Below are 49,914 nucleotides of genomic sequence, written 5' to 3'. Positions count from 1 at the left end.
TGGTACGGCGGCCTGGCCGCGCTCATCGCCATGATCGCCTGGTACGTCGCCACCCGCGACTGGCGCGCCGGGGCCGTCCTGCTCGCCTACGCCGCCGGCTGGCTGCCCTGGTTCTACTGGGCGATCGCCGACAACCGGACGATGTTCCTGTTCTACGCGATCCCCATGGTGCCCTTCATGATCCTGGCGATCGTGCTCGCGGCCGGGCTGATCCTGGGCCCGTTGAGCGCCACCCCGGTCCGGCGGATGGTCGGCGCCGCGGTCGTGGGCGCCTTCACCCTGCTGGCGCTGGTCAACTTCTGGTGGCTGTACCCGGTGCTCACCGGCGAGCTCATCCCGTACGCCGAGTGGAGTTCACGGATGCTCTTCAAGAAGGGCTGGATCTGAGAGCCCGGATATGAGCCACTTGGAAGACATTTCTTAGGGTAGGCGCCGTGCAGGATCCATTACGTCACGTTCATCGTCAGAGCAGGCCCGTATACGGCAGACTTCGAGGCATGCCTGCACCGGACGTGGCCGCACTCCTGTCCGAGCTGGAGCGTTCCGAGCCCGCCTCCGCCGAGCACGCCCGCAGCGCGATCGACTGGCTCACCGGCGGCGAGCCGCTGGAGACGATCACCCAGCTCAACGTGTGCGAGTTCCTCTGGTACACCCTGCCCTGCAAGGTCACCGGGGACCGCGCCGCGATCGCCCGGGCGCTGGGCCGCCTGCTGCGGCTGGGCGGCCTGGAGCGCTACGCCGCGCTCTGCTCCTCGTCCACGACCACGCACATCCTGCGCACCTACGTCCGCCTGGGCGAGGACGCCGGTACGGCCGCCTACCAGAGTGCCCTGGACGCCACGGGTGTGCTCCCGCCCGACGTCCCCGAGCTGCGGTGGAGCTCGATCATGGGCCCGGAGGAGCTGGGCGCGCACGGCGCCTGCTCGGCCGCGCTGGAGCTGGCCATCGTCTCCGGCGAGCTCGTCCCCGCCCCCGGCGAGTCCCTGCCCTCCGCCGAGGGGCGCCGTCGGCTCACCAGCCGCTGGCTCACCGCGCCCCGCCCCGAGCTGGGGGGCGACAACTGGCTCCACCGCGTCCAGGGCGAGCGGCTCAACCGCTGGGTGCTGGGCCGGGGCACCGCCTGGCGCGAGCTCGCCCAGCCCTTCGAGGTACGGCTGCACGCCCCCATCCCGGCACCGCGTGAGGCCCACCTGGACGCGCTGCGCTGGCTGCTGGAGGCCGGCCTGCGGACCGGCGGCATCCCGCTGACCCAGCGGCACAACCTGGCCCGTTCCGTGCTCGCGGAGAGTCCCTGGAGCGGCGCCGAGCTGGCGGCCGTCCGCGAGGTGGCCCAGGACCAGATGGGCGCGCTGCGCCGGACCGGCAGGCGGCTGGTGACCACCCAGGCGGGCGAGCGCCTGCTGGGCGACGCCGACCTGCTCTGGGAGACCGTCACCGCCGCGCTGCTCGCCCCCGAGTCCGGGGAGAACGGCTTCCGCGCCTCGGCCAGGGAGGTGGCGCTGATGCTGCTCGCCGACGGAGCCCCGGCCGACCGCGACCACGTCGCCGCGGTGATCGACTGCACGGAGTGGCAGACCGTGGAGGTCGACGCCTCGCTCAACGAGCTGGGCAAGCGCCTGGACGCCTTCGGCCTGCGGGCCGGGGGCCGCCTCACCGTGGCCGGTCGCTCCGCCGCCCTGGCCGCCCTGCGCGGTCACGCCCTGCGCCCCCGCCAGTACGTCAACATGACCTGACCCGCGGGCCCGGCCGTCCCGCGATCCCCGTCCGCCCGACGACCACGACGGCGGCCGGGGCGACGACCGGGTGGCGACCGGGTGGCGACCACGGCGGTCACGACGGCGGTCACGGTCCGCGCGACGACCAGGGCGGCGGCCGGGGTGGTGACCACGACGCCGGTCAGGGCGGCGACCAGGGGAAGGGCCTCCCGGGAAGGCCGACTATCTCCCGCGTGAACGGGCAGTGGCCAGGGGTGTCCGAGTCCACTTCCGGCGGCCGCGGCCCGTCGGCATCCTCCCCGTCCACCTCCGGTGTCCCGCCGACGGGACCGGAGGCCCCCGCCCGCCCCACCGCACCGGCCGAGAGCGCCGTACCGAACGGGAACGCCGTGCCGGACGGAAGCACCGTGCCGGGTGCGCCCGCGGGGGCGGCCGTGCCGGAGACCGGCACGGCGGCTCCGGAACCGATCCTGACGTCCGCGGGGCCCCTCGTGCTGCCCGGTGTCCCGCCCGCGCCCCCCGGCAGGGCCGCGGCCGTCACCCCGGACAGGGTCGTGCCCCCGGAGGCTCCGGCCGGCGCCTCCCCGGCGCTGCCGTTCGGCCGTCCCGGACGCTCGATGAGCGGCAACCCGTTCGTGTTCGGCTTCACCGCCGCCCTGGGCGTGCTCACCGCCTGGTGGCTGGTGCAGGCGGTGGTGACGGTGAGCTCGGTGCTGATCCTCATCATCGTCTCGCTCTTCCTGGCCATCGGCCTGAACCCGGCGGTCGAGTTCCTCCAGCGGCGCCGTGTCCCGCGGTCGGGCGCCATCACCGTCGTCTTCCTGGGCGTCATCCTGGTCTTCGTGGTCGTCGGGTTGGCCATCGTCCCCCCGCTGACCACCCAGTCCACCCAGTTCGTCGCCGAGCTCCCGCAGTACGTCCAGGAGCTGCAGAACAACCCGCTCATCCGCGACCTGGACCAGCGCTTCCAGATCCTGGAGAAGCTCCAGCAGTACTTCACGAGCGGGGCCTTCGGCACCCAGATGTTCGGCGGCGTGCTCGGCATCGGGTCGGTCGTCATCGGCGCGGTCTTCAACTCGCTGACGGTCCTGGTGCTGACGCTGTACTTCCTGGGCTCGCTCAAGTCGCTCAAGCGGATGGCCTACCGGTTGTTCCCCCGGACCCGCCGCAACCGCGCGGCCCTGCTGGGCGACCAGATCATCGACAGCATCGGCGGGTACGTCGCCGGAAACCTGATCATCTCGCTCATCGCGGGTGTCACGACCTTCATCTTCCTGAGCATCATGGAGGTCCCCTACGCCCTGGCGCTCTCCCTGATCGTGGCGCTCACCGACCTCATCCCGCTGGTCGGCGCCTTCATCGGCGCGGGCGTCGCCTCCCTGGTGGGTTTCTTCGTCTCCCCGACCGTCGGCATCGTCTGCCTGATCTTCTTCACGATCTACCAGCAGATCGAGAACTACTGGATCGCGCCGGCCGTGATGAAGAGCTCGGTCGACGTGCCGCCGCTCGCCACGATCGTCGGCGCCCTGCTGGGCGGCGCGCTGCTGGGCGTGCTGGGCGCGCTGCTCGGCATCCCGATCGTCGCCGCGGTCCTGCTCATCGTCCGGGAGGTGGTCCTGCCCCGGCAGGAACGCTCCTGACCGGTCGGGTCCCCGGCCCGGCCCGTTCGCGATCGAGCCCGGTCCTGGACGAACCGGTACCGGTCGGACCAGGTGGGCCGGACCAGGCAGGAAAAGGGCCGCGTCGAGCCGTGTCGAGCCGTGTCGGAGGGCCGGAGACGGGCGGAGGGCGGTGGCGGCCCGGGACCGTGCCGCAAAGATTTTTCCCTTCTTAATCCCAAAAAGTCGGTAGATCACGACAACATGCGATAAAAGATCGTTTGTAACTACTGTCTCCTCTTGGGGTATACGTGAAGAAGCACCTCCGACTTCTTGCGGCCCAGCTGTTCGCCGCCGCCCTCGTCCTCACCGCTCTCTCCGGCCCCGCCCGCGCCGACACCCCCGTGGACGACGCCCAGATCGCCGCCGAATGGCAGGCCGCGTGGGACACCCACCGGTTCTACGAGAACACCCCGCCCGCACCGGGCTCGGGCCGGAGCCAGGCCGAGGACAGCATCTCCATCACGATCGACGCCCCGATCGCCCGGGTGTTCCCGGCGTACATCGACTTCAGCAACCACATCGGCAAGCACTCCTTCCTGAAGCGGGTCGTCACCCACAGGGACCGGTTCGTGGGGGCCGAGCGCCACATCGACCTGACGGCCGTCGAGGAGCTCCCGTACCAGGGCACGATCGTCACCATCAACACGCACGCCCAGCAGCGCATCAACTACCAGGGCCACTACTACGAGACGGACAGCTGGACGTTCCCGGGCGTCGTCACCCACCAGAGGATCGTCTTCACGAGGCTGTCCGGCACGAAGACCCAGGTCACCGAGTACCTCACCTTCGAGGCGGACACCTCGATGATCGACTTCGCCATCGCGAACGGGGTCGCCTCCCACCAGGCGACGCAGGCCGCCCTGAAGCAGGCCATCGAGAACCACGACCTCTGACCCCTTCCCGGGACGTCCGTCCCCTCGACCTCGTCCCGGGCCGTCCGGCCCTCACGTGAACCCCTGAGCCCTCGGCCGGGACCGCGCCCCGTCGCGCGTCCCGGCCGTCGCGCGTCCCGGGAGGGCGTACCGGCGCGGACGCGGTTGACCTTGCCGCGACGTCAACGTTTCTAATGAGGGCATGAGGATCGGCGAGCTCGCCGCGCTGGCCGGGGTGTCCACCCGGACGGTGCGCCACTACCACCACCTGGGACTCCTTCCCGAGCCGGTACGCCGGGCCAACGGCTACCGGACCTACCGGCTGCGCGACGCGGTCGTCCTGGCCCGCGTACGGCGGCTGGCCGAGCTGGGCCTGTCGCTGGACGAGATCCGCGACGTGCTGGCCGACGACCGGGGCCGGGAGCTGCGCGAGGTGCTGGAGGAACTGGACGCCGACCTGGCCGCGCAGCAGCGGGCGATCGGCGCCCGGCGGGAACGGCTGGCCGCGCTGCTCGCGGAGGCGGACCCGCACCCCGACTCGGCGGTCTCCCCGCAGATGGCGTCGGTGCTGCGCGACCTGTCCGTCGAGGGCTCGGCGTTCGCCGCGGCCGACCGCGAGCTGCTGGCGCTGATGGACACCGCGACCGACCCGGCCGGCCGCGCCCGGCTGTTCGACCTGCTCCGGCCGCTCACCGAGCCCGAGGCGCTCGCGCGCGGGCACGCCCTGTACGCGCGGCTCGACGAGCTGGCCGACGCGGACCCCGGCGACCCCCGGGTGGCCGTGCTCGCCGCCGACCTGGTCGCGCACCTGCCCGCGGAGATGGCCGAGACGATACTCACCGAACTGGAGAAGCCGGAGGCCGAGACGTGGACGGAGGCGATGGGCGACATGCTGCCCCCCGCGCAGGTCGAGACGTTCCGGCTGGTCGTGGCCATGCTGAGGGAGCGGGCATGATGCTCCGGATCGCGCGTGCCGCGATGTTCGCCGTGCTCCCCGCGGAACTGCTGCTGGTGGTCCTGCTCGTGGCGGGGGTCTCCCTGCCCGTTCCGGTGCTGGTCGGGGCCGAGGTGGCCGTGGCGGCGGTGCTCGTCCTGGAGACGACGGTCGCCTACCGGCTGTTCCGGGCCGGGCGGCGGGCCGGCGCGGACCGGCGCGCCGCGCTGCGGGCCACCGTGGAGCGGCTGGTGCCCTCACGGGTGCGCCGGATCATGGGGTTCGAGCTGAAGGGCGCGGTGAGCCTCGTGCTCTGGGCCGCGCGCCGCCGCGACGGCGTGCCGCCCGGAGCCGTCGCCGTGCCCTACTCCGGGGGACAGTCCTCGACGCTGCTGCTGCTGGTCTTCGCGATGGCCGTGGAGACCGCCGTGGTGGACCTGGTGCTGCTCTCGACCGGCGTCCCTGCCGCACCGCGCCTCGCGGTGCTGGTGATCGACCTGTCCGGGATCGTGTACGCGCTGGCGTTCGCCGCCGCCTGCGTGACCCGGCCGCACGTGGTGACCCCCACGGAACTGCGCCTGCGCTACGGCGCCTACCTCGACCTGCGCGTCCCGCGCGCCCTGATCTCCTCGGTACGGGTCTCCCCCTGCTACAACGAGAGCGGCATGGTCACCGTGAAGGACGGCCGGCTGGGTCTGGCGGTAGGGTCGCAGACCAACGTGGTCGTCGAGCTGAGCGAGCCGGTCACCGTCGTCCGCCCGCTCGGAGGGCTCGCCGAGGCGACCGTGATCCGCCTCTTCACCGACACCCCCGGCGTCCTGGTGAGCGCGCTGCGCTCCGGCGAGCACGCGGTGCCCCCGGGAACCGGCAGGACCGGTGGGACCGGCGGGAACACCGCGGGCACGGGAACCGGCGGGACCACCGGGACGGGCGGCACCGCGACCGGCCGGGCCGCGGGCCGGCCGCCCCTCAGTGAGCGTCCCGCCGCGGCCGGGCCCTGACGTGCACCCGTTCGCCCTGGGGCCCGAACAGGCTGAGCATCTCGGCCACCCCGGGCCCGGGGTTGGCGAAGAAGTGCGGGATCCGGGTGTCGAACTCGGCCACCTCCCCGGCGGTGAGCAGCACGTCCCGGTCGTTGAGCCGCAGCCGTAGCCTGCCGGACAGCAGGTACATCCACTCGTACCCCTCGTGGACCTGGAGCTCAGGCTCGTGCGAGGGCCAGTTCACCGGGACCACCATCTTGTAGGCCTGCAGGCCGCCGGGGCGGCGCGTCAGCGGGATGAACGTCATGCCGTGCCGCTGGAAGGGGCGCGGGTGGACCCGCGGGTCGCCCGTCACGGGCGCGCCGACCAGCTCGTCGAGCGGCACCTGGTGGGCCCGTGCCAGCGGCAGCAGCAGCTCCAGCGTCGGCCTGCGCTGCCCGGCCTCCAGCCGCGAGAGCGTGCTCACCGAGATCCCGGTCGTCGTGGAGAGCTGGGCGAGGGTGACCCCCCTGCTCTGCCGTAACGACCGCAGCCGGGGGCCCACCGCGTGCAGTACGTCGTCGAGGTCGTCCACTCCTCCATAGTGCTGCATCCCTCATCGGCCCGCCCGCGGACGGCCCGCCCGTGCGGGGGCGTACGACGTGACACGCCCCCGCACGGGCGGGCCGCGCGCTGATCGCATTGCACCCCCGACCCTTATTGACTTCATCTGTAAGAAATGAAAAGTTTCTTTCCTGAGAGCGCTCTCACGCCTCGTCCACCCCCCACTCGAAGGACCCGTCGTGAGATTCAGCATGCTGACCGGTGTGGCGGTACTCGCCGCCGCGCTCGTCCTCCCGCCCGTGCCGGCGCAGGCCGTCACGGTGCCCGGACCCGGCCCGGACCCGTCCAGGGCGGCCACCGCCGAGCAGGCGCTGCAGCGCGACCTCGGGTTGACCGCCACCGAGGTCCGCGTCCGCCAGGCGCACGAGGCCGCGGCCTCCGTGGTGGAGCGGCGGCTTCGCGCCCGCCTGGCCGACCGGTTCGCCGGTGCCTGGTTCGCCCCCGGTGAGGCACGGCTGGCCGTCGGTGTCGTGAACGACGCCGACGCCGCCGTGGTCCGCGCCGCCGGCGCGGTGCCGGTGCCCGTGCCGCGCAGCGAGCGGCAGCTGACCGCCACCAAGGACGCGCTCGACCGGGCCGCCGGCCGCGCGGGCAAGGACGTGCACACCTGGTACGTGGACGTGGCCGCGAACACCGTGGTGGTCTCGGCGGCCGAACGCTCGGCGGCCGAGCGCTTCGTCAAGGCCGGTGCCGTCGACGCCGGCGCGGTGCGCGTCGCCGTCAGCGAGGCGCCCAGGACCCTCTACGACATCCGCGGCGGCGACCAGTACGTCATCAACGGCAACACGCTGTGCTCGGTGGGCTTCTCCGTCAACAACGGCGGCTTCGTCACCGCCGGGCACTGCGGCGGCACGGGCAGCCCCACCCTGGGCCACAACAACGTCTCCCAGGGCACCTTCGCGGGCTCGTCGTTCCCGGGCAACGACTACGCCTGGGTGCGCACCAACGGCAACTGGACGCCCCGCCCGTGGGTGAACAACTACGGCGGCGGCACCGTGCCGGTGGCCGGTTCCCAGGAGGCCGTGGTCGGCGCCTCGATCTGCCGCTCCGGGCGGACCACCGGCTGGCGCTGCGGCGTCATCCAGGCCAAGAACGTGACCGTCAACTACTCCGGCTCCCTGGTGCACGGGCTCACCCAGACCAGCGCCTGCGCCGAGGGCGGCGACTCGGGCGGCGCCTACATCACCGGTGACCAGGCCCAGGGCGTGACCTCCGGCGGCGCCGGCAACTGCTCCAACGGCGGCCACACCTTCTACCAGCCGCTCAACGAGATCCTGAGCGTGTACGGGCTGACCCTGACCACCACCGGCGGCGGGGGCGGCAGCCGGCTCATCGGCTGGCAGGACAGGTGCATCGACATCCCCGACGGCATCCCCGCCGACGGCAAGCGCCTGCGGGTGTGGGACTGCAACACCACCCCCGCCCAGAGCTGGACCTTCCCCGGTGACGGCACCGTGCGGGCCATGGGGATGTGCATGGACGTGGCCTGGGGCTCCACCGCCAACGGCGCCGCCATCCAGCTCGCCAACTGCAGCGGAAACCCCGCCCAGCAGTTCGTCCTGACCGCGGCCGGCGACCTGGTCAACCCGCAGTCCAACAAGTGCGTGGACGTCACGAGCTGGGGCGGCAACGGCACGGAACTGCAGCAGTGGGACTGCCTCGGCGGCGCCAACCAGAAGTGGCGTCGCGGCTGACCCCGTGGTGGCGGCCGGTGACGTTCTCGGCCGGTGACGTTCACCGCCGGTGACGTTCGCGAGCGGTGACGTTCGCGGCCGGTGACACGGTGTGGCGGGGCGGCCCGGTGGCCGTCCCGTCACCCCTCCATGCTCCCGGCCAGCTTCTCCAGCAGCGCGTCCAGCCGGGCGCGCTCGGCCTCGGTGATCCCGGCGGCCAGCCTCGCCAGACCGGCCACGTGGTCGGCCAGCGCCCTCTCCAGCAGTTCCCGCCCGGTGTCGGTGAGCCGGACGCGGACGCCCCGGCCGTCCTGCGGGTCGGGTTCCCGTCGCAGGTGGCCCGATCGTTCCAGCCGGTCGATGCGGTTGGTGACCGCCGCCGGTGAGAGCAGCAGCGCCGGTGCCAGCTCGCCCGGGGACAGCTCCCCGCCTCCCCGGTAGAGGGTGGCGAGCACGTCGAACTCCCCCCGGTTGAGCCCGTACGGGTGCAGCACCGCGGCGATCGCGGCACCGGCCTGCCTCTCGACCCTGGTCAGCCTGCCGAACAGCGCCATGAGCCCCGGATCCACGTCGGGCCGCAGGGCGGCCCACTGCTCGACCATGCGCCGTACCGGATCCCCGGCCTCTTCCGTCATCCCACTATTTTGACATCGAAATAGATCGGTGCAAGTATTTCCACGTCGAAATACATTCGGGAGGTCCGATCATGAGTACCGCGGTCACCGTCAACGCCCGGGTCGTCCGGGACTTCTACGCCGCACTCGGCAGGGGTGACCTGGAGGCGGCCCGCGGCGCGCTCACCCCGGACTCGGTCCTGCACGTCCCCGGGCGCAGCGCCAACACCGGCGACTACGAGGGCCGCGACGCGGTCATCGGATTCGTCGCCGACGCCTCGGCCGTCACCGGGGGGACGCTCACGCTGACCGTCCACCGCGTCCTCGCCGACGACGAGCAGGCCGTCGCCCTGACCACGTACACCGCCACCCGCCCCGGCGTGGACGTCCCGCTGGAGAACAACCTGGCGCACGTCATGACCATGCGGGACGGCCTCATCGCCGAGTCCTGGCTGCACAGCCGCGACCAGTACGAGGTCGACGAGTTCTGGGGCGCCCGGCCGGCGGGGGCCTGACATGGGCACGATCACCGGCATGCGGGTCGTCCGGACCTCGCTCGACACGGCGGCCCGGCTGTTCCTCGACTGGTCGCACGACCCGCTCTGGCGGGCGCAGGTCCGGCGGATGGACGTCGAGCCGCCGGGACGGGCCGTGACCGGGCAGCGGATCGTCGAGGAACTGCGGTTCGCGGGCCTGACCTTCGTCACGCCCACCCGCGTCGAACGGGCCGGTCCCACCTTCGCCCAGTACCGGGGCGGCGGCGCCACGGTCACCGTGAGCGGATCCCGCCGCCTGGAGGCCCGGCCCGACGGCGTGGTCGCCCTCGTCGCGACCCTCGACGTCCGGTTGCGCGGCCCCCTGCGCCCGCTGACCGGGCTGCTGATCCCGTCCTACCGGCGCCTGCAGGAGGACGACCTCGACCGCCTCGCCGCGATCCTGGGCGACGGCGTGCCCGACGAGGACCTCACCTCCTCCCGTTCCCGCCCGGCCTCCGAAGGTCACCGCTGACGGCCGGCCGCCGAAGGTCACCGCTGACGGCCGGCCGCCGAAGGTCGCCGCTGACGGCCGTGGCGGACGCTCAGCCCAGGTCGGCCGCGTGGTCGGCGGCCCACCGGGCGAGCGTGCGGCCGGGCCTGCCGAGGACCCGCTCGACGTCGGGCGAGACCTCGGGCGGCTCCTCGGCGTACTCGGCCTGGTAGCTCAGGACGTACTCGGCGATCTCCATGGGCAGCCCGGCCTCGATGTAGGCGCGGCGGGCCTGGCCGTAGGTCAGCGCCTCGAAGCGGATCTCCCTGCCCAGCCCGTCGCCGATCGCGGCGGCCTGCCGCCGGTGGCTGAGCGCCTCGGGCCCGCTCAGCGTGTACGCCCGGCCCGCGTGACCGTCCTCCACGAGCGCCGCGACGGCCACCTCGGCGATGTCCGCCTCGTGGATCGGCACGCCGAGCGCGTCGGGGAAGGCGTTGCGGACCACGTTCTCCGCGCGGATCGAGGGCCCCCAGAAGTCCAGCCTGTTGACGGCGAACTCGCCCGGCCGCACGTGCGTCCACTCCGGCACGGCCGCCTCGACGGCCTGTTCGGCCCGGTGGAGCGGTTCGTGGTCGCCGGGCCGCCGTACCGTCACCGCCGAGCTGGTCAGGGTGACGATCCGCCGGACCCCGGCCCGCGCCGCCCGGTCCGCGAACAGGCGCGAGGCGTCCAGGTCGACGACGCCGGGCACGAGGTAGGCGTGGTCGACCCCCTCCAGGACCCGCTCGACCGCGTCCGCGTCCGTCAGGTCCCCGGCGACCACCTCGGCCGCGCCGGACAGGCCCGCCCTGTCCGGGTTCCGGGTCAGCGCCCGGACCGTGCGGCCCGCCGCGAGCAACCGGTCGACCACGATGCGCCCGACCGTGCCCGTCGCCGCCGTCACGAGAATTCTCATGATCTTCCTTCCGTTGGGGAGGGCCGACGATAACCGCGCGAGGGCACCGCCCGCACATGAGCGAATGTCTCGTTTGGCAGGTCGGAAGGGGTGTCAGGGACCTGCGGCGGCATCGGGAGGGATCTCCCGGGACGGCGCGAGGGTCCCCCGCGGCGCGCGGCCGGGGCAGGATCGACGGCATGGACGCTCTCGCCCGCAGATTGGTGCCCGACGAGATGTGGGCGCTGGCCCGGACGCTCATGCCGGAGCGGCTGCCCAGACCGCAGGGCGGCGGCCGGGCGACCGCGGACCAGCGCAGGGTGCTGGCCGCGGTCGTCTACGTGGTCACCAGCGGATGCGCCTGGCAGAACCTGCCGCCGGCCTTCGGGGTGACCGTGCCCACCGCGCACCGCTGGTTCGCGCGCTGGACCAGGGCCGGCCTGTGGGACCGCCTGCGGGAGGCGTCCTCCGGCGACCCCGGCCTGGCCGAGTGGACCCGCACGATCCGCGACTGCGCGTCACTGCGCGACCACGGTTGAAAAATCACCAAACGAGACATGGGCCGCGGCCCGGTCAGTGCCGTGACGCCGCGTCGCGGAGCAGCAGGGCCGCCTGCACCCGGTTGGCGCAGCCGAGCTTGGCCAGGACACGGCTCATGTAGGTCTTGACGGTCGCCTCGGTCATGTGGAGCCGCCGCCCGGCCTCGGCGTTGGAGAGCCCCTCGGCGACCAGGGCGAGGACGTCGGCCTCGCGGGCCGTCAGGGCGGCCAGCAGCCGGGAGGCGTCGGGCCCGCGCCGGTCGTCCCCCGGCCCCCGGCCGTCGCCCGCTCCGGCCATGTCGAGCACCTGACGGGCCACGACGGGCGACAGGTACGCCTGCCCGGCGTGCGCGGCGCGCACCGCCCGGATGAGTTCCTCCGGGGCGCAGGTCTTCACCACGAACCCGGACACGCCCTGCCGTACGGCTCGCCGTACGTTCTCCTCGTCGCCGAAGGCGGTGAGGATCACCACGCGCGGCCCCGCCAGTTCCGCGGCCGCGGCCAGGCCGTCCAGCACCGGCATGGAGATGTCCAGCAGGGCCACGTCGACGTGGCGCCGGCGGGCGACCTCGACCGCCTCGCGCCCGTCGCGCGCGACGGCCACCACCTCGATGTCCCCGGCCGACTCCAGGACCGTGCGGATGCCCGCGGTGATGAGGGGCTCGTCGTCGGCGATCAGCACCTTGATCATGCCGCGGCCCCGGTGGTGGCCGGTGCCAGCGGCAGCATCGCGACCAGCCGGAACTCGTGCGGCTCCGACCGGACGCGCAGCAGCCCACCGGCCGCGCCGACGCGTTCCGACAGCCCCGCCAGGCCGGTCCCCCCGGTCCCCCCGGCCCTCCCGGTCCCCTCGGTCCCCCCGGTCTCCGCGGTGGGAGCGCGGCGGGGCACCGGGTTGGCCACGGTGACGAGGAGCACGTCGGGCTGCCAGTCGAGCGACAGGGTGACCGGCGCGCCCGGAGCGTGCCTGACCGCGTTGGTCAGCCCCTCCTGGACGACCCGGTAGGCGGCGCGGGCCGCGTCCTCGCCCGGGAGCGGGACGCTCCGGCCCGACGTCTCGACCGTCACCGCGACCCCCGCCGCCCGGAGGCGCGCGACGAGGCCGTCGATCCCCTCCAGGCCGGGACCCTCGTGCCGCCGGAGCGTACCGACCACGTGGTGCAGTTCGGCCGCGGCCGTGCGCGCGGCGGCGGCGAGACCGTGCACCTCCCGCCGCTGGTCCGCCGAGAGCGACCCCGCCTCCAGCGCCGCGGCCCGCACGGACACCAGGCTGAGCAGGTGCCCCAGCGAGTCGTGCATGTCACGGGAGATGCGCAGCCGCTCGCGTTCGGCGACGAGGTCCCTCTCCCGGCGCAGGTGCTCCCGCTGCCGCACCAGGTACCGGCCGGCCAGCAGGGGCAGCACGGTGAGCACCGCGGCCCGCACCAGTACCGCCCACGGCTCCTGGCCGCCGGGCGCCCGCTGGGCGACCATCAGCACCACCCCCACGTACGCGGCGAGCACGACGGCCGTCACGACGACGTCGGAGCGGGTACGGACGCGGTGACCGGCGTGGAAACCGGTGCAGACCAGCAGCGCCAGCGACCCGCCGGTGAACACCGCCAGCGCCAGGGCGGCGAGGAAGGCCGCGAACGGCAGGCGGTCCACCGCCGCCATCACCGACGCCACCGACACGGCGTACGCGGCGAGGGTCCAGCCTCCCGCCCCGTCCAGCCACAGCAGTGCCGTGTCGGCGACCGCCACCGCGACAACGAGGACATACCTCACCATGGGCCTCACCCTACTGACCGCCCGGCCGTCGACTTCAGTGAACACGATCGACGACTTTCGGCGGCAGACCGCGCCCTGCCCGCGTCCGTAGCGTTCCGGCATGCTCACATCACTCATGGCGCTGGTCGTCCTCGCGTCACCGCTCCCGGCCCAGGCGTCTCCGGCATCCGGGACAGGCGGGGACCTCGCATGGAGCGCCTGCCCCGGTACGGGCACGTCCGAGCTGCAGTGCGCGGACCTCCCCGTCGCCCTGTCGCCCGAAAGCGACCGGAAGATCACCCTCAAGGTGGCGCGCCTGCCCGCCACCGGGAAGAGGAAGGGGGCCGTGCTGGTCAACTTCGGCGGCCCCCAGGGACACCAGATCGCCACGATGCGCTCGCGTCCGGCGATCTTCGACAAGATCCGCGCGTCCATGGACGTCGTGACCTGGGACCCGCGCGGCTACCCCGGGCTGAGCGGCCCGGTGCTGCGGTGCGACTGGGGACTGCTGCGCACCCCGGCGTTCCCCGCCGACCAGGCCGGGTTCGACCGGCTCGCCGCGGCCAACAGGGCCAGGGGCGACAGGTGCCGCGACACCGACCCCGAGCTCTTCGACCACATGGACTCGGCGAGCGACGCGCGGGACGCCGATGCCGTCCGGCGCGCCCTGGGCGAGGACCGGATGAACTTCATCGGGCTCTCCTACGGGGGCACGATCGCGCAGTCCTACGCCCGGCTGTTCCCCCGCACGGTACGGACGATCTACATCGACGGGACCCGCAACCACAGCGTGCGCGACTGGGGGCGGGAACTCGACGTCCAGGCCCGGGAGAACGAACGCCTCATCGAGCGGTTCTTCGACTGGGCGCCCCCCGGCATGCGGAAGCGCTGGCGGGCGCTGATCGCCACGGCGGACCGCGAGCCGATCCCCGCCCCCTCGGTGAACGCCCGCTTCGACGGGACGCAGATCCAGGCGCTGGGGTTCCTGAAGCTCCGGCCGGGCCCCGCGCGGTGGGACGAGCTCGTGGCGGCCGTCACCGCGGCCGAGGGCGGCGACGCCTCGGGCTTCGCCCTGTCCGACCGCGAGCCGTACCCCGGCCTTCCCGGTGGCGGGGTGAAGGAGTGCCTCGACTTCCCGCGCCCGGCCGGGCAGGCGGAGCTGGCGCGCACGGTCCGGCGGCTGCGCGCGGTCGCCCCCGACACCGGTGCCGCGTTCCCGCTCGCGTGGCACCTGCCGGTCACCTGCGCCGGCTGGCCGGCACCGGTGGCCAATCCGCCCGCGCCCATGCCCCGCGGCCTGCCGCCGATCCTGGGAGCGGGCACGTGGCTGGACTTCGAGTCCACCCGCAGGGTCGCCGGGCAGATCCCGGGCAGCCGGACGATCGAGTTCGACGGGCCCGGCCACAACCTCTTCGCGGCGATGGCCAACCCGTGCGTCATCGACCACGTCAGCAGGTACGTCACCACGCGCCGGCTGCCGGCCCGGGGTACCGTGTGCCCATGATCGATGCGGAGGGCGGGACGGCCGGGGAGCCGCGCGCCCCACGAAGGCGCCGGCCGGCCCGGGTGGCCGCCCTCCTCGCCGCCGTCCTCGCCGTCCTGCTCGTCGCGGCCGTGGCCGTGACGGCGCTGGCCTTCCCCTCGGTCGCGGCCACCACCTGCCCCGGCTGCTACGGGCTGGAACGGCTCCGGCCCGGCCTGTACGCGGAGCCGGGCCTGTCACCGGAGCGGCGCCGACAGGTGATCGAGGTCGCCGAGCGGGCGGGACGGCGGGTGAGCGACTTCTACGGGGGGCGGGAGAGCTCGCCGGACGTCCTGGTCTGCCTCAGCGACGACTGCTACCGCCGGATCGGCGGCGGCGGGGAACGCGGCGTCGCCGTGCTGAACCGCGCGGTGATGCTCTCCCCGCGCGGCGCCGACCCTGTGATCGCCTCCCACGAGCTCTCGCACGTGGAACTGCACGCCCGCCTCGGCGACGGCGAGGTGCCGCAGTGGTTCGACGAGGGGCTCGCCGTCCTGGTCAGCGAGGACCCCCGCTACCTCGGCCCGGCCGGTGACCGGTGCCGGGCCGAGCCCCGCCCGGTGCTCCCGGCCACGCTGAAGGACTGGTTGCGCGCCGCGTCCGCCGACCCCGGGGTCTACGCCGAGGCCGCGTGCCGGGTGAGCCGCTGGGCCGGGGCGGGCCGCGGGCCGCGGGCGGTGCGGGACCTCGTCGAGCGGATGTCGGCGGGGGAGTCCTTCGCGGAGGTCACGGGCATCACGGCTCCCGCGCCGCCGTCCCGGCCGTGACCTCTCGTACGGGAGAGGCCGGGAAGCACGCCGGGGGCTTCACCGGCTGATCGGGGCTCGCGCGTGGGCGTCGCCCGCGGCGGGCGCACGGCCGGGGCGACTCCCGAGGACCCCCGCCGCCCACAGGGCCACGCCGATGTAGAGGACCTGCTCGGGGACGCGCTGCCACAGCGGCGTCGCCGGCTCCCCCGCCAGGGGGACGTCGGCCAGCGCGGCGTGGACGTTGGCCGGGAGCATGAGCACGAACAGCAGCGCCAGGCAGATCCCGGCCGCCCGCCGGGTGGCCGGCAGCACCAGCCCGACCGCCCCGGCCAGTTCCAGGACGCCGGTCAGGTGGACCACGAGCCCGGGGAACGGGACGAACGGCGGGACCATGGCCGTCATGTCGGCGTGGTTCGGCATGAAGGTCACGTCCGACGGGACGAAGTGGGCACTGGCGGTCATCACCAGCATGACGGCCAGGCCGTGCGCTGCGCTCGCCCGCCAGGTGGCGAAGCGGGTCAGGCCGGCCACCGCTCCCAGCAGGCGGAAGCACAGCGTGGCGAGGAGGAGAACGATCACGGTCATGGTGGCTCCCTTTCGTTGGATAGCCACACTACCCAATAATGGATAGTGTGGCTATCCAAAACTTCGGGACGAGGCCGCCGATCCGGGTGGGGACCGGCGGCCGGCCCGGAGAAGGCCCCCGTGAGCGGGCCGGGAGGGTTACGACACGTCGGTTCCCGGCACGCCCCTGCCGCTGCCGCGGTCGTCCAGGACGAGCGCCTCCCGCCCGTCGACGGTGTAGCGGATGTGGGTGACCTTCGGGGTGTGCACGACCCTGACGGGCGTGAGCTCGATGGCCTCCTTCAGGGCGAGGTCGAGATCGGCGTCGAACAGGCGCATCCCGGTACCGAGGACGGTCGGGACGATGTGCAGCTCCAGCTCGTCCAGCAGACCGGCCTTGAGGACCTGGCGCAGCAGGGTGCCGCCTCCGGCGACCGCCACGTTCTTGCCGCCCGCGACGGCGCGAGCCTGCTCGACGGCGCTGGCCACCCCGTCGGTGACGTAGGTGAAGCTGGTCCCGCCCTGTCGCCTCAGGACCTCGCGGGGGCGGTGGGTCACCACGAACACCGGCGCCCGGAACGGCGGCTCCTCGCCCCAGGGCACCTCTCCCCCGTCCGCCATGTTCCGGCCCATGACGTACGCCCCGGCCGCCTCGAACGTCTCGGCGATGATGTCGGAGTCGACGTCGCTCTCGCCGCCCTGGAAACCCTGCCGCTCGCGCCAGGCCATGGCGCTGGTCGCCCATCGGGTGATCCGGAAGAAGCCCGCGGCCTCCGCCGAGTGCAGCCAGCTCCCCGTGCCGTCGTGGCGCGGGCCGGCGTAGTGGCCGTCAAGTGAGACCGACATCTGTGCCGTCACCTTGGTCATGTCGTTTCGCTCCTTCGTACCGGCCCCCGGTGGGGCCCGTTCGAGGAGGAAACGGAGCCGCGGATCGCGTTTCTACATGCCCGCGCGGAAATGTCGACGCCGTCGTCCGGACAGGTCCCCCGGCCCTCTCCGTACCGCATCGCGATCATGAAGGCGCCGTCCGGCCCGCCCCCGCGACCCGCCCCGTGCCCGCGCCGTCGTCGCGGCACGGCCACCCGGAGCGCCCGTGACCGGCCGGTTCACCCGGCGCAGCGGGCGGCGCGCCCGAGGAGGAACCGCTGCTCGGGGCGGCTGCCGGCCAGGCGCGCGGCCTCCCGGTACGCCTCGGCGGCCTCGGCGGCCCGGCCGTCCCGGTCGAGCAGGTGGGCGCGGACCGCCAGCAGCCGGTGGTGGCCGGCGAGCATCCCGGACCCCAGTTCCTCCAGCAGGGCCAGCCCGGCGCGCGGCCCGCGCACCATCGCCAGCGCGACCGCCCGGTTGAGGGTGGTGACGGGGTTGGGCTCCAGGCGCTCCAGGACCTCGTACAGCCCCAGGATCTGCCGCCAGTCGGTGGCCTCGGCCGAGGGCGCCTCGTCGTGCACCGCCGCGATGGCCGCCTGCACCTGGTACGGGCCGAGCGGCCGGGTCGCCAGCGTACGGGCGACGAGGGCGCTCCCCTCGGCGATGGCGGCGGCGTCCCAGAGCGACCGGTCCTGTTCCGCCAGCGGCACGAGCACGCCGTCGGGGCCGGTACGCGCCGCACCGCGGGCCTCGGTCAGCAGCATCAGCGCCAGCAGGCCCGCGGTCTCGCCGGACTCGGGGAGCCGCGCGTGCAGCCGGCGTACGAGATGCAGGGCCTGCCGGGTCAGGTCGGGCCGGCGCAGGTGCGAGCCGGTGCTGGCGCTGTAGCCCTCGTTGAACATCAGGTACAGCACGTGCAGCACGACCCGCAGCCGCGGTCCCCGCTCTGGTTCGGCGGGCGCCTCGAAACGCGCCCCGGCCTCGCGCAGGCGCTGCTTGGCCCGCGAGATGCGCTGTCCCATCGTCTTCTCGGGCACCAGGAAGGACGCGGCCACCTCACCGGTGGTCAGCCCGGCGACCGCCCGCAGCGTGAGCGCCATCTGCGACGCGGCGGTCAGCGCCGGGTGGCAGCACAGGAACAGCAGTTCCAGCAGGTCGTCGCGGTTCTCCTCGACGTCCGGCGGCGGCGCGACCAGCGCGTCGCGCGGCGTGGCGTCGTGGACGGCCCGCTCCCGGCGCTCCCGGGCGCCGTCGGCCCGGACCTGGTCGATGTAGCGGTTCGCGGCGACCGTGACGAGCCATCCCAGCGGACGGGCCGGGACGCCGTCGCGCGGCCAGGTGCCCGCCGCGGCGATCAGCGCCTCCTGGGTCGCGTCCTCGCACCGGGCGAAGTCGCCGTACCGGCGCACGAGCGAGCCGAGCACCCGGGAGGCCAGCGACCTCAGCAGCTCCTCGACCGGGTTCCCGGTCCCCTGCGGCCCCTCCACCGGATCGGCGGAGGCTCCGGGCGGCTCCTCGACCGGGTCGTCAGGCCTCGTCACTCGCCCAGCCGCGCTCCATCAGCGGCCACACCTCCAGGCCGCCGGCGCCGTGGCGCAGCCCGGGGTAGGACCTCGCGATCTCCAGCGCGCGCCGCTCGTCGTCGACCTCGACCACGAAGTAGGAGCCGACGTACTCCTTCGCCTCGATGTAGGGGCCGTCGGTGACGACCACGTCGCCCGGCACCGGCCGGAGCGACCGCGGCCGGGGGACCAGCCCCTCGGACCCGAGCAGTTCCCCGGACTCGCGCAGCGCGGCGTTGAAGGCGTCGACCTCGTCGACCAGCCGCGCCATCTCCTCGGGCGCCAGGCTGTTCCAGATGTCCTCGTTGCCGTAGATCAGCATCAGGTATCTCACCGCGGGGTCCCCCCTCGTCGTCACCGGGCCGGCGCCACCTGCCGGAGGGGCCGGTCCGCACGTCGTGTCCCCCGATTCTGCCGCAGCCGGGACGGTCGCCGGATGCGCCCCGGCCGCGTCGGCGCGTGGACGTCCCGGGGCACGGGCGCGGGGACGCCGGTCACCCCTGCGCTCACCGGGTGTCGCGGAGACGGCGGAACGGCGCGTCGGCACGGGAGATATACAAACGATCGGTCGTTAATATAGTGTGCCTCCATGACGACCGACGGACGGCGGCTGCGGGGGCTGCGCAGCCGGGAGGCGATCCTGGAGCAGGCGGTGAGCCTGGCCTCGGTCGAAGGGCTGAACGGGCTCTCCCTGGGTCGGCTCGCCACGGCGACCGGCACCAGCAAGTCCGGATTTTTCTCCCATTGGCAGGACAAAGAGGAGCTGCAGCTCGACGCGGTGGAGTGGGCCGTCCGGCAGTGGACCGAGGCGGTGGTGGCACCGTCCCTGCTGGCCCCTGCCGGGGTGCGGCGGCTGTTCGCGCTGCACGAGGCGCGGCTGCGGTTCTACAGCGACGGCGTGCTGCCCGGCGGGTGCTTCTTCTTCAGCGTGCAGGCCGAGTTCGACGACCGGCCCGGGGCGGTGCGCGACCGTGTCTCACGGGCGCTGCGCGACTGGCTGGGGTTCATCCGGCGGCAGGTGTCCGAGGCCATGGCGCTGGGCGAGCTGGACGGGAGCGTGGACCCGGCCCAGCTCGCGTACGAGATCGACGCGCTCGGGGAGATGATCGTCCTTCACTCCCGCCTGCACGACGGGCCGGCCGCCTTCGTCCACGGCCGTCGTGCCGTGCTGCAACGCCTGCGCGCGCTCTGCCCGGACCCCTCACTTCTCCCGGAGGACTGACCATGATCGAAGACGGTGTTCACGAGCCGGTCCAGGTGCATTTCGACGATCTCGACGCCATGGGGCTGCTGCACAACTCCCGCTACTCCCTGCTGGTCGAGCGGGCGATCAGCGCGTACTGGCGGCGCCTGGGCTGGGCGCCCGACCCGGCCCTGTCCGCGTTCAAGGACGTCTTCCTGGCCGTACGCGAGTTCAAGGTGACCTACCACATCCCCATCGCCGGGGCGGGCGAGCCGCTGGTGCACTTCTGGATCGACCGCCTGGGCCGCAGCAGCGGCGTGTACGGCTTCCGCGTGCTGTCGCCCGACCGCGCCGTGGTGCACGCCGAGGGCTACCGCGTCAACGTCAACCTGGACCCGGCCACGCTGCGGCCCGCGCCGTTCAGCGACGAGCTGCGCACCGCCGCCGACCCCCTGCTCCGCCGTACGGCGGCGGCGGCCTGCTGAGATCCCGCCGGATCAGCGGGGCGCGGAGCTCGCGGAATTCGGGGAACTCGCGGAGCTCGGGGGCTCCGCGAGCTCCGCGGGCTTTGCGGGCTCCGTCGCGCCGGCGGGACCCGCGGACGGGACGGGCAGGGACCGGACGTGGTGGCGGCCGATGGGGAGCATCAGGGGGCGGCCCGAGACGGGGTCGACGATGATCCGGCTGTCGAGGCCGAAGACGGCGCGGACGATGTCCTGGGTGAGGACCTCCTCCGGGACGCCGGAGGCGTGCAGGCGGCCGTCGGCGAGGGCGATGAGATGGTCGGCGTAGCGGGCCGCGAGGTTGAGGTCGTGCAGGACCATCACGATGGTGGTGCCGCGCGTGCGGTTCAGGTCGGTCAGCAGGTCCAGGACCTCGATCTGGTGGCTCGCGTCGAGGAAGGTGGTGGGCTCGTCCAGCAGGAGCAGGTCGGTCTGCTGGGCCAGCGCCATCGCGATCCAGACCCGCTGGCGCTGGCCTCCGGACAGCTCGTCGATCGCGCGGTCGGCGAGCTCCGTCGTCCGGGTGGCCTCCAGCGCGGACGCCACCGCGGCGTCGTCCCGGTCGGTCCACCGGGAGAAGATCCCCTGGTGGGGGTGGCGGCCACGGCCCACCAGGTCGAGCACGGTGATGCCGTCGGGCGCGACCGGCGACTGGGGCAGCAGCCCGAGCGTGCGGGCCAGCTCCTTGGCGGGCATGCGGTGCACCTCCTTGCCGTCCAGGACGACACGGCCCGCGCGGGGCCGCAGCAGCCGCGACAGGGAGCGCAACAGCGTCGACTTCCCGGAGGCGTTCGCGCCGACGATGACCGTGACCTCGCCGGGCGGCACGGCCAGGTCGAGGGACTCGACGACGACGCGGTCGCCGTAGCCGAGGGTGAGGCCCTCGGCCGCGAGGGAGTGGGACGTGGTCACAGCGAGCCTCCGGCCCGGTGGGTGCGGACGATCAGGTAGACGAGGTACGGCGCTCCCAGGACGCCGGTGACGACGCCGACCGGGTAGCGGATGTCGAACGCGAACTGGCCGGTGAAGTCGGCGACCAGGACCAGCAGGGCGCCGACGAACCCGGCGGGCACGAGCAGGGAGCCGTCCGTCCCGACGAGCCGGGCCGCGATGGGGCCGGACAGGAACGCCACGAACGCGATAGGCCCGGCCGCCGACGTGGCGAAGGCGATGAGACCGACCGAGGCGACGATCACCGTGAGGCGGGTGCGTTCGACGCGGACCCCGAGGGCGGCGGCGGTGTCGTCGCCGAGCTGCAGTGCCGACAGGTCACGCCCCTGTGACAGCAGGACGGGGGCCAGGACGGCCAGCGCCACGACGACGGGCACGACCTGTTCCCAGGTCGTGCCGTTGAGGCTGCCGGTCAGCCAGCGCAGGGCCTCCTGCAGGTCCCAGTCGGCGGCCTGGGACAGGACGTAGGAGGTGATGCTCTCCAGCATGGCGGCGATCCCGATGCCGATCAGGATGAGCCGCGTGCCGGCGACCCCGTCCCGGAACGCCAGGGTGTACACCAGCAGGGCGACGGCGAGGGCGGAGACGATGGCGAGGAACGACACCTCGGCCCGCTCCAGGGACAGCGACACGATCGCGACGGCCGCCGCGGCGCTCGCCGCCCAGCTGATGCCGATGATGTCGGGGCTGGCCAGCGGGTTGCGGAGCATCGTCTGGAAGGTGACGCCGCCCAGACCGAAACAGAACCCCGCGGCCACGGCGAGGACGGCCCGCGGCAGCCGGAGCCGCCCGACCGTGAAGGACGCCCCGGGGACCTGCTCGCCGAGGACGACGCGGACCACGTCGCCGAGCGGGTAGAACGTCTGCCCGGCCATCAGCGTCACGAGGAATCCGGCGACGACGAGCACCGCCAGCGTCAGGACGACGACACGGCGCCGGGAGGCGCGCCGGCGCCGCCCCTGGGCGACCATCCGGGCGACGGGCGTCCGGGTGCCGGCGGGAGCGGGGGCCGTGAGGGTGACGCCGCCGTGCTCGACGGTTCGCCCGCCACGCTCGCTCACAGCCCCTCCTTCGTCGGGGCCGTGAGCGTGACGCTGCTGCGTCTGATGGTTCGTTCGCTACGCTCGTTCACAGGTCACGTACCTTCTGACTGCGGACGATGTGGATGAAGAACGGGGCGCCGATCAGCGCCGTGATGATGCCCACCTCGACGTCCTCGGGGCGCGCCACCACGCGGCCGACGACGTCGGCCGCGGTGAGCAGCGACGCGCCGGCCAGGGCGGAGAAGGGCAGCGACCAGCGGTGGTCGACGCCGACGAGGATGCGGCACGCGTGCGGGACGAGGAGGCCGACGAAGGCGATGGGCCCGGCGACGGCCGTCGACGCGCCGCACAGGACGACGGAGCCGAGGGCGGCCGTGGCCCGGATGAGGAGGACGCGCTCACCCAGCCCGGCCGCGAGCTCGTCGCCCAGGGCGAGCGAGTTCAGCGCCCGCGCGGACAGCAGGCACACGGCGAAGCCGACGGCGAGGAACGGCAGGACGAGTCCGATGCGCTCGTAGGACGCGCCGCCGACCCCGCCGACCTGCCAGAGCCGGAAGGTCCCGGCGATGTCGTTGCGGGGCAGGACCACGGCGCTGACCAGGGACGCGAAGGCCGCCGACGTGGCGGCGCCGGCGAGCGCGAGCTTGAGGGGCGTGGCCCCGCCGCGCCCGAGGGACCCCACGGTGTAGACGAACACGGCCGAGACGGCGGCCCCGGCCATCGCGACCCAGACGTACCCGGTCGGCGACGTGAGCCCGAGGAACGCGACCGCGCTGACGACGGCGAGCGACGCTCCCATGTTGACGCCCAGGATGCCCGGGTCGGCCAGCGGGTTGCGCGTCACGCCCTGCATGACGGCTCCGGACAGGCCGAGCGCGGCGCCGACGACGATCGCGAGCAGGGTGCGCGGTATCCGCTTGACGACCGCCGCCTGTTCGATGGAGCCGTCCGCGCCGCCGAGGGCGGTCCAGACGTCGGCCCAGGTGACGTCGCGCGAGCCGAGGGCGACGGAGGCGACCGTGAGCGCGCCCAGGACCAGGACCGCGACGAGCAGCCACAGGACGCGGACGCGCGCCGGACGCCGTACGAGGACGGCGTCCGGCACGCGGGCGGTGTCGACCGACGTCACTTGACCTTGTCCGCGGCCTCGGCGAGCGCCTTGGCGTAGTCCTCCAGCACCCAGGAGATCGACAGGGGGGTCGGGTTCGCGGCGGTGCCCAGGGGCGTGCTGTCGGGCAGCAGGTACACCGAGCCGCGCTTGACGGCGGGGATCTTCGACAGCAGCGGGTCCTTGCGGATCTTCGCGAGCAGCTCGCCCTTGGCGTCGCCGTACCCGGTGATGATGTCCACGTCGTCGAACAGGTCGACCTGCTCGGCGCTCCGCGTCAGGGCGAACTTGTCGGTGCCCTCGGACGCCTTGGCGATGCTTCCGGGGATCGACAGCCCGAGGTCCTCGAAGAACAGGGTCCGGGTGTCGTGCGTGGTGTAGAAGCCGATCTCGCTCACGTCGTTGGGGTCGACGTGCGTCATGAACATCGCCGACTTGCCCTTGAGCTGCGGATACTTCGCGGCCACCTCGGCGATGTCGCCCTCGATGTCACCGATGAGCTTCTCCCCCTCGGCGGCGAGGCCGATGGCCTTGCTGTTCAGCTGGATGATCTCGCGCCACGGGGTCGCCCACGCGGCCTTCGGGTACGCCACCACCGGGGCGATCGTGCTCAGGGTCTCGTAGTCCTGCTTGGTCAGGCCCGAGTAGGCCGCCAGGATCACGTCCGGCTTCGTGTCGGCGACGGCCTCGAAGTCGATGCCGTCGGTCTCGTCGAACAGGACGGGGGTCTTCGCGTTGAGCTCCTCCAGGCGCTTCTTCACCCAGGGCAGGAGGCCGTCCTTGTCGTCGTCGCCGAAGTTCGCGGCGGCCATGCCGACCGGGACGACGCCGAGGGCCAGCGGCGCCTCGTGGTTGGCCCAGTTGACCGTGGCCACCCGCTGGGGCTTCGCCGGGATGGTGGTCGTCCCCAGCGCGTGCTCGATCATCATGGGGAACGCGCCGGAGCTGCTGCTCGCGCTCGGGGCGGTGCTCGCGCCCGCGCTCCCGGTCGTGGTCTCCGGCTGGGCGCCGCAGCCCGCGATGCCCAGCAGGACGGCCGCGACGGCGAGGATGCGAAGGCTACGTGGACGCTTCAATCCGTACTCCACTTTCAGAATCTCCGCCGGTGTCGGCCCTCACACGTTCGGAGCGCGGTGCGCGTCCGTGGAGCGGTACAACCGTGACGACCGCAGGAGTTGATCTAGTTAGGTTAGGCTTGCCTTTGCAGACTTTAGGAGAAATGACCGACTTGTCGCAATCAAGCTTTTGAGACAGCCGTTGTCGCGATCGGGACACCGAAGAGGGGAACGGGCCGTCCGGTGACTCCGCCACGGGTGCGGTGGCACGGCCGACGGGTCCGTACCGCGCGAGGAAGAACGGCCTCCGGGTGACCCGCACGGCTCCGGGGAGGCGCCTCGGCCGAGGGGCTCAACGCGCCCGGAACGTCCCCGGGGTCAGCCCGGTCGTCCTGCGGAAGGCCGCGCCGAACGCGCTCGCCGAGCGGTAGCCGACCTCCTCGGCCACGACGTCGACCTCCCATCCCCGGGCGAGCAGCGCGACCGCGTGCTGGGCCCGCACCGCCGCGACCCAGCGCGCGAAGCTGGTCCCCGTCTCCGCGTTGAAGGCGCGGGTGATCGTACGCGCGCTCACGCCCAGGTGGGACGCCCAGCCCGCCAGCGTCCGCGGATCACCGGGGTTCTCCCGGACCGCCTCGACGATCGGGCGCAGCAGACCGGAGGTGGGCACGTTCAGGTGCAGTTCGCGTGAGGAGGGGGTGAGCACGTCGAGCACCATCGCCTCGGTCACCGCCCGCGACCCGGAGGGCAGCCCGGTGTCGGCGAGCCGTTCCAGCAGCAGGCGGAGCAGCGGGGTGATCTCGACGCCGACGGGCGTGGGAGAGATCGAGGTCATGGTGCCGAAGCCGAAGAAGTTGGCGCGGCAGCAGGTGCCCACGATCGCCGAGCCGGAGTGCAGCGTGCCCGCGGGCATCCACAGGCCCAGGGTGGGGGTGACCGTCCAGGCCCGCGTCCCCACCACGGTCGTGGACGCGCCCCGCTCGTTCCAGAGCAGTTCGTGGAAGGGGTGGGAGTGCTCGTTCCACGTGGTGTCGCGGGCGATCGTCTCGCTCCAGCCCAGGATCATGGACGGCATCTCGACCGGCCCCGCCGCGAGGGCGGGCAGCGTACGGGTCTCCCTGGTCATGAAACGACACTGCCGACATCGGTGATTTCGGCGACATCGGTGTCGTTTCGGGACGGGGAGGGCATTCCCACACCCTAGTACGGCGATGCCCGCGAGAAGAAGCGCTGGTCACGGCGCCGACCCGGTTCGGATCCCGGTCCGGTTCGGACCCCGGTCCGGTCCGGTTCGGACCCCGGACACCGGCCCGCGGGACGCGGGCGTGGTGACGCGGGCGTGGTGACGCGACGTCCCGCACGAGGACCGGGTGGGCGGTGCCGGCACGAAAAGGGGCGGGGCCGTCGGCATGACGGCCCCGCCCTCGTTCGGACGATCGGTGGCGGACGGTGGAAGCGGTCCGCCACCGGAGGTCCGTCCGGCGCAGGGCTGTCCGGCGCAGGGCTGTCCGGCGCAGGGCTACCCGGCGCAGGGCTACCCGGCAGATCTATCCGGCAGGGCTACCCGGCGTAGGTCTCGAACTCGGCGACCCTCGGCGTACCGGACGAGCTGGTGATCTTGAAGGTGAGCTTGGCCAGCGAGGTCGGGGCGAAGGTGATGGTGCCCGCTCCGCTGCCGGACTTCAGGACGGCGCCGGTGCTGCCGTTGAGGAGCTGCCAGGACCCGATGCTGGAACCGGAGGCCTCACGGATGACGGCGCTGGACACCGACCTGGCGGAGCTCCACTTGATCGAGATGTCACCGGTCGCGCCGGCCGGCGACCAGTAGGTGCTCAGGTTGCCGTCCCGCACGTTGCCGTAGCTCGTCCCGCTCGCCTTGCTGGAGCCGTCGGAGCCGGCTCCGATGCTGAGGTTGGTCCCCCCGGGCGTCGGCGTCACCGTCGGCGTCACGGTCGGGGTGGGCGTGGGGGTGGGCGTGACGGTCGGCGTCACCGTGGGGGTGGGGGTGGGAGTGGGCGTCTGCGGCGAGCAGCTGCCGTTCGACACCTGCAGCCCCTTGTTGGCGCCCGCCGTCTGGCGGACGATGTTCGGCACGCAGCTCGCCCCGTCGAGGCTGTAGGAGTACGGGATGCTGACGGTGGTGTTGGACTGCGGGTTGGGGCCGGCCGGAGCGTTGTCGGTGCCGGGGGCGGACCAGGTCACGTTGTCGAAGATGTTGCCGGCGACCTGCCAGTAACCGGCCTGGTCGGTGTAGAACGTGCCCAGGACGTCCTTGGAGTCCTTGAAGTAGTTGTTCTCCACCTTGGCGCGTGCCCCGGCCCGGGAGTTGATGCCGGACTCGTGAAGGTTCACGTAGGAGTTGTTGTAGACGTGGGCGATGCCGCCGCGCAGCAGGGGCGTGCGGGAGTCGATGTTCTCGTACAGGTTGTGGTGGAACGTTATGAAGCCGTTGGAGCGGTCGCTCTCGCTGGACCCGATGAGCCCGCCCCGGCCGGAGTTGCGCAGGGTGCTGTAGGACAGGGTCACGTACTGGACGTTGTTCTTCATGTCGAAGAGGCCGTCGTACCCCTCCGACTCCCCGCCCGAGGCCTCCAGGTTCACGTGATCGACCCAGACGTTGCGGACGGTGCCCTCCATGCCGATGGCGTCGCCGCCGTTGGACGTGGGCGAGCCCGACTTCTTGACGTTCCGGACGGTGACGTTCTGGATGATGATGTTGCTGGAGTCGCGGATGTGGATGCCCAGCTGGTCGAAGACCGCTCCGGAGCCGACCCCGATGATCGTGACGTTGCTGATCTGCTTGAGCTCGATCAGGCCGGCGGCGGTGTTGCAGCTCGACCCCGACACCTTGGTGGTGTTGCCGTGGTTGATGGTCCCCTCCACCTGGATGGTGATCGGGGTGCTGCTGCTGGCCCGGCCGCACAGGGCCGCGTGGATCGCGGTTCCCGTGGTGGCCCTGACCGTCTGCCCGCCCGCGCCACCGGTGGTCCCGCCGTTGACGCTCGCGAAGCCGGTGACACCGCCGACCGCCGCCGACGCCTGGATCGCCGGCAGGGCCACCCCTGCCACGGCCGCCACGGCCGCCGTGGCCAGCGCCGCCTGAAGCCGCAATGCGACTGCTCGTCTCATGCTCGTCTCACCTTTGTTCTCGGATGCCGGGTGCGTTCTATCTCGGTGCGTTCTTCTCGGTGCGGTCGATGCCGTGGGCGAAGGGTTCACCGGCCGTCATGTGGACGGCGCGGACGTGCGCGCGTCCGGGCCGGACATGGGACGGCGGGCGCGGGAAGGCGTGGGTATGTCCATGTCGGACCTCCCTTGGACCGGGTAGAGGCCACGAATCCGCGCGGGACGGCACGGGATCGGCGAGGTGCTGCGACGTGCCGCCACCACGGCGAAGGAAGGAACGCCGAGGGCGGTACGCCGGAAAGCCCTTCTCTGACGACGCTGACGGAAAGCGCTTTCCGCGTCCTTCGACATTAGCGGCCGCTGTCAAAAGGTGTCAACGGTGAGGACTGAAATCCGGACGAACCGCAGGTGCGCGGGAGCCGGAGGGAGAAAGGTTCAGGCCGCGAGGCCCCGCGGGCGTCCGCAGCCCCCGGCGTGGGCCTCGCGTGACGGGCGCCGGACGACGGACCGCGTCCCCGATCGGGGTCAGTGGTCCCCGATCAGGGTCAGTGGTCCCCGATCCGGGTCAGCAGCCCCTGATCAGGGTCAGCGGCCCCCGCGCCAGGACTCCGGGACGGCCGGCTCGCGCGACGGGAGGGCTCAGTGGCCCCTGGGCACCGTCACGGGCGAGCTGAACGGGAGCACGAAGAACGGTCCCGTCACCACCGCCCGCTCGCTGCCCGGACCGAAGGGGAGGTCGGCGATCTGACGGCAGGTGCCCCGGTCCTCGATCCCGTGGACGGCGTTCCGGCCGTCGGGACCGGCGTTGAAGCGCCCGACGAGCGAGATACGGTCGCGCACCCGGCCCCGTTCGTCGACGAAGAAGCCGTGGATCGGCGCGGTGGCGGAGAAGCCGTCCTCGGTGAGGACCTCCTGCACCAGGTCCGAGATCAGGAAGCGCACCGTCCGGCCGTCGGCGTCGGTCGCGGTCCCCTCGATCTCGCCGACGAACGGGGTGAAGATGCCCGGCGAGCCGGTGGCGAACCCCTCGGTGTACGGGAGCGGCCGCCTGGCGAGCTGCGAGATCCGGTAGGTGCGCTCGAAGGTCCCCGTCTTGATCGTGTACGTGCCGTTCTCGCACTCGAAGGGGCGCAGCGTGCGGCCGGTGAGGTCGATCGTCTGCCGCTCGATCGGGTTGCCGGTGGCGGGGTCTCCGAACCTCTCCTCGTCGATGCGCACGTCGAGCCCGCGCGGCGACAGCTTCAGCACGAATCCCGGGCCGGTCGCCTTGACGTGGAACCGGCTCTCCTTGATCTTCAGGCCCGGAGCGCCCGGAGTACCCGGGACATCCAGGGCCGCTGGGACGTCCGGGGCGTCCGGCTGCGCGTGAGCGGTGCTCGCGGGGAAGAGGCCGGCGGCCAGCGCCGCGAGCAGGGTGACGGTGATTCGCACGACCGGAACGCCAGGACGCATGAGCCCTCCCTCGCAGCTGCGACGACCACGTCATGGTATAGCGGGACAAAGACGAGGTCGATCATCTTTTCTCGCCCACCGTCCCCAGCCCAACCCCTCACCCCCACCCCCGCCGAGCGTGTCGTCGAAAAATCGTTATTCCGAAATTTCGGATTTATGGTTAACTGGAGGTATGTCATCAATCCTCAGCATGCTCCTGACCGCAGCGCTGGCGGCCCCGACGACCGGCGTCGCCGCCGCCCCCGCCCCCGCCGACCTCAAGGACGTTGAGGCCGTACTCGCCTACATCAGCGCCCACCCCGACGACGTCGCACTGGTGACCCGGGGCATCAGCCACAACGCCGATCGCCTCGCCCCCGTGGCGTCGACCTTCAAGATCACCCATCTCGCCGCCTACGCCGACGCCGTCCGCAAGGGCAAGGTCAAGCGGGGCGAGCGCGTCCCGGTGGCCCTGTGGAACGCCTACCACCTGCCCGGCACCGACGGCGGCGCCCACGAGGCGGCGCTCAAGCGGCTCAAGCCCGGTGCGAGCGTCACCCTCGACCAGGTCGTCTCCGCCATGATCCAGGAGAGCGACAACGCCGCCGCCGACCTGCTGCGCGACCGCCTCGGCCCCGGCGCGCTGCGCAAGGTCGCGCAGACGCGCGTCGGCACCCTCAACGGCGCGATGCTGCGCGCCTTCGGCGGCTGCACGCTGTCCGCCGACGCCTGCCTGAAGAGGTACGTCAAGGCCGGTGAGCAGGTGCGGCTCACGCTTCCCGACTTCGCCCGGCAGGCCGACTGGGCCGAGACCGTGGCCCGCGTCGAACCTGGCGTCCTGCGCCGGGTGCTCGCCGGGCTCCGGAAGGACAGGATCGCGAGCCGGCACCTGGAGTGGCCGATGCGCCAGCCCGGCGCCGACCCGGACAAGCTCCTCATCGGCACCAAGGGCGGCGCGCTGCCCGGTGTCATCAGCGAGGCCATGTACACCGTCCGGCCAGGTGAGAAGCCGCGCGAGACCGTCCTCGCCCTGCGGCGCCTGCCCGAGGAGACCTGGTACTCGGGGGTGCGCAGCTATGCTCATCAGCAGTTCATCGTACGAATGGCGACGGATCCCGCCTTCCTCGCGAGAGTCCGCGCAGCGTTGAAGTGAGGCGACCCTGACCAGTGCCGACGACCGGTTCCAGGACCTCGAGGCCCGGGTCGCCGCCCTTGAGGCCGCACTCGCCGCTTCCCCGCCGGCGGTGGCGGGCGACGACACCGGCCTGATCACCTACGGCGGTCAGGCCATGATCGGCGGCTACCACTGGGTGTGGGAGATGGCCCGCAGCCCCGGCCGGCTGCTTCGGCAGCCGGCCGGGCCGCTGGCCGCGGTGCTGGCCGCCGCCGGGCATCCGGCGCGCTTCGAGATCCTTCAGTCGCTGGTCGCCGGGCCCAAACAGGTCGCCGACCTGCAGGCCGAGCTGGCCCTCGCCTCGCCCGGCCAGCTGTACCACCACCTCAAGACCCTCGCCTCGGCCGGGCTGGTCGAGCAGCCCGAGCGAGGGGTCTACCGGGTGCCGCCGCACGCGATCTTCCCCGTGCTGGCCCTCGCCGCCGCCGCGGTCGACGTGGTCGAGCGCTCCGGCGCCCCGGCGAGCCCCGGCGACCCTCCCGGCTGAACTCCGGCGGACGCGCGAGCTCTCCACCACGGGACGGTGACCGATCCCTCCCGTACGGGCCCGGCGAGGTCGCGACCGGTGTCAGAGGCTCGTGAGGACGACGAGCCGCCGGGTCGCCCGGGTCATGGCGACGTAGCGGTCGACCGCTCCCTCGACGCCCGTGCCGAACGCCTCCGGGTCGACGAGGACGACCAGGTCGAACTCCAGCCCCTTCGCCAGTTCCGGGGTCAGCGACCGGACACGCGACGTCGCCCGGAACGCGGGATCGCCGATGACGCAGGCGACCCCGTCGACCTGCTCGGCGAGCCAGGTGCCGAGGATCGAGTCCAGCTCCGAAACGGATCCGTGCTCGACGGGGACGCCCCCGCTGCGGATGGAGGTCGGCACGTTGGCGTCCGGGATCACGGCCCGGATGACCGGCTCGGCCTCCGCCATGATCTCTTCCGGCGTCCGGTAGTTGACGCTCAGGCGAGCCGGCCGGATCCGGTCCAGCCCGACCCGCCGGAGCCGTTCCTCCCACGACTCCGTGAACCCGTGCCTGGCCTGGGCGCGGTCCCCGACGACGGTGAAGCTCCGGGACGGGCAGCGCAGCAGCAGCATCTGCCACTCCGCGTCGGTCAGCTCCTGGGCCTCGTCCACGACGATGTGCGCGAACGGGCCGGCGAGCAGGTCCGGTTCGACGCCGGGCGACGCGGCCTCGTCGACCAGGGCGTCCTTGAGGTCCTGTCCGTGCAGCATCGTCACCACGCCCTCACCGTCGTCGTCGGCGTCGAGCAGGGCGTCGACGACCGTGGACATACGCTCGCGCTCGGCGGCGAGGGAGGCCTCACGGCGGCGCTCGCGTCGTGACGCCTCCGGGTCGCCGAGCCGCTGCCGTGCCGCGTCCAGGAGCGGCAGGTCGGACACCGTCCAGGCCTGGGCGTCCTCGCGCTGCAGCCGCCGGACGTCGTCGACGTCCAGCCAGGGAGCGCACATCCGCAGGTAGGCGGGGACCGTCCACAGGTCTCCGACGAGGTCGGCCGCCTCGATCAGCGGCCACGCGCGGTTGAAGGTCGCCAGCAGTTCCCTGTCCGCCGACAGCGACGTGCGGAGCAGGCCGGGCGAGACCTCGCCGTCGTGCTTGTCCGCCACGATCGTGAGCAGCTCCTCCCAGATGCGGCCGCGCGCCTCGTTGTGCGGGGTACCGGGTTCCGGTGCCTCGAACGCCTCGGCCCAGTCGTCGGCGCTCAGCCAGACCTCGGACCGGTCCGTCGTGATCGTCATCCCCTTGGTGGGCGGGTTCTCGTAGAACCTGACGGCCGGCTCGATCGCCTTCACCAGGTCCGCGGACGCCTTCAGGCGGGCCACCTCCGGGTCGGTCTCGACGCCCGCCGAGGCTCCCTCGGCGACGAGGTCCCGCAGGGTGCAGGTCTGCACGCCCTCCTCCCCCAGGCTGGGAAGGACGTCGGCCACGTAGGCCAGGTAGGGCTGGTGCGGGCCGACGAACAGCACGCCGCCCCGGCGGCGGCCGAGGCGGGGGTCGGAGTAGAGGAGGTAGGCGGCGCGGTGCAGCGCGACGACGGTCTTGCCCGTACCCGGGCCGCCGTCGACGACGAGGGCGCCGCGCGATCCCGCGCGGATGACGGCGTCCTGGTCGGCCTGGATGGTGCCGAGCACGTCGCGCATCCTGGCCGACCGGTCGGCGCCCAGGCCGGCGATGAAGGCGGACCGGTCGTCGAGCGCGGCATGCCCGGCCAGGCCGTCCGCGGTGAACACCTCGTCCCAGTAGTCGTTGATCCGGCCACGGGTCCAGCGGTACCTGCGGCGGCTCACCAGCCCCATCGGGTCGGCGTGGGTGGCCCCGAAGAACGGCTCCGCCGCGGGGGACCGCCAGTCGAGCAGCAGCCGGCGGCCCGCACTGTCGGTGAGTCCGAGCCGTCCGATGTAGACGGGTTCGGGGTCGTCCGCGGCGACCATGTGGCCGAGGCAGAGGTCCAGGCCGAAGCGGCGCAGCGCGCGCAGGCGCGAGGCCAGCCGGTGGATCTCCAGGTCCCGGTCCATCGCCTGCCGGCCCTTGCCGCCGGGCGACCTGCGCTCGGCGTCGAGGCGGTCGGACAGGTCGGCGATCGACCGCTCAAGGCTCTCCGCGATGGCCGCGAAGTGCCGCTCGTCACCGGCGATCAGCGCCGGGTCCGCCTTGGGGGCAAGGTGGGCGGGAAGGTCGAACGCGCTCTCGGACCCCACCGTCCCCCGCTCCGGCGCGTCCGACTCCGGCCTGTGTGCCGGCAACACCATACGCACGTCGTGATCCTCGTTTCCGCAGGTTACGGCTTCGGCCGACGATTCTGCGGCACGACCGGGGGCTTGCCGCAAGCCCCCCGGTGCGCTATACGTTGAGAGTGGAAAGGAGTGGATCTCCCCTTTCCCCTTCGTCCCCGCCGGTGATCGAGTCCCACGTCCCGGCCGGGCTCACGCCTCCTCCAGCAGGGCGACGACCTCGATCGTGATGCCGAGACGGCGGCCGGTCATGCCCTTCGCCCTGGTCAGGCCGAAGGCGTACCTGTCGATGTCCGTCGTGGCCCGCGCCCTCAGGCACCGGTCGCCGGTGGTGAGGTGGCCGATGCTCAGGACCGTCGGCCGGGTCACGTCCCGCACGGTCAGCGTCCCCCGCACAAAGGCGCCCCCGTCGGAGCGTTCGACCTCCCGGCCGCGGAAGACGATCTCGGGGTACGCGGCGGCGTCGAGGTAGTCGGAGGAGCGGACGTGCTCGTCGCGCCGCGGGTCGCCGCTCTCGAACCCGGCCGCCCGGATCACCACGTCCACGGTGGAGTCGCCGACGCCCTCGGTGACCACGATCCGGCCGTGGTCGACCGCGAAGGATCCTCGTACCGGCAGCAGGCCGAACACCGCGCGTGTCGCGAACCGGACCGTCGTCGCGTCCGGGTCCACGCGATAGGTCCCCGGTGCCGCCCGGTACGCGTGCCCGTCGTCCGAATGCTCCGTCACGCTGACCGCTCCCTGTGCCGATGGATCGACGGCGGACGGCGTGAGGTCCATCGCCACCCGGTCCGAGGGGCGCCCGGAACACCGGTCGCCTCCGGGGACAACGGTAGGAGGTCCGGTGCGCCGCCGACATCGGGCTACGTGCACACCCGGGTGTGGCCAGGTACACCCCGGGGACGCGGGACCACCGGGAGGCCCTCCCCTCCCGGTGCCGGGAACCGCGCCGGCGTCCCGTACCGGGAACGCGTCCTCGCGGCCGGGAGCCGGACGGGAAAGGCGCGAGAACCGGGCCGGGCAAGGCTTGTCGCGTCTCCCGCGGACATGATTCACTGACACCACCCCCGAAACTGTAAGCAAACTTTCCAATAATGAACCCTTCGGTCTGGTGGCTTCCCGTGGCACAACCGCTCTCGTCCGGACCGGAACGGTTCCGGTCCCTCCACCGGCCCGATCCGCTGGACCGTTCCCGCACCGCGTGCTTCTCCGGCCTGACGGCCCGCCACGGCCCGTTGACGACGGGCCAGGCCAACATGGTCCGCTGCATGCTCACCGACCCGCCCGAGCACATGAACTACCGCGTCGTACGCGCCGTCCAGCCGGGCACCACGCTCGCCGTGGTCACCGAGGCCGTGCGCCGGCTGGTGACCCGGCACGAGTCCCTGCGCACGACCTTCCACGACGGCCTCCAGCGGGTCCTGGCCGCCGGGGAGGTGACCGTCGAGGTCCACGACACCGGCCTTTCCCCGGCCGTGCCGGAAGACGCCGGGACGTGCGAGAGCGACCTCGCCGAGGAGGTCGCGCGGCGTCTCCAGGGCACGCGCTTCGCGCTGGACACGGAGATCCCCCTCCGGGTCGCCGTGATCGCCTCAGGCGGCGTACCGCGACAGGTCGTCCTGGTGACCACGCACAGCGCCATGGACGCGGCCGGGCTGGCCGTGGTGCTCACCGAGTGGGACGAGCTCCTCCTCGGCAAGCCGCTCGCGCCGGTGACCGCGCCGCAGCCGCTCGACGTCGTGGCGGCCGAGCGCACCCCGGCCGGCCTGCGACGCGCCGAGTCGGCGCTCCGCTACTGGGAGCGCCACCTGCGCGCGGTGCCCCGGTCCACGCTGACGGTCCCGGTGGACGGCGAGACGGACTGGCTGCTCCCCCGGCTGCGCGTGCGCTCGGTCCCCGCGGCCGGGGCGCTGGGGCGGATCTCCGCGCGTACCGGGGCGAGCCCGTCGGCGGCGGTGCTCGCGGCCCTGGCGGCGCTCGCCGGGGTACGGGCCCGCCAGCGGACGGTCGTCGTGCTGTCCATCTCGGCGAACCGGTTCCGGCCCGAGCTGCGCGAGTACGTCGGGCCGCTCGCCCAGGACGCGCTGATCCCCGTGGAGACCGGCGCGGACGGCTTCGACGCCGTGCTGCGCGGCGCGCGCTCGGCGACGATGACCGCGTACCAGAACAGCCGGTTCGACGCGGACGCCCTCATCCGGATCATGGAGGACGTCCAGCGGGAGCGCGGCCTGTTCTTCGCGCGCGACATCGTGTTCAACGACATGAGCGTCCCCGGCCGGGGCCCGCGGGCCGTCCGGGGCGGCGAGGACGTCCACTCGGTGTGGCTCCCACCGGCCGTCCTGCCCACGCGCACCTCGCTCTGGGTCCACCGGACGCACGGCGAGCTCGACGTCACCCTGTGGGCCGATCCGCGCTGCCTGCCCCGCGGCGACGCGCTGGCCCTCGGCGAGGGGATCGCCCGGCTGCTCATCGAGGCGGGCGACCGGGACGTGCCGCGGTCCGAGCTGACCGCCCTCACCGGTGTCGTCCCGGTCCCCCGGGACGACGGCTGGCTGCCGGTCGACGGCTGCTGGGTCCACCTGCCCGAGGTCGGGCGCCTGACGGCGGACGCGCTCGCTCGGCTGACCGGCGGCGACGGGACGGCCCCCACCGCCGAGACGGCCGTCGTCGCCGAGGCCGACGAACGGCTCGGGCACCGGCTGGTGTGCTTCACGACGGCCGCCACCACCCCTGCGGCGCTGCACTCCGCCTGCCTGGGCCTGCTCCCCGGCCGTATGTCGGCCATGGCCCCGCACCACTACGTCGTCTGCGCGGCGGCCCCGTCCCCGGGCACCTCCTGGCAGGACCTGCCCAGGGTCACCGAGGGTTCCGGGCGCTGACCCCCCGCTCGGCGTCTCCGCCCCCGGTCCCGCCGGGTGCTCCACCGGCGCGGCGGAGGGCCAGGACCCGGTCGAGCTGGAGGAGGCTCAGGCCGAACAGCAGGGCGCCCAGCGGGACGTGCAGGGCCGTCAGACGCGCGAGACCCAGCGCGACCTGCGTCAGCGTGAGCGCCAGGAACCCGGCCGCGTACAGGATGGGCCTGGGCGAGCCGCCGCCCGGCCGCCACACCAGGACCGCGGTGCCCAGATGCAGCAGCGCCACGACGAACACCGCGTACGACGAGGCGCTGTGCAGCACGTGCCCGTTGGGCCAGGACAGCATCAGGCCGGCGGTGATCGGCGCGGCGAAGAGGGCGACGGTCTGCAGGACGATCGCGACGCGCAGGAACACGGGTGACTCCTTGAGGGCTGCGGAACGGGTGAGGACGGCGACGACCGCGACGCCCTTCCGCGCGCCGGACGGTGTCTCAGCGTTCCGACGACACGACCACCGGAAATGTGAGGTGGATCCGCGTCCCGTCGCGGAGCGTCACAGGTCGTGACGGCCGGGTGCCCGGGACGGCCCCGGTGCCGTCACCCGTCCGTCCAGGGCCGGAGCTTGTCGGGATTGCGTACCGCCCAGATGTGGGTGATCCGGTCGTCGACGACCTCGAACGCCATCACCGCCGTGACGGCGCCGTCCCGCTGGGCCACCAGGCCGGGCTGGCCGTTGACCGTCCGCTCCAGGATCGTCAGGCCGGGCGCCACGGCGGCGATGGTCAGGGCGTAGCGGGCGATCCGCTCGCCGCCCTCGATCGGGTGGGGCGCGGTGCTGGCGAGCCCGCCACCGTCGGAGACCATCGTGGCCCCGGGGGCGAGCAGGCCGATGAGGGCGCCGATGTCCTTGGCCTCCCAGGCCCGCTTGAAGTCCCTGACGACGTCGGCGCGCCCGGCCGCCGGGGCCGGGAGGGCCTGGGACGCGCGGATGCGGCGCCGGGCCGAGGAGGCCAGCTGGCGGCACGCCGCCGGCGTACGGCCGACGATCTCGGCCACCTCGGCGAAGGAGTAGCGGAAGACGTCGTGCAGGACGAACGCGACCCGCTCGGCCGGGGTCATCGACTCCAGCACGACGAGGAAGGCCATGTTGACCGACTCGTCGAGGGTGACGCGGTCGGCCGGATCGGCCGAGACGCCGCCCGGCCTCCCGCCGGTCCACTCCGTGCGGTCGGGCAGCGGCTCGGGGATCCACTCGCCCACGTAGCTCTCCCGCCGGGCCCGCGCCGAGCCGAGCAGGTCCAGGCAGATGCGGCCGGCGACCGTCGTCAGCCAGGCGCCCGGGGAGCGTATGGCCTCCTGCTGCGGCCGGGACATGGCGTACCAGCGGGCGTAGGTCTCCTGGACGACGTCCTCGGCGTCGGCCAGGGTGCCGAGGAGCCGGTAGGCGAGGTTGATCAGGTGACGCCGCTCGCTGATGATCGCGTTCAGGCTCGGATCGGGGTGGGTGCGGCCCGGCTCGTACGGGGCGGTCATGGTCTCGTCGGCTCCCTCGGTGCGGCGGTGCTCACCGGATCGACGAGACAGCGCGCCGAACCGTGAGGCCGGCGCGTCACCTCACATTCCCGGCGGTCGTGTCGTCGGACTCCCGGGACACGGTCCGGTACGCGGAGGAGCCCTGCGACTCCGGCACGGATCGCCTCATCCTCCTCCACGGGCGGCCGCTTCACGACGGGGGCCGGCCGCACCGGGCCGTACGTCCCGAGAACACCACCGAAATCGAGAAAGGGAACACCTCCGATGTCCACACCCACGACGGCCGGCCAGGACGACCTCCGGTCCCGCCTGCCCGACCCCGCCCGGTTCTTTCCCGACCTGATGACGATCGCCGCGGGCATGACCACGGCCACCCGGAACGGCGCGATCCCGCAGACCACCGTCGGCCTGGTGCACCTGCGCGCCGGGCAGATCGTCGGCAGCACGTACCACACCGTCCGGCAGACCGGCCTTCTCCGCAAGGCCGGGGAGACGGAGGAGCGCATCACCGCCGTGGCGTCGTGGCGGGACGCCCCCTACTTCACCGACGCCGAACGGGTCGCGCTGGAGCTCGTGGAGGCCGTCCTGACCCCGAACCCGTCCGGTGAGCGCGTCCCCGACGAGCTGTACGCCAGGGCGTCCGCCTGCTACGACGACAAGGCGCTCTGGACGCTCGTCATGGCGATCGGCCAGATCTGCTTCTTCGTCCCGGTCGCCCTCATCGCCAAGCCGCTCCCCGGCAGGCCCCCGGGGAAGAACTACACCGGGTGACGCACCCGGGCTTCTTATGAGGTCCCGGATTTCCGCGAACCTGCGGCAGCGGGCGTCCGGCTGAGGCCACCGGGTACGCCGGGCCGGATATGGCGTGGACGGCGCGGCACGGCGGCATGGAGGCCCCCGGTGACGCGTGATCATGGTGATCACGCGTCGCCGGGGGCTTTCGCCGATGGCCCGGACGTCTCAGGGGAGCGCGCGAAGCAGACGGCGTCGCCCCGTCCGGTCACCGGGGTGATCGCTCGCCGTCGCGGCGGCGTGACCGCAGGCGGACCAGGGCGAGGACGGCGACGGCGTAGCCGCAGAGCACGCCGAACCCGGCCCACCAGGGAAGCGGGGGGTAGCCCGCCGACGGCGCGTAGTGGGCGATCACCTGCGGGTACTCGCGGGCGGTCCGGTAGACGGCGAAGCCCGCGGCCGGGGTGAGGCGCAGCAGCCACCTGGCCACGTCGTCGGGCAGGATCGGCAGGACCGCCAGGACGTACGGCAGGACGACCGTCGAGATCGCGACGAGGATCGCCGCCCAGGTCCGCCGTAACAGCGCGCCGAGAGCGAGCGCGAGCACGGCGGCGACCGCGAGCAGCGCGGCGGCACCGGCGACGACCCGCAGCTCGGTGAGGACCGGCACCGGAAGGACGCCGAGACCGCCCGCGCGCAGGATCCGCGGGCCGGCCGCCACCACGGCCGCCGAGGCGACCAGCCCGGCCGCGAAGGTGACCGCTGCCGTCACGACGGCCTTCGCCACGGCCGTACGGAAGGCGGGCGCCGCCCCACCGGCCGCGCCACCCCTCACGTCGTCGGCCGCGCCACCCGTCACGCCACCGGCTGCGCCACCCGCCACGCCCGGCCGGTACTCGGCGGTCATGAACCGCACGGCCACCACCATCACGATGACCAGGCCGACGACCAGGCCCGCGAGGGAGCCCTCCACGGCGTGACCCGGCGCGGTGCCGATCGGCCCGATGTCGCCGGTTCCGGTGACGGTGAACGTGCCGTCCGACTCGACGAGACCGGGCGGCCGGTGGTGCCTCTCCCAGTCGGTGTGCCCCATCTCGCCCACGCTGCCGTGGCTCCATCCGCCGGTGGACGTGCCGCCCCGCACGCTGACGTGGTCGAAGACGGCGGTGGCCTGGGTGAAGCGCGACGCCTGAAGACTCGCGCCGAGGGCGACGGGGGTGAGGGTCACGTCCCCCGGGGACGCGACGAAGAGCCCGACCCGTACCGTCTCGGGCAGCGCGGCGAGGCGGGCGGTGCCGACCTTCGTCCACCGCGTGCCGTCGGCCGACTCGTGGCCGGTGACGGTGTCGCCGGAGCGGGTCAGCCGCAGCCAGCGCGGTGCCCGCGGCGAGACGCCGCCCGGGCGCCCGGCCGTGTCGTGGACGTAGTCGTGCTGCATCCGCACGCCGTGCGCGCCGGTGAGCATCAGCGCCGCGTAGGAGGAGCCCCGCGCGGTGCCGTCCTTGATGATGACGCCGGCCTTCGCCCAGGGGACGAGACCGGGGACGATCTCGTCGTGGTCGGGCGGCGGGTAGGTGATGACGCCCGTCATGGACGTCAGGCGGACGGTGATGTCGCCGTTCCTGCCCAGGGTCCGGTGGACGAGGTAGGACGTGTCGCTCACCGCCCGGCCGTGCGGCCCGACCGGATCGGCGGGGCAGGGGACCTCCACCGGACCGGCGGTGCAGGAGGTGCCGAGGCTCGCCGCGATCGCGGAGAGCACTCCGAGCAGGACGGTGACGAGGATCGCGGACGCCATGGCGGCCGTCCGGCCCCGGGTGCGGAACTTCCCCCATTCCCGTCGCACGCGTACGGTCAGGGGCGGCCCGGCGGTGTCTTCAGTGGATTCCGGCATGGGTCCGGTTCTACGGAACCGGCCGTGACACGGGCCGAACCGGTGCTGTCACATCGCTGTTAGGCGGGGCGGCGCATCCTGGAGGTCCGCACGCGAACGGGAGAGAACCGATGAGCAAGCCGCGACGCCCCGCGTCACCGAGGCGGACGGCGGGCCAGCGTTTCACCGTCCTGTACGCCGCGCTGTTCCTCGCGTCCGGCCTGGGGCTGCTGGTCCTCACCAACCTGCTGGCCACCGTCAGGGTGAGCGAGCCCGCGCCCGGTCAGGGCCCTGGCGCACCGTGGCCCGGCCTCGCCCAGGAGCGCGTCCACCGGCTCGAGGCGCAGCTTATGGACGCCCAGGCGATCCAGTCGCGCCGGCTCCTGGTGGGCTCGGTGGTCGCGCTGGTCGTGATGGCGGTGATCTCGGTCCTGCTGGGCAGGTTCGTGGCCGGCCGGGTGCTGCGTCCGTTGCGGACGATCACCGCTGCGACGCGGCGGATCTCCGCCGACAACCTGCACGAGCGGCTGGCCGTGCCGGGCCCGGCCGACGAGGTGAAGGACCTCGCGGACACCATCGACGAGCTGCTGGAACGCCTGGAGGCGTCCTTCGCCGCCCAGCGCCGGTTCGTCGCCGACGCCTCCCACGAGCTGCGGACGCCGCTGACGACCATGCGGGCGTCGCTGGACGTGGCCGTGGCCAAGCCGCGGCCGGTGCCACCGCAGACGCTGGCGCTCGCCGACCGGCTGCGCACCGAGCTCGACCGGGTGGACGGCCTTCTGGAGAGCTTCCTCGACCTCGCCCGCGCGCGGCACGGCGAGTTCCGCGACCGCGTCCCGGTCTCGCTCGCGACCCTGGCGTCCGAGGCGCTGGCCGCCCGCGCGGCCGACGTCGCGGAGAGGGACCTGACCGTCGAGGTCCGTACCGGGGAGGACGCGTGGACCCGGGGCGACCCGACCCTGCTGTCCCGCATGGTGAACAACGTGATCGACAACGCGGTCGTCCACAACCGGCGCGGCGGCCGGATCCGGCTGGAGACCGGCACCGGGACCCGCACCGAGCACGGCACGGGGAACGGCTCAAGGGCCGGCACGGGGGACGGCTCGGCGTGGCTGGTCGTGGAGACCGGCGGGCCGCCCCTCGACCCGGCGCAGGTCGCCCGGCTCACCGAGCCCTTCCGGCGGCTCGGCGCCGACCGGACCGGCTCCGAGACCGGCTCCGGCCTGGGCCTGTCGATCGTCGCGGCCGTCGTCGAGGCCCACGACGGCGTCCTGGACCTGCACGCCCGGCCCGAGGGCGGCCTGCGCGTCACCGTCTCGCTGCCGCGGGCGCCCGTACCGGAAGACGCCGGCGCGTGAGGGTCCTGGTGGTGGAGGACGCGCGCTCGCTCGCCGAGGTCCTGGCGGAGGGCCTGCGGGACCAGGGCATGGCCGTCGACGTGGCCCACGACGGCCTGGAGGCCGCCGCGAAACTCGACCTGACCCCGTACGACGTGGTGGTCCTCGACCGTGACCTGCCGGGGATCCACGGCGACACCCTCTGCCGGATGATCGCCGAACGGGACGGGCGCGCGATGGTCCTGATGCTGACCGCCGCGGGCTCCCCGGGGGACCGGGTCAGCGGCCTCTCCCTGGGGGCCGACGACTACCTCGCCAAACCGTTCCACTTCCCCGAACTGGTCCTGCGCGTCCACGCCCTGGCCCGGCGCCGTCCGTCCGCCCGGCCGCGCACCCTGCGCGCGGCCGGGATCGAGCTCGACCCGGTACGCCGCACGGTCGCCCGCGACGGCAGGAGGATCGACCTGTCGGTCAAGGAGTTCGCGCTCCTGGAGGCCCTGCTGCGCGCCGGTCCCGCCTTCCTCAGCACCGAGGACCTGCTCGAACAGGTCTGGGACGAGAACGCCGACCCGTTCACCAACACCGTCGCCGTCACCGTCGGAAGGCTTCGCCGCAAACTGGGGAGCCCGCCGGTCATCACGACGACCCCCGGGGTGGGGTACCGCATCACCGGCCCCGCCGACGAGGTGTGACGCGAGACGACGTGTCCAACGGTGACTTCCGGTCGATCGTCGCCTTCCAGCGGAGATGGCGGAGGAAGCGTCGCCACGCGACACGGGGATCGGCCGCGTCGGCGGACGCCGACGCGGCCGGCTCACCGGCGGGAGACCCGCGGCGCTCCTGCCGCGGGCCGCGGGCCGACGTCGGGGAACGAGCCGTCGCCGAACAGGATCCGCGCCGCCAGGGCACGACCGGCACGACCGCGCAGCACGGTCACCGCCGCCTCCGCCGCGGCCGGCGACCGGATTCCGGCGAACGCGCGGCGCAGCAGCAGCCGGCCCCGGAACCGGGCCCGCAGCGCGTCCCCGTCGTACCGGCTCAGCACGCGCCGGTCGCCGGTGCGCAGGTACTCGGCGGTGACCGCCGCGGCCAGCTCGGACATGCGCAGGCAGGGGTCCAGCCCACCGGCCGTCAGCGGCGACACCGCGCCCGCCGCGTCCCCGACGAGCAGCCCGGCGGGACACGCCAGCCGTCGCAGCACGCCGCCGACCGGGATCGGGCCGCCCCGGCGCTCGACCGGCCCGGCCGGTGGTGCGCCGCCGGGCGCGTCCGCGGCGAAGGCGTCCAGCAGGTGGCGGACGCCGGTGCGCATCGCGTCCGGGTACCCCGCGACGCCGACGTGCGCGTGCCGGCCGTCGTCGATGACCCATCCCAGGTACCCCGGAGCGATCCGGGGGTCCAGCACGCAGTGGAACGCCGGGACGGTGGTGCCCGGCGCGACCGGGTAGAGGATCTCGGCGCCGACGAGGAGGCGCCGGTTGACGTCGAGGCCGAGGTCCCGGGCCACCCGGGAGCGGGCGCCGTCCGCGCCGACGACGAACCGTGCCCTCATCGGTTCCGCGTCCGCGAACCGCACGACGCCCGCCGACGCGCCGACGTAGCGTACGCCCGGCAGGATCCGGGCCCCGGCCGACTCCGCCGTGCGGCGCGCGTGCTGGTAGACGGCCGCCATGTCGGCCACGCGGTACTCGTCCCGGTCGCTGGTGAGCCGGACCGGTGCCCGGCGCGACGGCGGGTACAGCAGCACGTCCCGTACCCCCGGCCCCAGCAGGTGCTCCGGCAGGTCGAAGTCGTCGAGGGTCCGGCGCACGAAGATCCCTGTCGTGCGGATGCCCGCCGAGAGCGACCTGCGGCGGTCGATCACCGTCACGTCCAGTCCCCGCCGGGCGAGCAGGCGCGCCGTGTGCAGGCCGGCCAGGCCCGCGCCCACGACCAGTACGTCCACTGTCTGCATGTCATGCGACGTTAGGGACGATGTCCCGTCCGCACGACGGTCTGCACGCTACCTGCCGCATACCTCTACACCGCCGCCACACCCGGCGGGCGCGGAACCGGCGTCACGTCCCCGGAAAGCACGCCGGGCGGCCCGGGGGAGGTCCTCCCCCGGGCCGCCCGGCGCGGCCTCAGCCCCCGATCGCGGGCATGCTCTCGGGAACGGTCTTCGCCACCGCGTCCGGCCTCGGAGCCGCGAGCAGCCCGGCCAGGTGGTCCGCGATCGCGGAGATGGTGGGCTGCTGCCACAGCAGGGTCGCGGGGAGGCGGCGGCCGAAGCGCTTCTCCAGGCGCCGCCGGACCATGACGGTCATCACCGAGTCCAGCCCCTGCTCGACCAGGGGACGCCGGACCGCCAGGTCCTCCGGTGCCAGCCTCATCACGGCCGCGATCTCCGCGCGGATCTCGGGCAGGACGCGCTCGCGCAGGTCCTCGGGCGCCACCCCGGCGAACGACTCCGCGGGCCCCCGGAGATCCTCCTCGGCCGGGGCGGGCGCGTCGATCACCGGATAGCGCAGTCCCGCCAGGTGTCCCACCACCCGGCCGTCCACGTCGGCCAGGAGCGCCCGGACGGTGTCGTCGGCGGCCGGGTCCACGGCCGCGTCGATGATCAGCGTCGAGGGCGGGGTGCCGGTCAGCACCACCTCGTCGATGTGCACGACCATGCGCAGCACCGGATCGCCGGGGAACACGCAGGGCGCCACGGACATCGCCGCGTCCAGCGCCGGTGCCCAGCTGTCGGGGTCCCCGGTGCGTACCGTGGCCCGCAGCGCGCCGTCCGCGCCGAGCAGCGTCTCGATCGTCCAGTCGAAGCCCGTCGAGGGCACGCCGACGGCGGCCAGCCGCCCGTGCACGAACCCGGGGTCGACCGGGACGAGGGAGCCGTCGTCCGGCAGCACGTCGGGCTTCGCCTGGCCCGGAGCGGCCACGTCCGCGGTGACGTGCACCAGCCAGGCGGGTTCGGGCTCGTCGGGGCCGGCCGGGGTGCGGGCCGCGAGCCGCAGTGCCGGGGGCTCGTGCACGACCTGGACCTGCCTGCGTTCCGCGGTCATCAGCGGATGCATCATCTCCACGTCGGTGAGCGTGACGTCCTCGTCCTCGGCCGCGTGCAGGAACGTGTTGACCAGCACGGCGGCGGGCACGATCTCGACCCCGTTGAGGGTGTGGCTGCCCGGGTAGGGCCGGTCGGCGTCCTCCACGCTGGTCCGCCACACCCGGGTCCGGCTCCCGGCCAGCGCGGTCCCGGCTCCGAGCAGGGTGTGGGAGCTCACGTCGTGCCCGCGGTTGTCGTCCCCGGCGTAGGACTCGCGCCAGTGGCGACGGTGCTGCCAGGCGTACGGCGGCAGGTCGGCCAGGGTGCCGGACGGCTGCAGCCGGCTCCAGTCCACGTCGACGCCGTGGCAGTGCGCCGTGCCCAGCGCGACGAGGAGGGCTTGGCGCTCCGGCTGGTTGCGGCGCAGCGACGTGCCGACGAACACGTCCTCGTACCCGTTCTCCGAGAGCGTCTCGGTCACCGAGTGCGCCACCACGGGGTGGGGGGAGATCTCCAGGAACACGCGGTGGCCGTCCTGCGCCGCGGCCGTCGTCGCCGCGACCAGCCGCACCGGGTCGCGGAGGTTGGCCGCCCAGTACGCGCCGTCCAGGACGGGCGCCGACCGGGGGTCGGCCAGCGCGGTCGTGTACATGGGGATGCGGGGCGCCCCGAACTCCAGGTCGGCGACGGCGGCGGCCAGTTCGACGGCCAGGGGGTCCATGTGCGGGCTGTGGAAGGCGACGTCGGAGGCCACCCGCCGCACCACGATGCCCTCGACCGGCCACTCGTCCAGCACCTGCTCGACGGCGGCGACGTCGCCGGACAGCACGGTGGAGCCGGGGGCCGACGCGATCGCGGCCACCAGGTCGTCGCGGCCGGCCAGCCGGTGCGCCGCCTCCTCGAAGGACAGGTCGACCATCACCATGGCGCCCTTGCCCTCGGCCCGGCGCAGCAGCCGGGAGCGGCGGCAGATCAGGCGGGCGCCGTCGGCGACGGTCATCGCGCCGGCCGTCACGGCCGCCGCGATCTCGCCGACGGAGTGGCCGATGACGGCCTTGGGAGCGACCCCGTACGTGTTCCAGAGCCTGGCGAGGCCCAGCTGCATCACGAAGATCATGGTCTGCACGCGGTCGATGGTGTCGAGGTCGCCGTCGGCGAGGACCTGCCGTGGGGAGAAGCCGATCTCCTCGGCGAAGATCGGCTCCACCTCGTCGACCAGGGACGCGAACTCCGGCACGGCGAGCAGGTCCCGGCCCATCCCGCGCCACTGGCAGCCCTGCCCGGAGAAGACCCAGACCGGCCCGGGGCCGGGTTCGGGCAGCACGTCGCCGAGCAGGACGTTCTCGGCCGGCGCGTCGTCGGCGAGCCTGCGCAGACCGGCCGCGAGCTCGCCCGCGTCCGCCGCGACCACGACGGCGCGACGGGACAGGTGGGTGCGCCGCAGTGCCAGCGTGTGCCCGGCCGACGCCGGGTCGAGCCCGTCGCCGAGGCGGTCGGCGAGCGTGCCCGCGTACCGCCGCAGCGCCTGCTCGGAGGCGGCCGACAGCGGGAACAGCCGCTCCCCCGTCGTCTCGTCCCGGGGCGTCTCCCGGTTCGCCTCCGGGGCCGGGGGCGCCTGTTCGAGCACGATGTGCGCGACCGTGCCGCCGTAGCCGAAGCTGGAGACGCCCGCCCGGCGGGGGTGGTCGCGCTCCGGCCAGTCCGACCGCTCGGTCACCACGCGCAGGCCCGAGGTCTCCCACTCCACGGCCGGGTTCAGGGCGGTCAGCACGCTCGGGGGGATCTCCCCGCGGTGGAGGGCGAGGACCGCCTTGATGACGCCGGCGATGCCGGCGGCGCCTTCGAGGTGGCCGATGTTGGACTTGACCGAGCCGATGAGGCACGGGTCGTCCGCGGGCCGCCCCGCGCCGTACACCGAGGACAGCGCGCCCGCCTCCAGCGGGTCGCCGAGCCGGGTCCCGGTGCCGTGCGCCTCGATGTAGTCGACGGTGGACGGCGCGACGCCCGCCTGCCGGCAGGCCCGGATCATCACGTGTTCCTGGGCCTTCCCGCACGGCGCCATGATGCCGTTGGTGTGCCCGTCCTGGTTGACGGCGCTGCCGACGACGAGCGCGAGGACCCGGTCGCCGTCGCGTTCCGCGTCGGACAGCCGCTTGAGCACGATCACGCCGCAGCCCTCGCCGCGTCCGTAGCCGTCGGCCGACGCGTCGAACGACTTGGACCGCCCGTCGGGGGCCAGGGCTCCGGCCGTGCCGAGCGTGAGGGTCTGGCCCGGGGTGAGGAGCAGGTTGACGCCGCCGGCGAGGGCGACGTCGCTCTCGCCGAGCCGCAGGCTCTGCGCGGCCAGGTGCAGCGCGACCAGCGACGCCGAGCAGGCGGTGTCGACCGCCATGCTGGGGCCGCGCAGGTCCAGGGAGTAGGAGATGCGGTTGGCGACCGCGCAGGTCGCGGCGCCGATCCCGGTCCACGCCTCGATCTGGGGCAGGTCCTCCAGGAGGCGGCCCCCGTAGTCGGCGGTGCAGACCCCCATGAACACCCCGGCGTCGGTGCCGGCCAGCTCGTGCGGCGGCAGGCCGGCGTTCTCCAGGGCCTCCCACGCGGTCTCCATCAGGATCCGCTGCTGCGGGTCCATCAGCTCGGCCTCGCGGGGCGACAGGCCGAAGAACTCCGCGTCGAAGCCCTCGACGTCGCTCAGGAAGCTGCCGTGGCGCACGGCGTCGCGCAGCGCGGCGGCGTGTTCGGGACCGCGGTTCTCGTACCGGCGCCAGCGTTCGGCGGGCAGCGGCCCGGTCGTGTTCCGGCCGGCGCGCAGCAGGTCCCAGAACTCGTCCGGTGAGCCGGCGTCACCGGGAAGGCGGAGCCCGATCCCGATCACCGCCACCGGCTCCACCCGGACTCCGCGCGGAGTGTCGGCCATCTGCGTTCGTTCCCTTCGGTTCAGGCCCACTGAGGCCTGTCGATGATCTTGATCACGGCACCGGAGACGGTCACTCCCGGCCCGGTGCCGAGCATCAGCATGTGGTCGCCGGGACCCAGCTGCCCGGTCGTGAGCAGGTGGTCGAGGGAGAGGACCTGGTCGCTGGCCCCGCAGTGGCCGATGGTGCGGCCGTAGTCCCAGGTGGAGCGGGACATGGGCAGGTCGAGCATGGCCATGCACCGCTGTTCGACGATCTCCTCGGAGTAGTTCATGAACGCCACCCGGGTGAGGTCGCCGGCCTTGATCCCGCTCTCGTCCAGCACGCGCTCGACGACCTCCATCAGCGCCCGCTGGATGGTGAACAGTGCCGCGGTGGCCTCGCCCCTGGGCATGACCTGCTGCCGGAACTGCTCGTTCCTGGCCGCGAAGCTCATCTTCCGCCCGACCGTGACGCCCGGGGGGAACAGGGGTTCGCTGCCCCGGTGCAGTTCCTCGGCCTCGGCCACCGTCGTCGTGCAGACCGACATCAGGCGCGCGAACCCCGGCCGCCTGGTGAGCACGAGCGCGCCGGCGGCGTCCCCGCCGATGTAGCCGGGGCCCATCCGCCACCGGTCCATCAGCGGGGTGCCGTAGTTGTCGGAGGAGACCAGCAGGGCGGCCTGCCGCCCGGGGACGGCGCTCAGGTGACCGGCCGCGAGTTCCAGGGCGAGGAACATCCCGTTGCAGCCCTGGCGGATCTCGGTGGCCAGGACGTTCCCGCCGACGAGCCGGCGCTGCAGGTAGGAGTGCGGGGGCCAGCCGTCCGGTCCCTGGTGCCACGTCGAGGCGTACAGGAGCAGGTCCAGGTCGGCGGGCGCCCGCCCGCTGCGCTTGAGCGCGATCCGCGCCGCGTGCAGGGCCATCTCCGGAGCCGGTACGTCACCGGCCACGACCGCCCCGCCCAGGTTGTGCAGCTCGGCCTCCTCGGCCGGGTACCAGCCCTTGGCGACGGCCTTCTCGACGCTGACGACGGTCCGGGGGACGAAGGCCCCCACCCCGCCGATGTACGTGTCCGCGTACCGCATGCTTCGTCCTCGCCCCGGCTAGACGGATTCGAGTTCTTCGACCATCGCCACGATGGTCACGACGTCCCGGAAGTTGTCGGGGTCGAGCTTCGCGGCGGGGATCGGGACGCCGACGTCCCTGCGGAGGAAGTTCAGCAGCCGTGCCGTCCTCAGGGAGTCCAGCAGGCCCGACACCAGGAGCGGGGTCGTCTCGTCGACCGTGATGTCGTCGCCGTCCTGGACGAGGTTGTCCTGGATGAAGCCGACCAGCCGCCGGGAGAGCCCGGTCGTGCGGGTGAGACCGGTCATGCGCGTGCCCCCGCCGTGACGGGCGAGGTGTCCAGGATCCTGAACGCCGCCGCGGCGACGGACGTGCCGGAGCCGAACCCGACCATGAGCAGGTGGTCGCCGGCCACGAGCCCGCCGGTCGCGATCAGGTGCTCGAAGGCGATGAACTGGTCCACCGCGCCGCAGTGGCCCACGCGCCTGCCGTAGTCCCAGGTCGTCTGGTCCTCGTCGATGCCCAGCCAGGACATCTGCCCGTCCAGGTCCTCGCGGCGGCCGTGCGGCAGGGCCACCTTCGTGATGTCGGAGAGCTCGATCCCGGCCTCGTCCAGGGTCCGTTCGACCTGCTGCATCATCGTCTTCTGGATCGTCAGGTGGATCCCGGTCCCCTGGGCCTTGAGCAGCCGCTGGCGGAACTCCTCGTGCCGGTCCGAGAAGCTCAGCCCCCTGCCGACGGTGGCGTCCGGGGGGAACAGCGGGTAGGCGCCGTCGTTGACCGCGTCGGCCTCCGGGATCACCGTCGCGTTCACCGACAGCAGTTCGGCCATGCCGTACCCCTTGCCGAGGAGGAGCGCGGCCGCGGCGTCGCCGATCAGCGCCCCGGGGGTCATCCGCCAGCGGTCCACCAGCGGGGTGCCGTGGTTGTCCGAGGAGACGACCATGGCCGTCTCCCGGCCGGCGTCGGCCTGGAGGTAGCTCGCCGCAAGCTCCAGCGAGCTGATCATCCCCACGCAGCCGCTCCGGATCTCGAACGCCGGAACGTTCCCGCCGAGCAGGTGCATCTGCAGGTAGTGCTGGGGCTGCCAGCCGTTCGGGCCCTGGTGCCAGACCGACGGGTAGAGCAGGAGGTCGAGCTCCTTCGGGGAGGACTCCCCCCAGCGGTCGTACGCGTCCAGGACGGCGAGCCGCGCCATCTCGGGCGCGGGCATGTCGCCGGCCACCGCCGCGCCGATCTGCCGGTACCTCTCGACCTCCTCGGCCGGGTACCAGCCCTCGCGAACCGCCTGTTCGACGCTCACACTGTCAGGCACATATACGCCGAGACTCCTGACGAACATGTTGGATGTACGCACGCGTCCCCTCACTCATCGACGATCCCGGACAACGCCCCTCGGGCAGCGGAAGGCGGCTCATCCGATTCATTTCGGGCGCCGGGATATCAGGCGACCCCCGGCCGGGCATGAAAGCAACGGGAAATAGTCCGGCGAGCCGCCACGGGCAAGAATAGAGGCGGCCCGTCGGGGAAAGCAATATAAACGCGGGTAATCCGGTAGGTGACATTCCGTGGCCGGAATTCAACGGAACGTGTCGGCCCCGGAAATGCGTCTTTCCGCTCCACGCCGCGGTTTCCGGGAATGTAATGGCGAGGAGTCAGGACGATGTGAGAACGGCGCCGGGGGGGGGGGGGGGGGGGGGGGGGGGGGGGGGGGGGGGGGGGGGGGGGGGGGGGGGTGGGGGAGATGGGGTGTTTTTGGGGTGGATGCGCATGT

General features: G+C 73.3%; 45 protein-coding genes and 1 pseudogene. 20 read left to right on the top strand and 26 right to left on the bottom strand.

Annotated elements, in window-relative coordinates:
- From ACZ6RT_RS30650 to ACZ6RT_RS30625, 6 genes and pseudogenes are all read left to right on the top strand, one after another.
- Positions 1–387, top strand: a pseudogene (locus tag ACZ6RT_RS30650) (phospholipid carrier-dependent glycosyltransferase); the annotation flags it as partial.
- A 110-nt stretch (positions 388–497) separates the two neighbouring features.
- A complete protein-coding gene (locus tag ACZ6RT_RS30645) occupies positions 498–1,733 on the top strand; it encodes a hypothetical protein (RefSeq protein WP_470157381.1) in 1,236 nt (411 codons plus the stop codon).
- Positions 1,734–2,122: 389 nt separating this feature from the next.
- Positions 2,123–3,355: an AI-2E family transporter gene (locus tag ACZ6RT_RS30640; protein ID WP_470157380.1), complete on the top strand. Its 1,233-nt coding sequence runs from the start codon at positions 2,123–2,125 to the stop codon at positions 3,353–3,355.
- A 269-nt stretch (positions 3,356–3,624) separates the two neighbouring features.
- Positions 3,625–4,269: an SRPBCC family protein gene (locus tag ACZ6RT_RS30635; protein WP_470157379.1), complete on the top strand. Its 645-nt coding sequence runs from the start codon at positions 3,625–3,627 to the stop codon at positions 4,267–4,269.
- A 181-nt stretch (positions 4,270–4,450) separates the two neighbouring features.
- Complete coding sequence (locus tag ACZ6RT_RS30630) at positions 4,451–5,203, top strand: MerR family transcriptional regulator (protein ID WP_399188272.1); 753 nt, start codon at positions 4,451–4,453, stop codon at positions 5,201–5,203.
- Positions 5,200–6,183, top strand: a complete 984-nt coding sequence (locus ACZ6RT_RS30625) for a hypothetical protein (protein WP_470157378.1) — start codon at positions 5,200–5,202, stop codon at positions 6,181–6,183. The genes ACZ6RT_RS30630 and ACZ6RT_RS30625 overlap by 4 nt, the downstream gene beginning before the upstream one ends.
- On the opposite strand, the gene ACZ6RT_RS30620 is transcribed toward ACZ6RT_RS30625, so the two are convergent.
- Positions 6,152–6,739: a helix-turn-helix domain-containing protein gene (locus ACZ6RT_RS30620; RefSeq protein ID WP_399188276.1), complete on the bottom strand. Its 588-nt coding sequence runs from the start codon at positions 6,737–6,739 to the stop codon at positions 6,152–6,154. The genes ACZ6RT_RS30625 and ACZ6RT_RS30620 overlap by 32 nt on opposite strands.
- A gap of 208 nt (positions 6,740–6,947) precedes the next feature.
- Between ACZ6RT_RS30620 and ACZ6RT_RS30615 the strand changes: the two genes are divergently transcribed.
- Positions 6,948–8,462: a ricin-type beta-trefoil lectin domain protein gene (locus ACZ6RT_RS30615; RefSeq protein ID WP_399188278.1), complete on the top strand. Its 1,515-nt coding sequence runs from the start codon at positions 6,948–6,950 to the stop codon at positions 8,460–8,462.
- A gap of 119 nt (positions 8,463–8,581) precedes the next feature.
- Here ACZ6RT_RS30615 and ACZ6RT_RS30610 read toward each other — a convergent pair whose 3' ends face one another.
- Complete coding sequence (locus tag ACZ6RT_RS30610; RefSeq protein ID WP_399188280.1) at positions 8,582–9,076, bottom strand: MarR family winged helix-turn-helix transcriptional regulator; 495 nt, start codon at positions 9,074–9,076, stop codon at positions 8,582–8,584.
- A gap of 71 nt (positions 9,077–9,147) precedes the next feature.
- On the opposite strand from ACZ6RT_RS30610, the gene ACZ6RT_RS30605 reads away from it, so the two are divergent.
- Together ACZ6RT_RS30605 and ACZ6RT_RS30600 are read left to right on the top strand one after the other, a co-directional pair.
- Positions 9,148–9,570 carry a nuclear transport factor 2 family protein gene (locus tag ACZ6RT_RS30605; RefSeq protein ID WP_470157377.1) on the top strand — a complete coding sequence of 141 codons (423 nt, stop codon included), beginning with the start codon at positions 9,148–9,150 and terminating at the stop codon, positions 9,568–9,570.
- 1 nt (position 9,571) lies between these two features.
- On the top strand, positions 9,572–10,063 hold the full coding sequence (locus tag ACZ6RT_RS30600) for an SRPBCC family protein (RefSeq protein WP_470157376.1): 492 nt from the start codon (positions 9,572–9,574) through the stop codon (positions 10,061–10,063).
- 70 nt (positions 10,064–10,133) lie between these two features.
- On the opposite strand, the gene ACZ6RT_RS30595 is transcribed toward ACZ6RT_RS30600, so the two are convergent.
- Positions 10,134–10,976, bottom strand: a complete 843-nt coding sequence (locus ACZ6RT_RS30595) for an NAD(P)H-binding protein (RefSeq protein ID WP_470157375.1) — start codon at positions 10,974–10,976, stop codon at positions 10,134–10,136.
- A gap of 179 nt (positions 10,977–11,155) precedes the next feature.
- Here ACZ6RT_RS30595 and ACZ6RT_RS30590 point away from each other — a divergent pair, with 179 nt between their 5' ends.
- Complete coding sequence (locus ACZ6RT_RS30590) at positions 11,156–11,494, top strand: transposase (protein WP_399188289.1); 339 nt, start codon at positions 11,156–11,158, stop codon at positions 11,492–11,494.
- A 34-nt stretch (positions 11,495–11,528) separates the two neighbouring features.
- Here ACZ6RT_RS30590 and ACZ6RT_RS30585 read toward each other — a convergent pair whose 3' ends face one another.
- Positions 11,529–12,185, bottom strand: coding sequence for a response regulator (locus ACZ6RT_RS30585; protein WP_470157374.1), 657 nt, complete (start codon positions 12,183–12,185; stop codon positions 11,529–11,531).
- Positions 12,182–13,264 carry a sensor histidine kinase gene (locus ACZ6RT_RS30580; RefSeq protein WP_470157373.1) on the bottom strand — a complete coding sequence of 361 codons (1,083 nt, stop codon included), beginning with the start codon at positions 13,262–13,264 and terminating at the stop codon, positions 12,182–12,184. Before ACZ6RT_RS30580 ends, ACZ6RT_RS30585 begins: the two co-directional genes overlap by 4 nt.
- Positions 13,265–13,364: 100 nt before the next feature.
- Here ACZ6RT_RS30580 and ACZ6RT_RS30575 point away from each other — a divergent pair, with 100 nt between their 5' ends.
- Positions 13,365–14,747 carry an alpha/beta fold hydrolase gene (locus ACZ6RT_RS30575; protein ID WP_470157372.1) on the top strand — a complete coding sequence of 461 codons (1,383 nt, stop codon included), beginning with the start codon at positions 13,365–13,367 and terminating at the stop codon, positions 14,745–14,747.
- Positions 14,744–15,532 carry a hypothetical protein gene (locus ACZ6RT_RS30570; protein ID WP_470157371.1) on the top strand — a complete coding sequence of 263 codons (789 nt, stop codon included), beginning with the start codon at positions 14,744–14,746 and terminating at the stop codon, positions 15,530–15,532. The genes ACZ6RT_RS30575 and ACZ6RT_RS30570 overlap by 4 nt, the downstream gene beginning before the upstream one ends.
- A 39-nt stretch (positions 15,533–15,571) precedes the next feature.
- Here ACZ6RT_RS30570 and ACZ6RT_RS30565 read toward each other — a convergent pair whose 3' ends face one another.
- The 4 genes from ACZ6RT_RS30565 to ACZ6RT_RS30550 form a co-directional block, all read right to left on the bottom strand.
- Complete coding sequence (locus ACZ6RT_RS30565; protein WP_399188299.1) at positions 15,572–16,099, bottom strand: hypothetical protein; 528 nt, start codon at positions 16,097–16,099, stop codon at positions 15,572–15,574.
- Positions 16,100–16,237: 138 nt separating this feature from the next.
- On the bottom strand, positions 16,238–16,945 hold the full coding sequence (locus tag ACZ6RT_RS30560; protein WP_470157370.1) for a dihydrofolate reductase family protein: 708 nt from the start codon (positions 16,943–16,945) through the stop codon (positions 16,238–16,240).
- 239 nt (positions 16,946–17,184) lie between these two features.
- Positions 17,185–18,486, bottom strand: coding sequence for an RNA polymerase sigma factor (locus ACZ6RT_RS30555; protein WP_470157369.1), 1,302 nt, complete (start codon positions 18,484–18,486; stop codon positions 17,185–17,187).
- Positions 18,473–18,841, bottom strand: a complete 369-nt coding sequence (locus tag ACZ6RT_RS30550; protein ID WP_399188305.1) for a YciI family protein — start codon at positions 18,839–18,841, stop codon at positions 18,473–18,475. The genes ACZ6RT_RS30555 and ACZ6RT_RS30550 overlap by 14 nt, the downstream gene beginning before the upstream one ends.
- Positions 18,842–19,096: 255 nt before the next feature.
- Here ACZ6RT_RS30550 and ACZ6RT_RS30545 point away from each other — a divergent pair, with 255 nt between their 5' ends.
- Together ACZ6RT_RS30545 and ACZ6RT_RS30540 are read left to right on the top strand one after the other, a co-directional pair.
- Positions 19,097–19,729, top strand: coding sequence for a TetR/AcrR family transcriptional regulator (locus tag ACZ6RT_RS30545; RefSeq protein ID WP_344899170.1), 633 nt, complete (start codon positions 19,097–19,099; stop codon positions 19,727–19,729).
- 2 nt (positions 19,730–19,731) lie between these two features.
- The gene (locus ACZ6RT_RS30540; protein WP_470157368.1) at positions 19,732–20,175 is read left to right on the top strand and encodes an acyl-CoA thioesterase; all 444 of its coding nucleotides are present in this window, start codon (positions 19,732–19,734) and stop codon (positions 20,173–20,175) included.
- A gap of 12 nt (positions 20,176–20,187) precedes the next feature.
- Here ACZ6RT_RS30540 and ACZ6RT_RS30535 read toward each other — a convergent pair whose 3' ends face one another.
- The 7 genes from ACZ6RT_RS30535 to ACZ6RT_RS30505 all read right to left on the bottom strand — a co-directional run bounded on the left by ACZ6RT_RS30535 (position 20,188) and on the right by ACZ6RT_RS30505 (position 28,907).
- Positions 20,188–21,105, bottom strand: a complete 918-nt coding sequence (locus tag ACZ6RT_RS30535; protein ID WP_470157367.1) for an ABC transporter ATP-binding protein — start codon at positions 21,103–21,105, stop codon at positions 20,188–20,190.
- Positions 21,102–22,115 (bottom strand): FecCD family ABC transporter permease, encoded by a 1,014-nt coding sequence (locus tag ACZ6RT_RS30530; protein ID WP_399188362.1) that lies wholly within the window; start codon positions 22,113–22,115, stop codon positions 21,102–21,104. The genes ACZ6RT_RS30535 and ACZ6RT_RS30530 overlap by 4 nt, the downstream gene beginning before the upstream one ends.
- Positions 22,116–22,272: 157 nt before the next feature.
- A complete protein-coding gene (locus tag ACZ6RT_RS30525) occupies positions 22,273–23,316 on the bottom strand; it encodes a FecCD family ABC transporter permease (protein WP_399188311.1) in 1,044 nt (347 codons plus the stop codon).
- The gene (locus ACZ6RT_RS30520; RefSeq protein WP_470157366.1) at positions 23,313–24,371 is read right to left on the bottom strand and encodes an iron-siderophore ABC transporter substrate-binding protein; all 1,059 of its coding nucleotides are present in this window, start codon (positions 24,369–24,371) and stop codon (positions 23,313–23,315) included. Before ACZ6RT_RS30520 ends, ACZ6RT_RS30525 begins: the two co-directional genes overlap by 4 nt.
- Before the next feature lie 331 nt (positions 24,372–24,702).
- Complete coding sequence (locus tag ACZ6RT_RS30515; RefSeq protein WP_470157365.1) at positions 24,703–25,476, bottom strand: AraC family transcriptional regulator; 774 nt, start codon at positions 25,474–25,476, stop codon at positions 24,703–24,705.
- Positions 25,477–25,910: 434 nt separating this feature from the next.
- Complete coding sequence (locus tag ACZ6RT_RS30510; protein WP_470157364.1) at positions 25,911–27,479, bottom strand: pectate lyase family protein; 1,569 nt, start codon at positions 27,477–27,479, stop codon at positions 25,911–25,913.
- Positions 27,480–28,115: 636 nt separating this feature from the next.
- Positions 28,116–28,907 (bottom strand): hypothetical protein, encoded by a 792-nt coding sequence (locus ACZ6RT_RS30505; protein WP_470157363.1) that lies wholly within the window; start codon positions 28,905–28,907, stop codon positions 28,116–28,118.
- 193 nt (positions 28,908–29,100) lie between these two features.
- Between ACZ6RT_RS30505 and ACZ6RT_RS30500 the strand changes: the two genes are divergently transcribed.
- Both ACZ6RT_RS30500 and ACZ6RT_RS30495 read left to right on the top strand, forming a co-directional pair.
- Entirely contained in the window at positions 29,101–30,060 is a 960-nt protein-coding gene (locus ACZ6RT_RS30500; RefSeq protein ID WP_470157362.1) for a serine hydrolase, read from the top strand.
- A gap of 91 nt (positions 30,061–30,151) precedes the next feature.
- Positions 30,152–30,568, top strand: a complete 417-nt coding sequence (locus tag ACZ6RT_RS30495) for an ArsR/SmtB family transcription factor (protein ID WP_399188329.1) — start codon at positions 30,152–30,154, stop codon at positions 30,566–30,568.
- Between the two features lie 81 nt (positions 30,569–30,649).
- On the opposite strand, the gene helR is transcribed toward ACZ6RT_RS30495, so the two are convergent.
- Both helR and ACZ6RT_RS30485 read right to left on the bottom strand, forming a co-directional pair.
- On the bottom strand, positions 30,650–32,842 hold the full coding sequence (helR, locus tag ACZ6RT_RS30490) for an RNA polymerase recycling motor ATPase HelR (RefSeq protein WP_470157383.1): 2,193 nt from the start codon (positions 32,840–32,842) through the stop codon (positions 30,650–30,652).
- Positions 32,843–33,016: 174 nt separating this feature from the next.
- On the bottom strand, positions 33,017–33,553 hold the full coding sequence (locus tag ACZ6RT_RS30485; protein ID WP_470157361.1) for a YceI family protein: 537 nt from the start codon (positions 33,551–33,553) through the stop codon (positions 33,017–33,019).
- Between the two features lie 392 nt (positions 33,554–33,945).
- Between ACZ6RT_RS30485 and ACZ6RT_RS30480 the strand changes: the two genes are divergently transcribed.
- Positions 33,946–35,703: a condensation domain-containing protein gene (locus tag ACZ6RT_RS30480; protein ID WP_470157360.1), complete on the top strand. Its 1,758-nt coding sequence runs from the start codon at positions 33,946–33,948 to the stop codon at positions 35,701–35,703.
- On the opposite strand, the gene ACZ6RT_RS30475 is transcribed toward ACZ6RT_RS30480, so the two are convergent.
- Together ACZ6RT_RS30475 and sigJ are read right to left on the bottom strand one after the other, a co-directional pair.
- A complete protein-coding gene (locus ACZ6RT_RS30475; RefSeq protein ID WP_399188335.1) occupies positions 35,681–36,094 on the bottom strand; it encodes a hypothetical protein in 414 nt (137 codons plus the stop codon). The genes ACZ6RT_RS30480 and ACZ6RT_RS30475 overlap by 23 nt on opposite strands.
- A gap of 182 nt (positions 36,095–36,276) precedes the next feature.
- On the bottom strand, positions 36,277–37,212 hold the full coding sequence (gene sigJ, locus ACZ6RT_RS30470; RefSeq protein ID WP_470157359.1) for an RNA polymerase sigma factor SigJ: 936 nt from the start codon (positions 37,210–37,212) through the stop codon (positions 36,277–36,279).
- A 264-nt stretch (positions 37,213–37,476) separates the two neighbouring features.
- Here sigJ and ACZ6RT_RS30465 point away from each other — a divergent pair, with 264 nt between their 5' ends.
- Entirely contained in the window at positions 37,477–37,983 is a 507-nt protein-coding gene (locus tag ACZ6RT_RS30465; RefSeq protein ID WP_399188339.1) for a carboxymuconolactone decarboxylase family protein, read from the top strand.
- A gap of 229 nt (positions 37,984–38,212) precedes the next feature.
- On the opposite strand, the gene ACZ6RT_RS30460 is transcribed toward ACZ6RT_RS30465, so the two are convergent.
- A complete protein-coding gene (locus tag ACZ6RT_RS30460) occupies positions 38,213–39,838 on the bottom strand; it encodes a DUF1349 domain-containing protein (protein WP_470157358.1) in 1,626 nt (541 codons plus the stop codon).
- 110 nt (positions 39,839–39,948) lie between these two features.
- Here ACZ6RT_RS30460 and ACZ6RT_RS30455 point away from each other — a divergent pair, with 110 nt between their 5' ends.
- On the top strand, positions 39,949–41,175 hold the full coding sequence (locus tag ACZ6RT_RS30455; protein WP_470157357.1) for a sensor histidine kinase: 1,227 nt from the start codon (positions 39,949–39,951) through the stop codon (positions 41,173–41,175).
- Positions 41,172–41,846: a response regulator transcription factor gene (locus ACZ6RT_RS30450; protein ID WP_399188345.1), complete on the top strand. Its 675-nt coding sequence runs from the start codon at positions 41,172–41,174 to the stop codon at positions 41,844–41,846. Before ACZ6RT_RS30455 ends, ACZ6RT_RS30450 begins: the two co-directional genes overlap by 4 nt.
- A 122-nt stretch (positions 41,847–41,968) precedes the next feature.
- Here ACZ6RT_RS30450 and ACZ6RT_RS30445 read toward each other — a convergent pair whose 3' ends face one another.
- From ACZ6RT_RS30445 to ACZ6RT_RS30425, 5 genes are all read right to left on the bottom strand, one after another.
- Entirely contained in the window at positions 41,969–43,108 is a 1,140-nt protein-coding gene (locus ACZ6RT_RS30445; protein ID WP_470157356.1) for an NAD(P)/FAD-dependent oxidoreductase, read from the bottom strand.
- 169 nt (positions 43,109–43,277) lie between these two features.
- Positions 43,278–47,096, bottom strand: a complete 3,819-nt coding sequence (locus ACZ6RT_RS30440; protein ID WP_470157355.1) for a type I polyketide synthase — start codon at positions 47,094–47,096, stop codon at positions 43,278–43,280.
- A 20-nt stretch (positions 47,097–47,116) separates the two neighbouring features.
- Positions 47,117–48,160, bottom strand: a complete 1,044-nt coding sequence (locus ACZ6RT_RS30435; protein WP_470157354.1) for a ketoacyl-ACP synthase III family protein — start codon at positions 48,158–48,160, stop codon at positions 47,117–47,119.
- An 18-nt stretch (positions 48,161–48,178) separates the two neighbouring features.
- A complete protein-coding gene (locus tag ACZ6RT_RS30430; RefSeq protein WP_399193655.1) occupies positions 48,179–48,448 on the bottom strand; it encodes a hypothetical protein in 270 nt (89 codons plus the stop codon).
- Positions 48,445–49,455, bottom strand: coding sequence for a ketoacyl-ACP synthase III family protein (locus tag ACZ6RT_RS30425; protein ID WP_470157353.1), 1,011 nt, complete (start codon positions 49,453–49,455; stop codon positions 48,445–48,447). Before ACZ6RT_RS30425 ends, ACZ6RT_RS30430 begins: the two co-directional genes overlap by 4 nt.
- Positions 49,456–49,914: the final 459 nt, after the last annotated feature.

This window comes from Streptosporangium sp. NPDC050148 (assembly GCF_055586505.1).
The sequence above is the reverse complement of the archived record's forward strand: the minus strand, read 5'-3'. Positions and strand labels throughout refer to the sequence as shown.

What these genes read in the sequence shown, in the direction of transcription:
- ACZ6RT_RS30440 (WP_470157355.1), bottom strand. Translation starts at nt 47,096, where the DNA reads ATGGCCGACACTCCGCGCGGAGTCCGGGTGGAGCCGGTGGCGGTGATC.
- ACZ6RT_RS30545 (WP_344899170.1), top strand. Translation starts at nt 19,097, where the DNA reads ATGACGACCGACGGACGGCGGCTGCGGGGGCTGCGCAGCCGGGAGGCG.
- ACZ6RT_RS30460 (WP_470157358.1), bottom strand. Translation starts at nt 39,838, where the DNA reads ATGCCGGAATCCACTGAAGACACCGCCGGGCCGCCCCTGACCGTACGC.
- ACZ6RT_RS30435 (WP_470157354.1), bottom strand. Translation starts at nt 48,160, where the DNA reads ATGCGGTACGCGGACACGTACATCGGCGGGGTGGGGGCCTTCGTCCCC.
- ACZ6RT_RS30500 (WP_470157362.1), top strand. Translation starts at nt 29,101, where the DNA reads ATGTCATCAATCCTCAGCATGCTCCTGACCGCAGCGCTGGCGGCCCCG.
- ACZ6RT_RS30445 (WP_470157356.1), bottom strand. Translation starts at nt 43,108, where the DNA reads ATGCAGACAGTGGACGTACTGGTCGTGGGCGCGGGCCTGGCCGGCCTG.
- ACZ6RT_RS30590 (WP_399188289.1), top strand. Translation starts at nt 11,156, where the DNA reads ATGGACGCTCTCGCCCGCAGATTGGTGCCCGACGAGATGTGGGCGCTG.
- ACZ6RT_RS30530 (WP_399188362.1), bottom strand. Translation starts at nt 22,115, where the DNA reads ATGGTCGCCCAGGGGCGGCGCCGGCGCGCCTCCCGGCGCCGTGTCGTC.
- ACZ6RT_RS30455 (WP_470157357.1), top strand. Translation starts at nt 39,949, where the DNA reads ATGAGCAAGCCGCGACGCCCCGCGTCACCGAGGCGGACGGCGGGCCAG.
- ACZ6RT_RS30515 (WP_470157365.1), bottom strand. Translation starts at nt 25,476, where the DNA reads ATGACCAGGGAGACCCGTACGCTGCCCGCCCTCGCGGCGGGGCCGGTC.
- ACZ6RT_RS30600 (WP_470157376.1), top strand. Translation starts at nt 9,572, where the DNA reads ATGGGCACGATCACCGGCATGCGGGTCGTCCGGACCTCGCTCGACACG.
- ACZ6RT_RS30465 (WP_399188339.1), top strand. Translation starts at nt 37,477, where the DNA reads ATGTCCACACCCACGACGGCCGGCCAGGACGACCTCCGGTCCCGCCTG.
- ACZ6RT_RS30625 (WP_470157378.1), top strand. Translation starts at nt 5,200, where the DNA reads ATGATGCTCCGGATCGCGCGTGCCGCGATGTTCGCCGTGCTCCCCGCG.
- ACZ6RT_RS30540 (WP_470157368.1), top strand. Translation starts at nt 19,732, where the DNA reads ATGATCGAAGACGGTGTTCACGAGCCGGTCCAGGTGCATTTCGACGAT.
- ACZ6RT_RS30585 (WP_470157374.1), bottom strand. Translation starts at nt 12,185, where the DNA reads ATGATCAAGGTGCTGATCGCCGACGACGAGCCCCTCATCACCGCGGGC.
- ACZ6RT_RS30605 (WP_470157377.1), top strand. Translation starts at nt 9,148, where the DNA reads ATGAGTACCGCGGTCACCGTCAACGCCCGGGTCGTCCGGGACTTCTAC.
- ACZ6RT_RS30560 (WP_470157370.1), bottom strand. Translation starts at nt 16,945, where the DNA reads ATGACCAAGGTGACGGCACAGATGTCGGTCTCACTTGACGGCCACTAC.
- ACZ6RT_RS30595 (WP_470157375.1), bottom strand. Translation starts at nt 10,976, where the DNA reads ATGAGAATTCTCGTGACGGCGGCGACGGGCACGGTCGGGCGCATCGTG.
- helR (WP_470157383.1), bottom strand. Translation starts at nt 32,842, where the DNA reads ATGGTGTTGCCGGCACACAGGCCGGAGTCGGACGCGCCGGAGCGGGGG.
- ACZ6RT_RS30645 (WP_470157381.1), top strand. Translation starts at nt 498, where the DNA reads ATGCCTGCACCGGACGTGGCCGCACTCCTGTCCGAGCTGGAGCGTTCC.
- sigJ (WP_470157359.1), bottom strand. Translation starts at nt 37,212, where the DNA reads ATGACCGCCCCGTACGAGCCGGGCCGCACCCACCCCGATCCGAGCCTG.
- ACZ6RT_RS30510 (WP_470157364.1), bottom strand. Translation starts at nt 27,479, where the DNA reads ATGAGACGAGCAGTCGCATTGCGGCTTCAGGCGGCGCTGGCCACGGCG.
- ACZ6RT_RS30630 (WP_399188272.1), top strand. Translation starts at nt 4,451, where the DNA reads ATGAGGATCGGCGAGCTCGCCGCGCTGGCCGGGGTGTCCACCCGGACG.
- ACZ6RT_RS30430 (WP_399193655.1), bottom strand. Translation starts at nt 48,448, where the DNA reads ATGACCGGTCTCACCCGCACGACCGGGCTCTCCCGGCGGCTGGTCGGC.
- ACZ6RT_RS30570 (WP_470157371.1), top strand. Translation starts at nt 14,744, where the DNA reads ATGATCGATGCGGAGGGCGGGACGGCCGGGGAGCCGCGCGCCCCACGA.
- ACZ6RT_RS30565 (WP_399188299.1), bottom strand. Translation starts at nt 16,099, where the DNA reads ATGACCGTGATCGTTCTCCTCCTCGCCACGCTGTGCTTCCGCCTGCTG.
- ACZ6RT_RS30610 (WP_399188280.1), bottom strand. Translation starts at nt 9,076, where the DNA reads ATGACGGAAGAGGCCGGGGATCCGGTACGGCGCATGGTCGAGCAGTGG.
- ACZ6RT_RS30575 (WP_470157372.1), top strand. Translation starts at nt 13,365, where the DNA reads ATGCTCACATCACTCATGGCGCTGGTCGTCCTCGCGTCACCGCTCCCG.
- ACZ6RT_RS30580 (WP_470157373.1), bottom strand. Translation starts at nt 13,264, where the DNA reads ATGGTGAGGTATGTCCTCGTTGTCGCGGTGGCGGTCGCCGACACGGCA.